Origin of the sequence: Rhizobium sp. 2YAF20 (assembly GCF_052114685.1) — a bacterium.
Classification (GTDB): Bacteria; Pseudomonadota; Alphaproteobacteria; order Rhizobiales; family Rhizobiaceae; genus Rhizobium.
The window spans coordinates 1-54,924 of record NZ_JBFRFF010000020.1 but is presented as its reverse complement, the minus strand read 5'-3'; the positions used below and the strand labels follow the sequence as shown (position 1 = coordinate 54,924).

General features: G+C 59.0%; 55 protein-coding genes and 7 pseudogenes. 21 read left to right on the top strand and 41 right to left on the bottom strand.

The window, feature by feature from the left end; genetic code table 11:
• Positions 1-32: 32 nt before the first annotated feature.
• The 9 genes from AB4Z52_RS21215 to AB4Z52_RS21175 all read right to left on the bottom strand — a co-directional run bounded on the left by AB4Z52_RS21215 (position 33) and on the right by AB4Z52_RS21175 (position 8,281).
• Complete coding sequence (locus AB4Z52_RS21215) at positions 33-785, bottom strand: gamma-glutamylcyclotransferase (RefSeq protein ID WP_442219892.1); 753 nt, start codon at positions 783-785, stop codon at positions 33-35.
• A gap of 61 nt (positions 786-846) precedes the next feature.
• The gene (locus AB4Z52_RS21210) at positions 847-1,047 is read right to left on the bottom strand and encodes a hypothetical protein (RefSeq protein ID WP_442219891.1); all 201 of its coding nucleotides are present in this window, start codon (positions 1,045-1,047) and stop codon (positions 847-849) included.
• Positions 1,048-1,267: 220 nt separating this feature from the next.
• Positions 1,268-1,468 (bottom strand): hypothetical protein, encoded by a 201-nt coding sequence (locus tag AB4Z52_RS21205; protein ID WP_442219890.1) that lies wholly within the window; start codon positions 1,466-1,468, stop codon positions 1,268-1,270.
• Between the two features lie 11 nt (positions 1,469-1,479).
• Positions 1,480-2,040, bottom strand: a complete 561-nt coding sequence (msuE, locus tag AB4Z52_RS21200) for an FMN reductase (protein WP_442219889.1) — start codon at positions 2,038-2,040, stop codon at positions 1,480-1,482.
• Positions 2,041-2,322: 282 nt separating this feature from the next.
• Complete coding sequence (locus AB4Z52_RS21195) at positions 2,323-3,837, bottom strand: ABC transporter substrate-binding protein (RefSeq protein WP_442219888.1); 1,515 nt, start codon at positions 3,835-3,837, stop codon at positions 2,323-2,325.
• An 18-nt stretch (positions 3,838-3,855) separates the two neighbouring features.
• Positions 3,856-5,556 carry a dipeptide ABC transporter ATP-binding protein gene (locus AB4Z52_RS21190; RefSeq protein ID WP_442219887.1) on the bottom strand — a complete coding sequence of 567 codons (1,701 nt, stop codon included), beginning with the start codon at positions 5,554-5,556 and terminating at the stop codon, positions 3,856-3,858.
• Complete coding sequence (locus tag AB4Z52_RS21185; RefSeq protein WP_442219886.1) at positions 5,553-6,404, bottom strand: ABC transporter permease; 852 nt, start codon at positions 6,402-6,404, stop codon at positions 5,553-5,555. The genes AB4Z52_RS21190 and AB4Z52_RS21185 overlap by 4 nt, the downstream gene beginning before the upstream one ends.
• Complete coding sequence (locus AB4Z52_RS21180) at positions 6,401-7,339, bottom strand: ABC transporter permease (RefSeq protein WP_442219885.1); 939 nt, start codon at positions 7,337-7,339, stop codon at positions 6,401-6,403. The genes AB4Z52_RS21185 and AB4Z52_RS21180 overlap by 4 nt, the downstream gene beginning before the upstream one ends.
• 51 nt (positions 7,340-7,390) lie before the next feature.
• On the bottom strand, positions 7,391-8,281 hold the full coding sequence (locus tag AB4Z52_RS21175) for a proline iminopeptidase-family hydrolase (RefSeq protein WP_442219884.1): 891 nt from the start codon (positions 8,279-8,281) through the stop codon (positions 7,391-7,393).
• A 129-nt stretch (positions 8,282-8,410) separates the two neighbouring features.
• Between AB4Z52_RS21175 and AB4Z52_RS21170 the strand changes: the two genes are divergently transcribed.
• The 3 genes and pseudogenes from AB4Z52_RS21170 to AB4Z52_RS21160 all read left to right on the top strand — a co-directional run.
• Positions 8,411-9,193 carry a helix-turn-helix transcriptional regulator gene (locus AB4Z52_RS21170; protein WP_442219883.1) on the top strand — a complete coding sequence of 261 codons (783 nt, stop codon included), beginning with the start codon at positions 8,411-8,413 and terminating at the stop codon, positions 9,191-9,193.
• Positions 9,194-9,246: 53 nt separating this feature from the next.
• Entirely contained in the window at positions 9,247-10,161 is a 915-nt protein-coding gene (locus tag AB4Z52_RS21165; protein WP_442219882.1) for a proline iminopeptidase-family hydrolase, read from the top strand.
• Positions 10,162-10,455: 294 nt separating this feature from the next.
• A pseudogene (locus AB4Z52_RS21160) lies at positions 10,456-10,584 on the top strand (IS6 family transposase); the annotation flags it as partial.
• 135 nt (positions 10,585-10,719) lie between these two features.
• On the opposite strand, the pseudogene AB4Z52_RS21155 reads toward AB4Z52_RS21160, so the two are convergent.
• Positions 10,720-11,199, bottom strand: a pseudogene (locus AB4Z52_RS21155) (LysR substrate-binding domain-containing protein); the annotation flags it as partial.
• A gap of 109 nt (positions 11,200-11,308) precedes the next feature.
• On the opposite strand from AB4Z52_RS21155, the pseudogene AB4Z52_RS21150 reads away from it, so the two are divergent.
• Positions 11,309-11,458 (top strand): annotated as a pseudogene (locus AB4Z52_RS21150) (ISNCY family transposase); the annotation flags it as partial.
• A gap of 100 nt (positions 11,459-11,558) precedes the next feature.
• Here AB4Z52_RS21150 and AB4Z52_RS21145 read toward each other — a convergent pair.
• From AB4Z52_RS21145 to AB4Z52_RS21115, 7 genes are read right to left on the bottom strand one after another with little or no spacing between them, the layout of a single operon-like run.
• Complete coding sequence (locus AB4Z52_RS21145) at positions 11,559-12,278, bottom strand: amino acid ABC transporter permease (protein ID WP_442219881.1); 720 nt, start codon at positions 12,276-12,278, stop codon at positions 11,559-11,561.
• On the bottom strand, positions 12,278-12,928 hold the full coding sequence (locus AB4Z52_RS21140) for an amino acid ABC transporter permease (protein WP_442219880.1): 651 nt from the start codon (positions 12,926-12,928) through the stop codon (positions 12,278-12,280). The genes AB4Z52_RS21145 and AB4Z52_RS21140 overlap by 1 nt, the downstream gene beginning before the upstream one ends.
• Complete coding sequence (locus tag AB4Z52_RS21135; RefSeq protein ID WP_442219879.1) at positions 12,921-13,700, bottom strand: amino acid ABC transporter ATP-binding protein; 780 nt, start codon at positions 13,698-13,700, stop codon at positions 12,921-12,923. The genes AB4Z52_RS21140 and AB4Z52_RS21135 overlap by 8 nt, the downstream gene beginning before the upstream one ends.
• Positions 13,701-13,760: 60 nt before the next feature.
• Positions 13,761-14,642: a substrate-binding periplasmic protein gene (locus AB4Z52_RS21130; RefSeq protein WP_442219878.1), complete on the bottom strand. Its 882-nt coding sequence runs from the start codon at positions 14,640-14,642 to the stop codon at positions 13,761-13,763.
• Between the two features lie 28 nt (positions 14,643-14,670).
• Positions 14,671-15,822 carry an NAD(P)/FAD-dependent oxidoreductase gene (locus AB4Z52_RS21125; RefSeq protein ID WP_442219877.1) on the bottom strand — a complete coding sequence of 384 codons (1,152 nt, stop codon included), beginning with the start codon at positions 15,820-15,822 and terminating at the stop codon, positions 14,671-14,673.
• The gene (locus tag AB4Z52_RS21120) at positions 15,819-17,192 is read right to left on the bottom strand and encodes an NAD(P)/FAD-dependent oxidoreductase (RefSeq protein ID WP_442219876.1); all 1,374 of its coding nucleotides are present in this window, start codon (positions 17,190-17,192) and stop codon (positions 15,819-15,821) included. The genes AB4Z52_RS21125 and AB4Z52_RS21120 overlap by 4 nt, the downstream gene beginning before the upstream one ends.
• The gene (locus AB4Z52_RS21115) at positions 17,189-17,434 is read right to left on the bottom strand and encodes a (2Fe-2S)-binding protein (protein ID WP_442219875.1); all 246 of its coding nucleotides are present in this window, start codon (positions 17,432-17,434) and stop codon (positions 17,189-17,191) included. The genes AB4Z52_RS21120 and AB4Z52_RS21115 overlap by 4 nt, the downstream gene beginning before the upstream one ends.
• Before the next feature lie 174 nt (positions 17,435-17,608).
• On the opposite strand from AB4Z52_RS21115, the gene AB4Z52_RS21110 reads away from it, so the two are divergent.
• Both AB4Z52_RS21110 and AB4Z52_RS21105 read left to right on the top strand, forming a co-directional pair.
• A complete protein-coding gene (locus AB4Z52_RS21110) occupies positions 17,609-18,979 on the top strand; it encodes an MmgE/PrpD family protein (protein WP_442219874.1) in 1,371 nt (456 codons plus the stop codon).
• A 60-nt stretch (positions 18,980-19,039) separates the two neighbouring features.
• Entirely contained in the window at positions 19,040-19,870 is an 831-nt protein-coding gene (locus AB4Z52_RS21105; protein ID WP_442219873.1) for an IclR family transcriptional regulator, read from the top strand.
• A 1-nt stretch (position 19,871) separates the two neighbouring features.
• Here AB4Z52_RS21105 and AB4Z52_RS21100 read toward each other — a convergent pair whose 3' ends face one another.
• Genes AB4Z52_RS21100 through alr form a run of 3 tightly spaced genes read right to left on the bottom strand, consistent with a single transcriptional unit; the run spans position 19,872 to position 22,715 of the window.
• Entirely contained in the window at positions 19,872-20,744 is an 873-nt protein-coding gene (locus AB4Z52_RS21100) for a TIGR01459 family HAD-type hydrolase (RefSeq protein ID WP_442219872.1), read from the bottom strand.
• Between the two features lie 4 nt (positions 20,745-20,748).
• Complete coding sequence (locus AB4Z52_RS21095; protein WP_442219871.1) at positions 20,749-21,633, bottom strand: DMT family transporter; 885 nt, start codon at positions 21,631-21,633, stop codon at positions 20,749-20,751.
• Positions 21,630-22,715, bottom strand: coding sequence for an alanine racemase (gene alr, locus AB4Z52_RS21090; protein ID WP_442219870.1), 1,086 nt, complete (start codon positions 22,713-22,715; stop codon positions 21,630-21,632). Before alr ends, AB4Z52_RS21095 begins: the two co-directional genes overlap by 4 nt.
• Before the next feature lie 199 nt (positions 22,716-22,914).
• Between alr and AB4Z52_RS21085 the strand changes: the two genes are divergently transcribed.
• On the top strand, positions 22,915-24,009 hold the full coding sequence (locus AB4Z52_RS21085) for a hypothetical protein (protein ID WP_442219869.1): 1,095 nt from the start codon (positions 22,915-22,917) through the stop codon (positions 24,007-24,009).
• Here the strand turns inward: AB4Z52_RS21085 and AB4Z52_RS21080 are convergent.
• Positions 24,006-25,073, bottom strand: coding sequence for a C45 family autoproteolytic acyltransferase/hydolase (locus tag AB4Z52_RS21080; protein ID WP_442219868.1), 1,068 nt, complete (start codon positions 25,071-25,073; stop codon positions 24,006-24,008). The genes AB4Z52_RS21085 and AB4Z52_RS21080 overlap by 4 nt on opposite strands.
• Before the next feature lie 122 nt (positions 25,074-25,195).
• Here AB4Z52_RS21080 and AB4Z52_RS21075 point away from each other — a divergent pair, with 122 nt between their 5' ends.
• The 6 genes from AB4Z52_RS21075 to rctB all read left to right on the top strand — a co-directional run bounded on the left by AB4Z52_RS21075 (position 25,196) and on the right by rctB (position 29,786).
• Positions 25,196-26,095 (top strand): HEPN domain-containing protein, encoded by a 900-nt coding sequence (locus AB4Z52_RS21075; RefSeq protein WP_442219867.1) that lies wholly within the window; start codon positions 25,196-25,198, stop codon positions 26,093-26,095.
• A 146-nt stretch (positions 26,096-26,241) separates the two neighbouring features.
• Entirely contained in the window at positions 26,242-26,970 is a 729-nt protein-coding gene (locus AB4Z52_RS21070) for a helix-turn-helix transcriptional regulator (protein ID WP_442219866.1), read from the top strand.
• 78 nt (positions 26,971-27,048) lie between these two features.
• On the top strand, positions 27,049-27,681 hold the full coding sequence (locus tag AB4Z52_RS21065; RefSeq protein ID WP_442219865.1) for an acyl-homoserine-lactone synthase: 633 nt from the start codon (positions 27,049-27,051) through the stop codon (positions 27,679-27,681).
• A 38-nt stretch (positions 27,682-27,719) separates the two neighbouring features.
• Positions 27,720-27,908, top strand: coding sequence for a hypothetical protein (locus tag AB4Z52_RS21060; protein WP_442219864.1), 189 nt, complete (start codon positions 27,720-27,722; stop codon positions 27,906-27,908).
• A gap of 290 nt (positions 27,909-28,198) precedes the next feature.
• A complete protein-coding gene (locus tag AB4Z52_RS21055; RefSeq protein WP_442219863.1) occupies positions 28,199-28,645 on the top strand; it encodes a helix-turn-helix domain-containing protein in 447 nt (148 codons plus the stop codon).
• A gap of 784 nt (positions 28,646-29,429) precedes the next feature.
• The gene (gene rctB, locus AB4Z52_RS21050; protein WP_442219862.1) at positions 29,430-29,786 is read left to right on the top strand and encodes an SMa0974 family conjugal transfer regulator; all 357 of its coding nucleotides are present in this window, start codon (positions 29,430-29,432) and stop codon (positions 29,784-29,786) included.
• Positions 29,787-29,816: 30 nt separating this feature from the next.
• Here rctB and AB4Z52_RS21045 read toward each other — a convergent pair whose 3' ends face one another.
• Genes AB4Z52_RS21045 through traA form a run of 3 tightly spaced genes read right to left on the bottom strand, consistent with a single transcriptional unit; the run spans position 29,817 to position 35,520 of the window.
• Entirely contained in the window at positions 29,817-30,584 is a 768-nt protein-coding gene (locus AB4Z52_RS21045) for a zeta toxin family protein (protein WP_442219861.1), read from the bottom strand.
• A gap of 2 nt (positions 30,585-30,586) precedes the next feature.
• A complete protein-coding gene (locus AB4Z52_RS21040; RefSeq protein WP_442219860.1) occupies positions 30,587-30,856 on the bottom strand; it encodes a hypothetical protein in 270 nt (89 codons plus the stop codon).
• A 29-nt stretch (positions 30,857-30,885) separates the two neighbouring features.
• Positions 30,886-35,520 (bottom strand): Ti-type conjugative transfer relaxase TraA, encoded by a 4,635-nt coding sequence (gene traA, locus AB4Z52_RS21035; RefSeq protein ID WP_442219859.1) that lies wholly within the window; start codon positions 35,518-35,520, stop codon positions 30,886-30,888.
• A gap of 222 nt (positions 35,521-35,742) precedes the next feature.
• On the opposite strand from traA, the gene AB4Z52_RS21030 reads away from it, so the two are divergent.
• The 7 genes from AB4Z52_RS21030 (at position 35,743) to AB4Z52_RS21000 (ending at position 41,565) form a co-directional block, all read left to right on the top strand.
• Positions 35,743-36,030: a TraC family protein gene (locus AB4Z52_RS21030; protein ID WP_442219858.1), complete on the top strand. Its 288-nt coding sequence runs from the start codon at positions 35,743-35,745 to the stop codon at positions 36,028-36,030.
• Positions 36,020-36,256 carry a conjugal transfer protein TraD gene (locus tag AB4Z52_RS21025; RefSeq protein ID WP_442219857.1) on the top strand — a complete coding sequence of 79 codons (237 nt, stop codon included), beginning with the start codon at positions 36,020-36,022 and terminating at the stop codon, positions 36,254-36,256. The genes AB4Z52_RS21030 and AB4Z52_RS21025 overlap by 11 nt, the downstream gene beginning before the upstream one ends.
• A complete protein-coding gene (gene traG / locus AB4Z52_RS21020) occupies positions 36,250-38,169 on the top strand; it encodes a Ti-type conjugative transfer system protein TraG (RefSeq protein WP_442219856.1) in 1,920 nt (639 codons plus the stop codon). The genes AB4Z52_RS21025 and traG overlap by 7 nt, the downstream gene beginning before the upstream one ends.
• Before the next feature lie 399 nt (positions 38,170-38,568).
• Entirely contained in the window at positions 38,569-38,829 is a 261-nt protein-coding gene (locus tag AB4Z52_RS21015) for an antitoxin (RefSeq protein ID WP_442219855.1), read from the top strand.
• Positions 38,826-39,236 carry a type II toxin-antitoxin system VapC family toxin gene (locus AB4Z52_RS21010; protein ID WP_442219854.1) on the top strand — a complete coding sequence of 137 codons (411 nt, stop codon included), beginning with the start codon at positions 38,826-38,828 and terminating at the stop codon, positions 39,234-39,236. The genes AB4Z52_RS21015 and AB4Z52_RS21010 overlap by 4 nt, the downstream gene beginning before the upstream one ends.
• Positions 39,237-39,576: 340 nt before the next feature.
• Complete coding sequence (locus AB4Z52_RS21005) at positions 39,577-39,834, top strand: ribbon-helix-helix domain-containing protein (RefSeq protein ID WP_442219939.1); 258 nt, start codon at positions 39,577-39,579, stop codon at positions 39,832-39,834.
• A gap of 540 nt (positions 39,835-40,374) precedes the next feature.
• On the top strand, positions 40,375-41,565 hold the full coding sequence (locus tag AB4Z52_RS21000) for a DUF1173 domain-containing protein (RefSeq protein WP_442219853.1): 1,191 nt from the start codon (positions 40,375-40,377) through the stop codon (positions 41,563-41,565).
• Positions 41,566-41,675: 110 nt separating this feature from the next.
• Here the strand turns inward: AB4Z52_RS21000 and AB4Z52_RS20995 are convergent.
• The 16 genes and pseudogenes from AB4Z52_RS20995 to AB4Z52_RS20920 form a co-directional block, all read right to left on the bottom strand.
• Positions 41,676-41,944 (bottom strand): annotated as a pseudogene (locus AB4Z52_RS20995) (DUF932 domain-containing protein); the annotation flags it as partial.
• Positions 41,945-42,123: 179 nt separating this feature from the next.
• The gene (locus tag AB4Z52_RS20990; protein WP_442219852.1) at positions 42,124-42,747 is read right to left on the bottom strand and encodes a plasmid pRiA4b ORF-3 family protein; all 624 of its coding nucleotides are present in this window, start codon (positions 42,745-42,747) and stop codon (positions 42,124-42,126) included.
• A gap of 484 nt (positions 42,748-43,231) precedes the next feature.
• A pseudogene (locus AB4Z52_RS20985) lies at positions 43,232-43,592 on the bottom strand (ParB/Srx family N-terminal domain-containing protein); the annotation flags it as partial.
• A 153-nt stretch (positions 43,593-43,745) separates the two neighbouring features.
• Positions 43,746-44,774: a P-type DNA transfer ATPase VirB11 gene (gene virB11 / locus AB4Z52_RS20980; RefSeq protein WP_442219851.1), complete on the bottom strand. Its 1,029-nt coding sequence runs from the start codon at positions 44,772-44,774 to the stop codon at positions 43,746-43,748.
• Positions 44,775-44,782: 8 nt separating this feature from the next.
• The gene (gene virB10, locus AB4Z52_RS20975; protein ID WP_442219850.1) at positions 44,783-45,958 is read right to left on the bottom strand and encodes a type IV secretion system protein VirB10; all 1,176 of its coding nucleotides are present in this window, start codon (positions 45,956-45,958) and stop codon (positions 44,783-44,785) included.
• An 8-nt stretch (positions 45,959-45,966) separates the two neighbouring features.
• Positions 45,967-46,824: a P-type conjugative transfer protein VirB9 gene (gene virB9 / locus AB4Z52_RS20970; protein ID WP_442219849.1), complete on the bottom strand. Its 858-nt coding sequence runs from the start codon at positions 46,822-46,824 to the stop codon at positions 45,967-45,969.
• Positions 46,821-47,492: a virB8 family protein gene (locus AB4Z52_RS20965; RefSeq protein WP_442219848.1), complete on the bottom strand. Its 672-nt coding sequence runs from the start codon at positions 47,490-47,492 to the stop codon at positions 46,821-46,823. The genes virB9 and AB4Z52_RS20965 overlap by 4 nt, the downstream gene beginning before the upstream one ends.
• A gap of 1 nt (position 47,493) precedes the next feature.
• Positions 47,494-47,778 carry a hypothetical protein gene (locus AB4Z52_RS20960; RefSeq protein ID WP_442219847.1) on the bottom strand — a complete coding sequence of 95 codons (285 nt, stop codon included), beginning with the start codon at positions 47,776-47,778 and terminating at the stop codon, positions 47,494-47,496.
• A 39-nt stretch (positions 47,779-47,817) separates the two neighbouring features.
• The gene (locus tag AB4Z52_RS20955) at positions 47,818-48,750 is read right to left on the bottom strand and encodes a type IV secretion system protein (protein WP_442219846.1); all 933 of its coding nucleotides are present in this window, start codon (positions 48,748-48,750) and stop codon (positions 47,818-47,820) included.
• 3 nt (positions 48,751-48,753) lie between these two features.
• Positions 48,754-48,988 (bottom strand): annotated as a pseudogene (locus tag AB4Z52_RS20950) (EexN family lipoprotein).
• Positions 48,985-49,686, bottom strand: a complete 702-nt coding sequence (gene virB5, locus AB4Z52_RS20945; RefSeq protein WP_442219845.1) for a P-type DNA transfer protein VirB5 — start codon at positions 49,684-49,686, stop codon at positions 48,985-48,987. The pseudogene AB4Z52_RS20950 and the gene virB5 overlap by 4 nt, the downstream one beginning before the upstream one ends.
• The gene (locus AB4Z52_RS20940; protein ID WP_442219844.1) at positions 49,683-52,049 is read right to left on the bottom strand and encodes a VirB4 family type IV secretion/conjugal transfer ATPase; all 2,367 of its coding nucleotides are present in this window, start codon (positions 52,047-52,049) and stop codon (positions 49,683-49,685) included. The genes virB5 and AB4Z52_RS20940 overlap by 4 nt, the downstream gene beginning before the upstream one ends.
• A complete protein-coding gene (locus AB4Z52_RS20935) occupies positions 52,042-52,380 on the bottom strand; it encodes a type IV secretion system protein VirB3 (RefSeq protein ID WP_442219843.1) in 339 nt (112 codons plus the stop codon). The genes AB4Z52_RS20940 and AB4Z52_RS20935 overlap by 8 nt, the downstream gene beginning before the upstream one ends.
• Positions 52,381-52,385: 5 nt before the next feature.
• Positions 52,386-52,685: a TrbC/VirB2 family protein gene (locus AB4Z52_RS20930; RefSeq protein ID WP_442219842.1), complete on the bottom strand. Its 300-nt coding sequence runs from the start codon at positions 52,683-52,685 to the stop codon at positions 52,386-52,388.
• Complete coding sequence (locus tag AB4Z52_RS20925) at positions 52,682-53,347, bottom strand: lytic transglycosylase domain-containing protein (protein ID WP_442219841.1); 666 nt, start codon at positions 53,345-53,347, stop codon at positions 52,682-52,684. Before AB4Z52_RS20925 ends, AB4Z52_RS20930 begins: the two co-directional genes overlap by 4 nt.
• 3 nt (positions 53,348-53,350) lie before the next feature.
• Positions 53,351-53,890, bottom strand: a complete 540-nt coding sequence (locus tag AB4Z52_RS20920) for a hypothetical protein (protein ID WP_442219840.1) — start codon at positions 53,888-53,890, stop codon at positions 53,351-53,353.
• A 95-nt stretch (positions 53,891-53,985) separates the two neighbouring features.
• On the opposite strand from AB4Z52_RS20920, the gene AB4Z52_RS20915 reads away from it, so the two are divergent.
• The gene (locus tag AB4Z52_RS20915; RefSeq protein WP_442219839.1) at positions 53,986-54,339 is read left to right on the top strand and encodes a MarR family transcriptional regulator; all 354 of its coding nucleotides are present in this window, start codon (positions 53,986-53,988) and stop codon (positions 54,337-54,339) included.
• A 179-nt stretch (positions 54,340-54,518) separates the two neighbouring features.
• Here the strand turns inward: AB4Z52_RS20915 and AB4Z52_RS20910 are convergent.
• Positions 54,519-54,689, bottom strand: a pseudogene (locus AB4Z52_RS20910) (DUF736 family protein); the annotation flags it as partial.
• Positions 54,690-54,924 lie beyond the last annotated feature (235 nt).

The following is a 54,924-nucleotide window of genomic DNA, read 5'->3' as shown; positions in this document are numbered from 1 at the left end:
CGTGTAAAGCCAGATCGGGCGCCGGCCAAACGTCACGAGCACGCGGCATGCGACGCGATATTGGCAGTGCCAAGCCGCTCTCTCTGATATTCTTGGCTATGGATAACTTTGATTTCACGAGCGACCAGCTTTTGAAGTTGCCACAGATTTCGATCGCGAATGCCCCACTCTTCCAGGTGCTTGACCGTAAGGTACAGATATTCGGCGCACGAACCCATGTGGCCACAAGCTCGCGCAAGTACACTGGCTACCGTTTCCAACGGCAGATTGTGGCAAACGCGCTCACCTTTTGGTCCAGCCCAAAAAACCAGCGCCCTTCGAGTTCCATCTGCTGTCTCGACCTGGATCCAGCGAGCAGTCGAAATGTCATCGACACTTCCGATCTCTCGACGGATCATTCGTCGGATCTGGCCGAGGCGGTCATCTTCACTTAGTCTGAAGACGACGCCGTTGCAGCGACCTCCCGGACTGAGAGCCATCATCAGCCCGGGCTGCGCCTGCGATCCTCGCCAACGTGTCATCTTCAGGCAGAATGATCGGTGCCACCCCCTTGCGGTAGCATGCAGAGACTCGACGGCATTGAAGTCCGGCTTCCAGATCAACGATCCGTAGGCAAAAATCCAAAGCGGCTCGCCCTTTGACTCATCAAGAAGCCGTTTTGCGAGGGCTTCCAACTCGCCTTCGCTGAGCGGTGTTCGATGGGGCTCCAGGCCCGGATCCACTTCCAATCGGAAACTGAGCGAAACCAACTCATCCGTCAGGGCCATCTTTGATCTACCGGGCATAGAAAATGCACCTCGTCGATTGTCTTTCGTTTGCTTGTTGCTCTCGGAGGTCGGTCACGCGTCAATGCATCGTAAATCTGGTCATTTCAGTCTGACGCCGCTGCTGCCTCACGACGAGCGTCGCGGCCTCCTTGACGATTGCCGAAAACGTCAGATCGTCGGCTTGGACAATCTTGCCTGCCATATCGCCGACGATCGACGCCAGCTGCATGATCGAGGCACGATGTTGCGCTTCGTCTAGGCCGACCCCGCGATCAGCCATTTCGCAAGCGCGAGCACCAGACGCTTTATGGTTTACCTCCGATAACACTTCGGATCAGAGTTCGGGTCCTCGCTGAGATGCAATAGGTCATCGACGATGTCGGACATGTGGATTTTCACCTCACATCGCAAAAGCGGACGAAGACGAAGCGATCGGCCTCAGTCGTCCCTCCCCCAATTTTTTGCGAATCTCCATCTCTTTCAGCGACCGGTGTTTCCGCTCACTGTGAAGTCAACAAATGACGTCGGGCCGTGGTAAGAAGATCACGAAACGGTGCCATAGGCCCGTAGAGCATGAGCAGGCGGTTTTCCTCTCTTTTCGCCAGACGATAACGTCGTGCGAAGTCGGAGACGCTCCAGGGTTGTTCGTTTGCCAGCGGCCTGTTCGCGTCATTCCGCTCAGCGTCTTCATGCCGATCCACCGCGCCGCTCCTTATTCTGCCGCCGCCAACGCTCGACTGGCCTCCGGAAAGAAAGCTGCCAGTTCGGCAACCACGTCACTGATCCGGTTGTAGAGTGGTTCGGACGACACCTCGTAGTCGGTGAAATCCCGGTCGGATGCATAAACCGCTGTCGGCAACGAATGGGCCATGAAGAAACCGAACAGTGGCCGAAGCTGATGCTCGACCATCAGCGCATGCCGGTCGCCCCCACCCGTTGCAGTGATGACGATGGGCTTGCCTCGAAGCTCTTGCGGGTCGATCAGATCGATCAGGTGCTTAAACAAACCGGGATAAGATCCCTTGTAAGTCGGCGAGCCGATGATCAAGGCATCGGAGTGCACGATGTCGTCAATAACGCGCTTGGCCTGATCGTCAAGATCCTTTCGCCACAAGGCCCCGCCGAGCGACGGACCGACATCGTGGAGATCGTAGGTCCTGTTCACAAATCCATATTGGCCGCTCGCACGTTCGGCAACGTGCCGCACAAGCGCAAGGGTCTTCGACGGGCGGTTGAAGCTGCCGGCTATACCGACGAGTTTGAGACCTGCCATGGGCTTTCCTCTCCAAGGTTGCTCCAAATATTGTCTATAAAAATACTAGATTAAAGGAATCTATGCCTCTCCTTCACGGCCAAACAGAAAAAACCGTCCGTGTTTGCCCCGATGCATCTAAACGGCATCGAGCCCATTGGAACTTCTTCAACAGCCGGCGAGAGCGGGCCACGATCGCAATTGGTCGCAACCCGCGTTCACAAAACTAACTGTCGGATCTATTGGGGGGGGCCTGCGCGGGCCACCGATCCGGACACATTTCTGTGCCCGGCGTTACTCGGCTCAATTCTTCACCGTATCCTCCAGGAAGAAACGGCCAAGCGGGTTCTGATAGAAATTGTCGATGTTCTTGCGCGAGACGTTAATATAGGGACTATAGTAGAGATCGATCCAGTTGACGTCGTCCTTGGCCATTTTCTGCAGGTCGACATACATTTGTTCACGTTTGACCGGATCGAGTTCCAGACGGGCTGCTGCGACCAGCTCCTTCACCTTTTCGTTCTTGTAGTGGGTCGAGTAGTTGTTGTTGGAGTCGTGGCCGAGGACGAAGGTCGTCTTCTGGTCCGGATCGAGAATGTCGTTCGTCCAATAGTTAACTGAGATGTCATAGTCGCCGGCGACCGTCATGTCCCACTCCTGGCTCGGATCGACCTTCTGGAGCTTGGCGGTGATGCCTGCCTTCTGAAGCTGCTGCTGTAGTAGTACTGCGATCTGCTCATCGACTTCGTCGCCGGCTCTCAGCAGATAGTTCAGCGTCAGATCGGAAGCGCCGGCAGCGGCCAACGTCTGTTTAGCCTTCTCCGGATCATAGGGTCGCTGCATGTTTTCAGGGTAGTAGTAGAGGGCGCCTTTCGGAATGTAAGAGTTGGCAACCTGGCCTTGGCCGAAGGTGACCGCGTCGATGATTGCCTTCTTATCTATCGCCATGTCCAGAGCCTGGCGGACTTCCTTCTTGGCAAGCGCACCGTGCTCGTGGTTGATGAGAAGATGGTCTTCGCGGGTTGAAGGGTCGATATCGACGTTGAGGTTCTGATCCTTCTTCAATTCCTCGACGCGGGAGAAAGGAACGAAGATGGCAGCATCGAGTTGGCCTGCCTGCACGTTCAGCATTCGCGTGTTGTCATCCGGTACCGATATCCATTCGACGCCGTCGAGCTTGACCCGGTCGGCCTGCCAGAAGAAAGGGTTCTTCTTTAGAATGACGCGGTCGCCGCGACGCCATTCGTCGACGACGAAGGCGCCCGATGCGATCGGCTTATCGCTGTAGCCGTCCGAGCCGAGCGCTTCCATGCCCTTCTTGGAGATTACCGAACTGTTCGGCAGCGCCAGGGTTGAAAGAAATGGTGCCGACGGGTTCTTTAACTTGACCGTCAACGTACGGGCATCCGTGGCAACGGCCGTATCGACGACCTTGTAGGAATCGCTCCAGAGCGAAGCCTTGTCGTCGCGGATGCGAAGGAGGCTGTAGGCCGCGTCCTCTGCCGTGAGCGGCGAACCGTCGGAAAACTTGGCGTCCCGGATCTTGAAGGTATAGGTCAGGCCGTCGCTGGAGACAGTCCAGCTTTCGGCGAGACCGGGCTCGAGCTTGGTGCCGTTCTTATCGACACGCACAAGCACGTCATAGACGTTCGAGAAAACCCAGTTGTCGATATTCTGCGCCGTCTTGATCGGATCGAATGTCGTCGAATCTTCGCGACGACCGATGGTCAATACGCCTGCCGCTTCGGCAAAACCTGCGCTGAGAGTGAGGCCAGCCACGATGGCTGCAAGTCCGATTGTCTTCCACCTGTTGATCATGAATTCGTTCCCTTGTTGTTATTGCATGCATTTGATTGGTTGCTGCGTCATGAATTCTGGTTCGCCGCCGATGGCGCGAAGGAGCGGCTTATCCGGATTGATGTCGGGAATGGCGGCGATGAGGGCTGCGGTGTAGGCGTGTTTCGGCCGGGTGAAGATTTCATCGGAAAAACCCTCCTCCACGATTTCGCCCTGATACAGGACGACGACGCGATCGCAGAGATTGCGCACAATCGCGAGATCATGGGCGATAAAGATCAGCGTCAGATTCATCTTCCGCCTCAGGTCGCGGAACAGATCGATGATCTGAGCCTGGATCGTCACGTCGAGGGCGGCGACGCATTCATCGGCGATGATGAGCTTCGGATCGACAGCCAGCGCCCGCGCGATGCCGGCGCGCTGGCATTGGCCGCCGCTCATGCTGCGCGGCTTGCGGCTTGCGAACTCTCGTTCGAGCCCGACAAGGTCTAGCAGTTCGCCGATCCGCGCGGGAATATCTGCGGTGCTGATCTTCCCCTGAACCTTCAGCACTTCGGCAAGCATGTCGCCGATCCTCAAGCGTGGATTGAGAGCGTTGTAGGGGTCCTGAAACACCATCGCGGTTTCGCCCCGCAGCTTGGTAAGGGCTGCGCTCTTATGCTGCGCGAGATCGACGCCGTCGAACGTGACGTGGCCGGAGGACAGCGGTGTCAGCCCGAGAATGGCACGGGCAAGCGTGCTCTTACCGCTGCCCGACTCGCCAACGACACCGACGCTCTCGCCCGGCAGGATCCGGAGACTGACGCCCGACACGGCGCTCACGGTCTTGGCGCGACCTTTGAATAAATTGCCGCCGACGGCGAACCGGACATAGAGGTCGTCGACTTCAAGCAACGGTTTGATACCCGGCGCCGGCTTTGTTTCGTCTGCACCAGTCGGCATCCCGTCAGGCATTGAGGGATGGCTGGCGATCAGGCTGATCGTGTATGGGTCCTGCGGATTCGAGAGTATGTTGCGCTTGGGGCCCTCTTCGAGCAGCTGGCCGCCGCGAAGCACTGCAATTCGATCGCAGGTCTGGGCGACGATGCCGAGGTCGTGGGTAATGAGGATGATCGAGAGGCCGCGTTCGTCGCGAATATCCATCAGGAGCCGAAGAATTTGCGCCTGTATGGTGACGTCGAGCGCGGTCGTCGGCTCGTCGGCAATCAGGATTTTCGGATTGCAGGACAATGCCACCCCGATCATCGCTCGCTGGCGCATGCCGCCAGAAAACTCATGGGCGTAGCTGTCATATTGCCGGATCGGATCGGGAAAACCGACTTGTGCGAGGATCTCGGTAGCTGCAGTGCGCGCCTCGCGGGCGTTCAGCCCCTGGTGAAAGCGGATACCTTCGGCGATTTGCTCGCCAATCCTCATGACCGGATCGAGATGGCTCGTCGGATTCTGAAAGATCATGCCGATCTTGCCGCCGCGAACGTTCAGCATCTCGGCGCCACTGATCCGGGTGAGATCGCGCCCTCCCATCAGCACCGATCCGCTTTCAATCTTCAGCAGTGAAGAGGGCAGCAATCTGACCAGCGATCGGCAGAACAGGCTCTTGCCGGAACCGCTTTCGCCCACTAGGCCAAGGATTTCACCTTGGCACAGGTCGAGCGAAACAGCATCGATCAACGTGCGGATACCGTCATCGAGATATGCTCTGACGGTCAGGTCGCGCACGGAAAGAACGGGAGCGCTCATTCGTGCACTCCCAGAAGTTCGCCAAGCGCATCGCCGAGCATGCTGAAGCCGAAGGCCAGGCAGACAATGGACAGGCCCGGGAAAAGCGTGATCCACCACGCAGTCGTAACGAAACTCTGGCCGTCGGCGACCATCACGCCCCATTCGGCAAGCGGGGGCTGGACGCCAAGCCCGAGATAGCTGACCGCCGCTCCACTCAGCAGAACCAGGACGGCATCTGACATCGAAAAAACCAGCGACCCCGCGATCGCATTCGGCAGGAGGTGTCGAAACATGATGCGCGAACGGCTAAAACCGAGGCTCACGGCCGCAACTGCGTAGTCACTGCTTTTAAGGATCAACATCTGGGCGCGGATCAGGCGCGCATAGGAGACCCACCCGACCAATGCCATCGCGATGTAGAAACTGCCAAGACCAGGACCGAGAATGGCAATGATCGACAGCATTAGAACCAGGAAAGGGAACGCCAGGATGATATCGACGAGGCGCATGAACAGCGCGTCGACGATTCCGCCGAAGAAGCCTGCGATCGTCCCGACCGTGGTGCCGATCACAAACGGAAAGACGACGCCGATGACCGCGATCTGCAGATCGATGCGTGTCCCCCAGACGACGCGGGAAAGAATGTCGCGGCCAAAATTGTCGGTGCCGAAGGGGTGCAGCCAGGATGGGGCCTGCAGGCGAACGTCGCCACCCTGCAGGATCGGATCATAGGGTGCAAAGAGGGGTGCGCCGATCGCCAGCAGCAGGAAGAACAACAATATTCCGCCGCCAACTGAAAGCGTCAGCCGTTTCCTGAAGAAGCGGCGCCAGCCCAACGCCAGAGGAGCGATAGCCTCGACGCTCATAGCCTCACCCTCGGATCCGCAGCGACGGTGACGATATCGGCAATGAAATTGACGAGCACGGTGGCGCAGGCAAAGACCATGGCGACACCCTGAACCACCATATAATCGCGGGAGAAGATGGCGCGCACCAGAAGTTGCCCCATGCCGGGAAGAGCAAACACGCTTTCGACCACGACTGTTCCACCAATCAGCCAGCCGATATTGACGGCGAGGAGATTGATGGTCGGCACAATCGAATTGGGCAGCACATGCCGCCGGAAGACGATGCCCTCGGGCATCCCACGGGCACGTGCCGCGGTTGCCACATCGGATTTCAGAGACTCGATCATCGCGGCGCGCAGGCTGCGAGTGAGGACGGTCGATAGCGACAACGCGATCGTCAGGCTCGGCAGAACGAGATGCCCAAGCTTCTCGACGATCGTACTGCCGTAGCCGGAGACGGGAAGCAGACCGAGGTCGACGCTGAAAAGGATGATGAGCATCAATCCGAGCCAGAAGGGCGGAAAACCGATACCGAAGGTCGATAGGATACGGACAACGTGATCAGGCGCGCGGCCGCTGTTGCGGGCAGCGAGTGCAGACATCGGAAGCGCAATCAGGATCGACAGGATGACGCTCGAAAGCACCAGTGCCACCGTCGGTTCGAGACGGGTGAGGATGAGCTTCAGCACGTCGATCTTGTAGAGGATGGATTTGCCCATCTCGCCATCGGCCAGATTGCGCAGGAAATAGAAATATTGAAGCCATAGCGGTTGATCGAGGCCGTACTGGGCACGGATGTTGGCGATCGCCGTCGGCGTGGCGCGGGTGCCGAGAATATTGCGGGCGGGATCACCGGGAATGAGGCGCACGAGGATGAAGGTGATGACGCTGATGCCGAAGAGAACCGGAAGGAACTGCAGGGGGCGGGTCAATACGAACTTATAGCGATGCATCGTGGCTGGTGCCCCTTTGCTTTCGTCGATTTTGGCTCGGATGTTCCTGCATTACAGTGCCTTGTGCCGTGACAGGAAATCGAGGAGCACTGGATAGTAGTCCCCGGGGTTCTCATAGAATGGCATGTGGCTGGCGTTGGCAAAAACCTTCAGCTCCGCATTCGGGAGCGCAAGTTTCATTCTGAGCGCGCAAGCCGGCGTCAACTCGTCATGCTCGCCTGTGGTGATGAGCACCGGCACCGTCACCTGCGGCAGATCGGGAATGCGGTTCCAGTCCTTGAGATTGCCGATGTAGAGAAATTCGTTCGGTCCCTGCATCGTGGCATAGGGACCCATGTTCCAGTCGTCGAGGGAGCGCCTGACAGGAGCCGGCCATTCCGGCAGCCGGCAGACGTGGCGATAGTTGAGAATTGTAACGGCAGCCAGATATTCAGGATGGCCGTAGGTGCCCTGGGCTTCGTGCTTTTGCATCATCGCTACCGTCTCTGGCCCGAGGGCCGCGCGCAGTCGCTCCAGTTCCAGGACCAGATGCGGCATATCGGCGACAGTATCCTCCAGAATGAGCGACCTAAGATATTCGGGATAGGTCAACGCATAGTCAATCGCGAGCCAGCCGCCCCAGGAATGTCCGAGCATATGGACCTTGCCGAGCCCCAGCGCCTGCCGGACGGTTTCAGTCTCCTCGACATAACGCCCGATGGTCCAGAGCGCGCGATCGTCCGGCCGGTCGGAGGCCCCTGTGCCAAGCTGATCAAACGCCACGACGCGATAGCCCTTGTCGACGAGGCAGGAATGAGCCTCGCGCAGATAGTCACAGGGAAGGCCAGGGCCACCATTGAGACAGAAGACGGTTTCGCTGCCGCTACCAAAGCTGTAGGCGACGACGCGATAGCCGTCGACTTCGACCTCGTAGCGTTCGTCCGGCTGCATCTCGCGCCACATGTAATTTACTCCAAGCGAAGATTCTTCTTGCTCAACATTTGGGCATGGCTAAATTTTTACCGGAAACCGCTGTCCATACCAGCTATAAGAAGTGATAGGGTGGCGGATGAATGCCTGACGGAGCCGCTTATGCTTGACGAGATTGGGACGATCAGACGGAAGTTCACGACCCACCAGACGCTGGATGGGCGGATCGACCAGATATTCGAAGCCATGAAAAATCTTGGCTTTGAGGCACTGATCTACGACTACACGCCGGTGCCCTACGATCTCAACGGCGATATCATGATCCCGTCGCTTCTAAAGCTGCGCAATATCTCCGAAGACATGCACGAGTACTGGTGTGATCGCGGCTATTTCCGTTTCGATCCGGTGCAGCAGGTCGCCTTGCGCACGTCGACGCCGTTCTTCTGGAATTATGACAGGAACGCCGGCACGCTTATCAACCGTTTTATGAGCGAGGAGAGCGAGCCCGTCGCCCGCTATCTCAGCGAGCGCGATATGTCGACCGGCGTGACCGTGCCCGTTCACATGCCGCGTGGCGACTATGCGACGGTGACCGGTGTCAGCTTTGGGCAAAGCAAGGATTTCGAAAAACACGCATTTCGCCACATCGCCGATTTCGGACTGCTCGCGCACGTCTTTCACGAGGCGGCCTATTCTCTCTTCGACGCAGCAGCGCTGAACGTCGGCAAGATGCACCTGACGGATCGGGAGCGTGAATGCTTGCGCCATTCGGCAGAAGGATTTTCCGCGAAGGAAATATCACGGATCATCCAGCGCTCGGTGCCGACGGTTGTCATGCACCTGAACGCAGCGGCCAAGAAGCTCGGCGCCAAGAACCGCACGCAGGCCGTTGTGCGCGCCACGCATTACCGCCTGCTCGACGACCGGCGATCCTATAACTTGTGATAGCTGCCGAAGGCTTTCGGCCCACGCTATGCTCTCCATCACTGCTTGCGAAGATGGAGATGCCCGTGGCCGCCGTGACGTCTAAAGAAGCTTACCTGCCTTTTCGCGAATACCAGACATGGTATCGTGTTACCGGATCGCTGGAGACGGACAGGCTTCCTCTCGTCGTCGCCCACGGCGGGCCAGGCTGCACCCATGACTACGTCGATGCCTTCAAGGATATCGCTGCACTCGATGGCCGACCGGTTATTCACTACGATCAGCTCGGCAACGGCAACTCGACTCGCCTGCCGGGAAATGGGCCCGATTTCTGGACGGTTGCACTTTTCCTGGACGAACTCGATGCGCTGCTGAAACATCTCGGCATTCAGGAGCGCTACGCTTTCCTCGGCCAATCCTGGGGCGGTATGCTCGGCGCCGAACATGCGGTCAGACAACCGAACGGCCTGAAGGGGCTGGTGATCGCCAATTCGCCGGCCAATATGCACACCTGGGTTTCGGAAGCCAATCGTCTGCGGCTGGAATTGCCTCAGCACATACAGGACACCCTGCTCAGGCATGAGCTGGCGCAAACCTTAGCCGATCCGGAATATGTCGCCGCTTCCCGCGTCTTCTACGACCGTCACGTCTGCCGTGTCGTGCCGTGGCCGGCGGAGGTGGCGCGAACCTTTGCCATCATGGACGAGGACAATACCGTCTACCGCAACATGAATGGTCCGACGGAATTCCATGTCATAGGGACGATGAGAGATTGGACGATCGAAGATCGCCTGCACCAGATCAATGTCCCCACACTGCTGATTTCGGGGAAATACGACGAAGCAACCCCACTGGTGGTCGAACCTTACATCAGCCGGGTACCAAATTGCGACTGGGTGCTCTTCGAGAATTCCAGCCACATGCCGCATGTCGAGGAAAAGGATCTCTGCCTGAAGACTGTTTCCGACTTCCTTTGCAGGCTTGATTGATTGGCGAGCCGACCTGGTTCGACAGCGCAAGGTACCGCGGCTGTTTCGATGGCAGCATACCGAAGACATTGGCTTTGAGGAGCGCATCGCGTCGAGAATTTGACTAGATGGGCACGTCTTCCGGGTCGAAATTAAGAAACGGCACGATACGCATCGCATCGTTTGAAGTCAGCAAGTATCGATAGGGCATCGTAACGTTAATGAACCATCGAAGACAACGTGCGATGTAGCAGCATGACCAGAATTGCACGTGATCCTCGTTACCGTCGCAACCGTTTTCCCGCCGAAGTGATTGCCATCCACGATCCGATCGCCAATCTTTTCCACATCCCCCGTCACGATATCTCATCAGCCCGCCATCGCGAGCTGCGAAACACAGCCATGCAAATGTGGAGTGATATCGCTCGCCTTCAGGCCATTTGAAAAGCAAGCGCTTGGGGGCGGATTTGTCCTCGGTCGTTAAGTTTACGATGACTCGTGACGATCTCTTCCGCCGTGTGTCTTTTTGCAGCCATTTCAATGTCCTCCTTCGGCTCACGAGCCATACTTCAAAAAGGATCACTTTTCAGGGGCAGGCCATTCCGAGAAAGCTTCCACCAATTGTTCCAGGGCGTAGGATAGTCCATCGCTTAGCTGCCGATCCTTTTGCCAGAAGACGACATAGTGGTAAACCGCGCCTGGCTCGAAGCGGCGGAACTCCTGGCCAAAGCGGCCATATTCTCTGGCAACGATGTCGTTCGTGACCGATATGCCGACACCCGCCGCAACAAAACCGGCATCATGACCATTTGCATCGTACTCGACCGCGATATCTGGCTCGGCGCCCATGTGACGCATGGCGTTCACATTCATCTGATGGGAAGCAAACTGGGGTTCAATATCAATGCGCGATTCCCCAATTAGATCCTCCGGCGTGACCACCTTTTTTGACGCTAGTCGGTGGTGCGGAGGAAACAGACAGACATTCGTTGCGACGCCGACCAGAACCCATTCGAAGATCCGCTCGTCGAGAGGCAACCGCGAAATGCCGTTGTCGGTGATGATGCGCTTCGGCGCGTCGATTCCCCAACCGCAAAGTTGAAGTGCCCTGTTTCTGCAAAATTGGAATGTCACACTCCCCGCGTTTGATGACGCAGGAGACAAGCGGATGGGATTGATTGCGATGAGCGAGCGCTATCTGCAGCGGATCGAGGTTTTGTCGAAGGTTACTGATGGGGGAACGACTCTGGTATCTGCGCCGTATGTTTTGGGCTTAAGCACGCGACAAGTGCGCCGACTGTTGGGGCGAATCAGGACGAGCCTCGATGTTAATCAATTTCTTCGTACCCACTCCGTTTTCTACTCTTGTCCGTACCGTTCTTTCAGGTCCAGTTCTCAGGCGGGTTTGCGCAAGCCCTTCACTGCGCCGGAGCCGCTTCAGGCACCAGCGCCGTTGATGTGAACGTGGCCTGTTTCGAGGAGCCTTGTTTAAGGCGGCGCTCGATTGCCCGGGAAATAAGAGAAGTCGGCCATGCCAAGGAAAAGTAAAAACTTGCGGTCAGCACGAACACCTGCAGGGGCAGGAAGCTTTCTGCCATGATTTCCCGGGACACCAACGTCAATTCCGGCACTGCAATCAGCGCACAGATCGAACTATCCTTGAGAAGTGAAATCAGATTAATCAATAAAGGCGCCAAGGTGTACCTGAGTGCCTGCGGCAGCAGAATGATACGGAATGTTTGGAACGGCGTCAGTCCACTCGAAAGAGCGGCCTCGCGTTGACCATCCGGAACTGCATTCAGACCGCTACGAAAGACTTCGGCGAGATAGGCGGCGTATACGAAGGCCAGGCCAGTTGTTCCGGCAAGCTGCGCTGGAAGGGTGATGCCGGTCCCAGGCAAGGCGAAATAGAGAACATACAGGATCACCAGGATTGGCACGCCGCGCGCGATCGCGAGATAAAGGCGAGCAAACAAGCGCGGCACCCAAGAGCGACGGGATCGAAGATATTCGAGAAACAGCGCCAGCACGAACGCTAGGCCAAATCCTCCCGCAGTCAGTGAAAGGGTCAACCGCATGCCCACCAGCATGCGAGGTGCCCAGTCGTTGATGTGAGCGGCTATGGTTTGAACGAACATCAGGCAATCTCCAGCCGGCGCTCGATGAGAGACACAGTCTGCGTCACGGCCATCGTCAAAATCAGGTAAAGAATGGCAGCTGCACCATAGATCGCAGCAGTTTGAAACGTCTCATTCACCAGTTGCCTTGAATTGAACATCACCTCGGGCGCGGCGATTGCCGCGACGAGCGAAGTATCCTTGACGAGGGCGACTGCATAGTTGCCAAGCGACGGCAAGGCAAGCCGCAGGCCCTGCGGAAGGATGATCAAGCGAAAGGCCTTGAATGGTGTGAGCCCTACCGCAGCTGCCGCTTCGCCTTGTCCTGATGGGACTGACTGAAAACCGGAGCAAAAAATATCAACGGCGACCGCGCCACCGATCATGCCAAGTCCGACAATGGCAGCGCACATGGAGGAGAGCCGCAGCCCAAGCGCCGCAAGCCCGAAATATAGGAGAAAGAGCAAGGTCAGGCTTGGCACGTTCCGCAGCACCTCCACATACGCACGAACGAGCAGGGCGACAAGTGGGTTACGGCTGAGATAAGTGGTTGTCGCAAGGCCAAGCCCGATCAGCAGGGCCATTGTGAGCGCACCGGCCGTCACCTCGACGCTGACACAGGCGCCCGACAACAAAGCCGTGACGACTGCCTCTAGCAGTGAGCTATCCATTGCGGCGCTCCCTCTCGGACAGGCTTGCAAGAAACTGTCTCAGCCGAGGAGCCTGCGGATTGTCGAGGACGATCCTTGCCGGGCCCTCTTCGATGATCCGGCCGCCATCCATGAACACGATGCGGTCGGCCACTTCTCGCGCGAAGGCGATCTCATGGGTGACCAGAACCATCGCCCTGCCCTCGCCTGCGAGTTCCTTGATGACTGTCAGAACCTCGCCAACAAGTTCGGGATCGAGCGCCGAGGTCGGCTCGTCGAAGAGAAGCAGCTTTGGCCGCTGCGCAAGAGCGCGAGCAATCGCCACACGCTGCTGCTGGCCGCCAGACAGGCGGTGCGGCATTTCGTTGGCTTTGTGTCCGAGGTGAACTTTGGTCAAGAGTGTTAGAGCAAGCTCCGCCGCCTCAGACTTCGTTAACCCACGAACCTTGCGTGGTTGAAGCGCAATATTGTCTTTCGCACTGAGGTGCGGCCACAGATGAAAATGCTGAAACACCATCCCGATCTCCGCACGCTGAGGGGCAAGTTCGCGATCGGTCATCAGGCGTCCATCCCGGCATCGGCCGATCACCTGTCCCTCCAGCCGAACTTCGCCAGCTGTCGGCGGAGCCAGATAATTGATTGCCCGAAGACAGGTGGATTTCCCTGAGCCGCTGGGACCGATCAGTGCGATGCGTTCGCCGCGCTGCAAGGTGAATGACACATTTTTTAGAACGTCAAGATTGCCGTAGGATTTGCCGAGGTTGGTGACATCAAGGAGAATATCGGCGGTCATAACTGCCTCCGTGCATCGCAAGGAATGGGTGCGACCGGATACGCCGGCCGCGACGGGTAACTAGCGACCGCACACGGGCGCTTTCCAGTCGGAAGCACGATCCACGCCGGCTCTGAAGTTCTCCGCCGACGGGACGTAGTTGGCCTCGTTCAGGTTGCCGTAGCGTTGACCGATGACCTTGACCTCGCACGACGTCCAGAGCTTGCGGATTTCAGCACTGAGCGCGTTGGCAAGAGCAGCATTGTCTTTTGACAAACCGAAGACGTACTGCCGTCCCACGCCGGTCAGAAGTGGATAATCCGGGTTGTTGTCACTGAACGGCAAGTTCACAAGGCCCCAGTCCTCGTTCTTGGACAAGGCATAGTCGATCACGGGCGGATCACCGACGAGAGCGTCGACGCGGCCGGCAAGCAGGTCCCGCAAAGCCGCATCGGAACTGTCGTAGAGCGACAACTCTAGACCTTTGATCCTTCTAAGCTCGGGCAGGAACGAAAAGCCCGTCATCGAGCCGACTTTCCGGTTCTCGAGGTCTTTTAATGTATGCCATCCGGAGCTCTTCTTCGACGTGATTCCATTTTGAAAATAGCCGCTTGGATCCGTCAGAGACAATGTCTCGGCACGCTGTTGCGTCCAGGCGACGTTGCCGCCAATGATGTCCACGCGCCCGGTTTGCACGGCCGCGATGGCTCCTGACCATTCCATCCTCACCGGCTTGATGGTCAGCCCAAGTCGTTCTGTGGCGATCTGCAGAATGTCACCGTCGTAGCCGGTAAGCTTGCCGTCCCGTGCGACCAGGCCGGGCATGTCGCCAGTGATGGCAACGGAAAGCAAGCCGGGTTCGCTTAACTTGTAGGCCGGATCGGTCGCTCCTGCCAACGCGGGGTGGAGCCCGGCAGCAATTCCGATGATACCTGCGAGAAATTTGTAGATGAGCTGTTGCATGTCTGTTCCCTTTGTTGTGGTGACCGTTTCAGGAATGGTTGGCTGGCCGATCAGCGCCCGCGGTAGTCGCGCGCTGCGCAAACCGGGAAATGGAGAGCCCCTTGAGTGGTGTCGGCGAAGAGCCATCGAGGCAGAGCTCGGCGAGCACGGCTCCCACGGCGGGTCCCAGCTGGAAGCCGTGACCGGAAAAGCCAAAAGCGTGAAAGAGCCCGGCAATTCTATCGCTCGGTCCGACGACCGGCAGTCCGTCGGACATCCGTCCTTCGATGCCAGTCCAGCTCCGTAATAGGAGAACGTTTGCCAGCTCAGGCACCATTTTGATCGCTGCTCTCGCGGCGTTCATCGTCACATCCGCTTTCGGCCGCGCTCGAAGGCGATCCCGGTCAGCGTCACCAAGTCCGCTCCCGAAAATGACGCTGCCATGCGGTGTCTGACGAATGTAAATGTCTCCGCCGCAAATGCCGAGATTCGGCCCGATCAATGGAGCGATCGGCTCCGTGACGGCCATGTTGGGGGCCATGACGTATTCGTTAACCTGGTCTCCTAGATGGTTGGCAATCGTCGCACCCCAAGCGCCAGCGGTATTGACCAGCCGGCGCGCTTTTACGGGGAGCGGATCGTTCGCCAGAGTGATCAAAAATTCCTGGTCATTGACTTGTATTCCCTCGACTGGGCTCTGTTCGCGGATATCGGCTCCGAGCGATCGCGCAGCGCGGGCGAAGGCAGGTGCGACAAGACGCGGATTGGCCTGCCCATCTTCGGCGCAGAGGGAAGCCCCGGCATAGCCTGGGGCGATGTAGGAATAGCGTCGGCGCAAATCTGACCGGTCTAGAATGTCTACATGGATGCCATGGGTCTTCAGCAATGCCTGATGCGCGACGAGCTCTGTCATGTCGGCATCATTGCGTGCCAGCTTGAGATGTCCCGTTGCAAGGAATTCGCAGTCCGAGCCGATGAGGCTTTGGAGGTCTCCCCAAATCGATCGGCTGCGACGCGCCAATGGAAGTTCAAAAGCCGCGCGGCCCTGCTGACGAACGCCGCCGTAGTTGACCCCGCTTGCCTGGCCGCCGCACCGGCCGCGTTCCAAAAGCAGTACCGAGGCGCCCTTTCGTCGAGCATGCAGAGCCGTCGAGCAACCGGCCAGACCACCACCGACAATGGCCAAATCGAATGTTCTCATCGGCGCACCGCCAGGTCGCTCAAAGCGACCGGTTTGATCGGAGCCTGACCACGCAGGCGGCCAACTCGTTCGATGTCGATCGCGGCGGACGCGGCAATCAGCTCTGCAGCCGTCTGGCCGCAAAGTCGGCTTTGACAGCGTCCCATTCCGATGCGGCAGAATGCCTTGATACGGTTGATGTCGGCCTCTCCGGTGGTGCTGACCGCGTGACGGATTGCACCTGCCGTCAGACCCTCACAGCGGCACACAACCGTCTCGTCCGGCAGGCCCGCAGCGATCTGATGTGGATAGGCGAAGGCGCGATCGAGCGCGCCGCGAAATCGACCATTGCGTTGGATCGCGCGACGGTCGCTATCGGCATCTCGCTTGTGTGAATATCCGGCATCGTTCAGAAGGGCCGTCGCTGCAACTCTCCCGCTCAAAGCGGCAATCTCACTTCCACGGATCGCCAGTCCATCTCCGGCCATGTAGACGTCGGGCGACGAGGACCTTCCAAAGGCATCCGCCACGGGCAGCCATTGCCGGTGCTGGTGATCAAAATAGAAATCCAGTCCAACCAAATCCGCGACCTGGGTCTCCGCCTTCAGCCCATAACCGATGGCTACGGCGTCACATGAGAGGTGTTTGTTGCGACCTCTATGAAGGTAAGAGAGCCCGCTCGCCTGCTCGCCCTTCGTCGCTGTGACCTCAATCGGCATAACGCCAGTACAGATTTGAATGCCTCGCGCCCGAAGCCAGGCAATGTAGTAAAGGCCCTTTGCAAAAACGGCTCCCCCGGACATCAGGTTTGGCAGCAAAGTAAAATCGTCGAACGGCTTGCCTGTTTCGAGAACGGCGCAGACCTTCGCGCCCGCCTTGGCATACTGATAGGCGACCAAGTAAAGCAGCGGGCCAGTTCCAACGAACACGACGCGACGACCGATCATCGCGGCTTCGGCTTTCAGGGCTATCTGGGCGCCGCCTAGGCTGAAAACCCCTGGCGTTGTCCAGCCCTTCATTGGAATGATACGATCCGTCGCGCCGGTTGCAATGATTAGGCGAGACCAGGTCTGCACAGTGACTTGCTGCTGGCGCAGGAGATGCAGTGTCCCACGTTCTGCAGCCCATACCAGGGTGTTCGGACGATAGTCGATGGCCGGTTCGACTGCTGCGACATCGTTGCGAAACCGCTGCGCCCGGGGCGCATCAAAACCGTAAAGCGTCTTCAGGTCGCGCGACAGCTGGGACTGCGGCATGCGGAAGATTTGGCCGCCGGGATGTCGCCCTTCTTCAATCACGACCGGCCTCAGGCCGGCTTCAGCGAGCACCTTTGCCGCGCCGAGCCCTGCCGGTCCTGCCCCGATGATAACGACGGGATCTTGCGCGATCATCGAACCGTCTCCGGCGCCACAGTAGACAATTTCATGTCCTGTTCAACCAGGCTAGTGCATGCCTGGAGACGCTCTCCGTTGCGGCGCCAAAGCCAGCAATCCTGACATGCCCCCATCATACAAAAACCGGCGCGGCGCTCGCTGTAAAACTCAAAATTGTGAACGTAAGCCAAACTGGCTAGCAAAGCCGTCATCACAGTTTCGCCCTCCCTGGCAACGACCTGCTGGTCGTCAACGGTCATGCGTATGGGTGTGCGCTGGTTCAAATGCAGCCTTACACACCCCCGGCTTCCTGTATTTATCATGTTTATTCCCCAGTCTCGGCGATTTCAGTTGACACGCTATTAGTCCATATTATGGATGTCAACATCGAAAGTAATTCAAAAGAACGACTTCTAGCGAGGGGTGCTCGAAACTTGAATGCTACCCAGGAGAGTGCTGAAGAGATCGTGGCTGAGCCCTTTGCGCTGGCACAACTTGCGGCCGACTGCATTTCGGTCGTTGCCTTGCCGGACGAAACCTATGCGGCCACTCGACAAACGCTTCTTGATACGATTGGGGTCGCCGCAGCCGGGGCTACGACGGACGGTGGCCAAGCATCAAAGCGGGCGGCGCTTGAGATATGGGGCCACGGACATTCGACAATCTGGTTTTCAACAGCGCGCGTCACCAGCGCCGGTGCCGCCTTCGTGAATGCAAGCTATGCCGCGGCTCTCGACCTCGACGATGGGCACAGGCTGGCGTCAGGTCATCCCGCTGCCGCCGTCGTCCCCGCCGTATTGGCAATTGCCGAGCAACTAGGCTCGAGCGCAAGTCGCGTTCTCACTGCGACAGCGATCGGCTACGAGGTCGCCGTTCGCGTCTCTGCGGCAAGGGACATTACGCGGCTGCGCACCACTGACACGGGTCTTTGGTGTGGTGTTGGTGTTGCGGCGGCGGCGGCGTGGCTGTTGGGCGTATCAACCTCGGTCATGACCCATGCGCTATCGATCGCGGGGCAGACTGCCACTGCACAGGCGGCGACCGGTTGGACCCGCCTCGGACACACGGTCAAGGAAGGAATTCCCTGGGCGACGGCGAACGGGCTACAGGCCGTCAGTCTCGCGGCTGCCGGTCACCGTGGACCGATAGACATACTTGATGATGTGACCACATATGACCGGCAGCGGCTTCTCGGCGCGTTTGGAGAAACATGGGCAATCGAGAGTGCCTACTTTAAGCTTTACAGCTGCTGCCGTTGGGGGCATGCGGCGATCGACGGGGCCGTGGCGTTGGCGGCGCGAATGCACCTCAGGCCCGACGATATCGACGTCGTGTTGGTGGAAACCTTCGATCGTGCGCTCACCCTTCCGAACCAGGCGGCGCCGCAATCAGTTGAAGCGGCGCAGTACAGCATCCCGTTCTGCGTTGCACTGGCCCTGGTACATGGCCCAGGCTCACTTCTTCCGATGAAGGAGACCTATCTTGGCGACGCCAATGTCGTCGCTCTTGCAGAACGGATCCGTCTCGTCAGCAGCGACGCCTATCGTGACGCCTTCCCAGCGACGACGCCGGCGCGGGTGACGATTTCAGCGGAGGGCAAAGTGGAAACGATCGAGATTCTGCTCCCGAAAGGGGAGCCGCAAAACCCGCTTTCCTCGTCCGAGCGTCAGAACAAGTTCCAAAGGCTGGCCGCAGAAGCGTCGCTTTGCGAGCCGCAAATCGATGCCCTCATTCAGGCTGCCTCAAGTTTGGGGATCCACCGATCACCCGAGGAGCTGTTTGCGGCACTCCGCCCTGCCTCATAGCTGTTTACAACCGCGCCATGATATAGGAATCCCGTCACAAGCGTGAATCGGGATAAATCCATGGCGAAAGAAGAGATCGCAGTAACCGGAACACAGCTGCTCGACAGGTCGGTCGCGATCCTCAAGCTGCTTGGTGAGATCGGGCAGACCGGCGCATCGATGGCTGCGATCGGCGAGGCCATGAGCCTGAAGCAGCCGACCGTGCACCGCATCGTCACCGCCCTTGAGCGTCACGGACTGGTTGACCGGGAACGAGAAACAAAGCGGTATCGGCTTGGACTCGCGCTGTTTGCCATGGGAGCTGCGGCGGCCGACGGGACGGGGCTGCGTCAAGTCTCCCGCCCTGCCCTTATGCGGCTTGCGGCCATCACCGGTGACTCGGTCTTTCTCATGGCGCGCGCGGGCTTCAACACCGTCTGTGTTGACCGGCAGCAAGGCAGCTATATCATCGACAGCTTGACCGGCCATATAGGTGGTCAAATTCCAATGGGCGTAGGACCGGCAAGCCAGGCCATCCTTGCGTTCCTGCCGGAAGCGGAAGCCAACGTCATCCTGTCGACCAACGCTCCGCTCTACCGCAGTTTCGGATCGCTGACGGTTCAAAAGATCAGGAATAACCTCGCGACTTTGAAAGAAAGGCGATACGCACTCGACGAGGGCGAACTCGTTGCCGGTATCTCGGCAATTGCCGTCCCAATCCTGCCGCCGGGTCGTGATGCGATTGCGGCCATCGCGATCAATCTCACCAGTGCGCGGATGACGCGCGAGCGCATACCGGAGCTGGCGGATTTACTCGCCAAGGAAGTGCGCGAGATCGAGGCAAAGCTCAATCCGCTGGAAGAGCAACGCCTCGGAACCGCGGCCGCCGCCATGGTGGCGCCGCGCCGATAGGCTATCTCCAATCAAACGTCGACAGAATAAATTTGGGCTTTGCGCTGTGGCGGCGGCAAAGGCGCCAAAGCCCCTTCCAGTCGGGTTCTGCCTTTTCGGTGGCGAAACCACGATGAATTCCGGTCATGACCAGAGCAGACGCGATCCCAGCACGATTTGCCCCCAGGATATCGGTCTCGAGGCTGTCGCCGATTGCGAGAACGTCCCCGGCAGGCAGGCCGAGGACGTCCAAGGCGCGGGCATAGGCCGCAAAGCTGGGCTTGCCATATCGGGCGACAAATCCCCCAAGGTTCTCATACCGTAACGCGATGGTACCCGCACAAACGATCCGGCGGCAGCCAATATCGACCTCGAGGTCGGGATTGGCACAAATCATCGGGAGCCCGTGCCCACGTGCTTCTGCAAGGCTGCAAGCGAGCGCGGCATCATTACCGTCGTCAGGCACGCCTGTCGCGAGGAGAAAAGTCGCTTGGGCTGCCGAGATGACAGGTTGAGGGCCGAGCCCGTCGAGTAGGCCGGAAAGGTCGGTTGGCCCAATATGGAGGTAACGCCGCCCGAACTGCATACCGGTGACCGGGCCCTCGCCGGAAACGGCATCACAGACCATTTGGCCGGACGTTATCAGGCCATCATAGAGGTCTTGGCCAATTTTCATCATGCTCAGGCGAGCGGCAACCTCGGCCGATCGCCTTGGAGAATTTGAAAGCAGACAGATTCGCATGCCGCGCGATCGAAGCCCTCTGAGGGCATCGATCGCATCGGGAAAAGCGGCAACGCCATCATGGAGGACGCCGAAAACATCGACAATGACACCGCGAAAGCCTGTTGCAATATCGGCCACACTTACGATGCCGGGCAGCCTGTTCCTAGCCATGGGATCATTCCTTACAATCTGGTTGTGGTGGGATTGGCACGGAGGCGACCGAGCGGATCATAAAGAGATGAACGAGAACTGCCGCGAGGATCAGGCCGCCGCCTAACACCGTCTGTATGCGGGGCCGCGAACCGAAGGCAATCCAGACCCAAAGGGGAGACAAAGGCACTTCAGTAAGCGACAAGATTGCAGTCTCGGCCGGCGCCAGCAGCCGAGCGCCACCGGCAAAAAAGATGAGGCCGAGTGTCATCTGGAAGAACGCAAAGGTGGCGAGAATGGCGAGCGCCCCCGATGGAACGGCGTGCTTCGGCATGAATCCAGCAGCAACCATCGTTGCGATTGAGTTCGATGCTGCAACAGCGGCGAGCACCGATTGGCTCTTCGACCGCCGGAAAGCAATGGTCATCAAGGCCATGGATGCAGTCATGGCCAAGGCAAGACAATCTCCATAAAAGCGGGTCTCGGTTGGTGCCGAGCCGGCGAAAATGACGAGAGTGCCGATTGTGATGGCTGCGCAAAGGCAGAGAGTCAACGCTCCTACCGGCTCGTTGTCGATCATGCGCGCCAGCGCGGCTGTCAGCAGGGGAAGCGCCCCGTGAATAACCGCGACATCAGCGACTGACGTGAGTTTAAGGGCCGGAATGAAGAGGAGCGTTGCGGCGGCCGAGAGAACGGCCGCTGCAAGAGCCGGTCGATCGAGCTCGAGGGTTGCGCGGCCATCCACCTGGAATATCGCCCAAAGCAGGGTGAAGCCGAGTGCAAACAAGCTGCGCCAAAAGAGAATGGTCCAGACATCAATGTTGTCGAGTAATCCCACGAATAGGCCGGCTGTGCTGAAGGCAGTAGCCGAAAGGACAAGCGAGATCTGTGCGCGGCGTCTTTCGGTCATACGTCGCCTCTGGCCCTGTTTCTAAGATAAAAGCGGCGCGATGACGCCCCGAGACGCAAAAGGACCTCTTGCGGGACGGTTGAGGCTGCACGTGCCATCGCTTCGAGCGGTAACCGGGAATTGACGAGATCGACCCAGAGCCCCGGCCTGTGGAGCGTTGCCGGCACGTCGGTCAGATCAATCGCGGCATATTCCATCGCGATGCGGCCGGCGAGTGGCGCCAAATAGGAGCCTATTTCGGCACTGGCTCTGTTCGACAAAGACCAGGCTAGGCCGTGAGCGTAGCCGATTGCCACGATCCCAAGCCAAGTTGGCCGGCTGGCCCGAAACGTTCCCATATATCCAACAGTTTCGCCGGCATGGACGAGGCGAACGTCTGCGATACGAGCCCTCAGTGAGACGACGCTGGCGAAAGGGTTTGGGTCGAGCCCAGCATTATTGAGCCCATAAAGGGCAGACCCTATTCGAACCCGCTCGAAATGATAATCGGTGCCAAGCGATATCCCGGCGGAGGCAGCGAGACTGCGAGGCGCACTCGGAATGAGCCCGCACATCTGCACGAACCGGTTCTTCTGCAACTGATTGCGAATGCTGACCGGGTCGTCGGCGCAGGCCAGATGGCTCATGACGAGCGCCGGCGCCGGCAGTTTGCGGTGGACGACCTCCCTCAACTCAGGGAAGCTCAGTCCGAAACGGGAGAAGCCAGTGTCCAGGTTGATGGCATATGAGCCATGGCTAAGCGATGCAGCATCCACATCTGCCATGTTGTTACAAACAGGAATGAAGCCGGCGAGATCATAGACGCCCTTTTCATCCATAGCTCCAGCTTCGAGAATAAAGACCTCTGCCGCTCGCAGTCGCTCCCGCACAAGAAGCGCCTCACAGACATTTGCAACAAAAAAGCTGCGGCAGCCTGCAGCCAAAAGTGGATCGAGAATCTCATCAATGCCTAGGCCATACGCGTCGCTCTTGACGACTGCGCTGATGGCAACTGCCGTCCCAACCAGCAATTTGACCACCGCAAAGTTCTGCTCGATAGCATCAAGATCGACCACAATTTCAGGACTATCCCTGAACCGCATTGCCACCACCTATACTTGATTTATGAGACTGCAGATATTTCAGATTGCAAGCTACGTCGGTTCGCTGCATAATGCAATCTTCTGATGCAACGAAATTCTCTTTATATCTATGCGAGCACTTGGAGGTTTGACGATGACTGATAAGGGAACGGCAGCGAAAATTTTGATCCTCGGGCAGGGAGTCCTTGGAGGAGATGTCTTGGATTTCTTGCTACAGAGCGGAGCGGCCCTTAGCCTCACGGTCGGCGCGCGTAACGTGGACAAGGCCCTACAGCGCGTCAATCTCGCCCGCTATACGGCCCTGAACCTCGGACAATCGCGGCCTGTCGACATCGTGCCAATCGACCTTATGAATATTGACGCGACGGCAGACGCGATCGCCAGACTAAAGCCCGACATCATTTTCAACGCTACGACGCTACATAGCTGGTGGGTGATCACTAAGCTGCCGGTTGAAGCCTTCAAGAGGCTTGACGCCGCACGGGGCGGAATCTGGACTCCGATGCATCAGGTGCTGATCCGCAGGCTAATGAAGGCGGTGCGTCTGGCGAATAGTCAGGCTACCGTCGTCAATGCCTCCTATCCCGACGTCGTTAACGCGTCACTCGCCGCGGAGGGCTTGGCCCCGGCGATTGGCATTGGCAACATTGCCAATGCAGTGCCGGGTATACGGCTGGCAGCTGCGGATCTGCTCGGGTTGGGTCCAGGCGCGATTGAGATCCGCTTCTTTGCGCAACATTATGTAAGTTATCGTATGCCGAGCACAGGCGGTACTGACGGCGCGCCCTACCACCTTACAGTCTATGCGAACGGGTTGGAGGTGCCGCGCGCCGAGATCGACCACGACACATTATTTTCGCTGGTCGCAGGACGCTACCGACGGGTCAAGGGTCTCGCCGGGCAATCGGTGACGGCTTCCTCAGCAACCGCGATGCTGTTGGCCCTTGCGAAGCGTTCTGGGCAGGTCGTGCACGCGCCAGGGCCTTTGGGTTTAGTGGGCGGCTATCCGGTCTGTATTTCACCGATGGGCCTGTTGGTCGATCTGCCGGCTAAATTGACTCTGGACGAAGCGATTGACATCAACCGGCAATGTCAGCGCTTCGACGGCATCGAAAGCGTCGATGACGACGGAACCGTGCGCTTTACCGAACATGCAGCTGGCGTCATGCGTGAGGTCCTCGGATACGAACTCGATGCTTATCAACCGGAGGAATGTGAAGCCCGAGCCGAGGAGCTTGCCGCGCATTTTGCCCAATATTCCCGCGCCAATGGCGGGCATTCACAGGCAGCCTAGACTTCCGCACCTTGAAGCAGCTTCAGGCGCTGATATGAACAGAGGTCCGGACGTCCCGCTGCAATGAGGACCTCGCGTCGACCACAGTCGAAGATCACTGAGAATGCGGTTTCGGTTGCTTCACGCGCCGAAATCGATTTGCAGATAGCGTCCGGTGCGCCGCTTCGGTCGCGCAATAGAACCTTGATGTCGTCAATGCTGGTAAGCGACAGGTGGCTTGCAGCGCGAAGTCTCTCGTGGCTGGATGGATAGAGGCGAGCAACCGCTTCGCCATTCTCCCACATTGCGACCGCTGGGAAGAGGGGATGATTTGTGTGGATCATAGATTGAGCAGCCGCGTCGACAACGCCGACACCTGGGGAGACCTCCGCCACTTTCAAAATTCCAGCGGCATCGCCAACAAGAAAGCAGCGGCCTGACATGTGCGGGTTTTGGCGCAAAAGATCGACCGCTTTCGCTGCATTCGGCGCGCCCAGCATCATCCGGCGGATGACAAGGCTGGGCAGTCCGTCCAACCTCGAGTCGAGTATGAGGTCATTGTTGACAAACGCCAAGCCATTGCCATTGATGCCAACCCAGCCGAGTGTGCCCGCCGAAGCAACGGTCACGAACCGCTCATTGGCATCCTCATGCAGGAGAACGACGATGTCTCCGGCCTCCTCTGCCGGCGCATCCCAGTTCTGTCCGAGGATCGCGCCTTGCGGCGTGCACAGCCCTGCAGACGTGCAACCCGTGCGGCCTTCGGCGAAATATTCGAAACAGGAAAGAAGGTAGATGTCGAGTACAGCAAGTTCCGCGCCATCGGCGATGCCCTCCAGTTCGAGCGCCACGTCCGGCGCAACCCGCACGATCTGCTCGAAGGATTTAGCCGCTAGGGACTTCGCGCCGCGCCATTCAAAGGACTCAACCGATTGTCTTAATTTGCGGAGCCTCGCGTGGATGAGCCGAGAAAGAACTGCTCCGTGCTTTCTACCCCGCTCAGTCGGCGAGCCGTTTAGAATGATAATTGGCAGAGATCCTGATGTCACGTCGATGCTTTCCCGGACTTGACTGGAGTGATGCATCCATATTGTGGATAACTTCTCTTTTCCAGTGACTACATCTTTCGATTGTGCGAAACTTCAATGCATCGCAGCGTCGCGTTTGCAGCCGGTTCGGTTCAGGAACAGCCCTTAGGACATGCCTGATGCATATAGATGGTCTCAATCACCTGCCCCAGCGCAAGCAAGAAGAGCTGGCGGAGGTCGCCCGCATCTTGTTCAACGAGTTCGAGGCAGCACGGAAAAGTAAACAGAAGGACGAGCACAAGAGTGCGCGGATCCTGAAGATCATCCTGTTCGGATCGTACGCGCGCGGCGGCTGGGTCGAGGATCGCAAGAGCGGCTATCGCTCCGACTATGACCTGCTTATCGTCGTCAATGCACACAGCGCTGCGGAGGCCGCCGAATACTGGGAAACCGCCGCAGAGCGTTTTATCCGAGAGCTGACGATCACCAAGCAGCTGGAAACGCCTGTGAACTTTATCGTTCACTCTCTCCACGACGTGAATGATCAGCTGGCAAGGGGCCGGCCTTTCTTCGTTGACATCGCTCGGGACGGGATCGCCCTTTATGATGCGCCCGGCCATCCCCTCGCCACCCCGAGGCAGCTTTCGCCGCACGAAGCCAAGCAAGAGGCGCAGCGCTATTTTGAGCAATGGTTTCCAAGCGCGTCGAACCGCTTCGAGCTCGCGCTGGAGGCGATTAACCGGGGCTATGTCAACGAAGGCGCTTTTGATCTTCACCAAGTAATTGAGCGCCTTTATCATTGCGTCCTTCAGGTTCTGACGCTGTATAGCCCGAAATCTCACCGCCTGTCGGCGCTTCGCTCCCATGCCGAACGCGTCAATCCGAGGCTGATCGAAGCCTGGCCACGGGATACGAAATTTGCGCGTCGCTGTTTCTCTCGCATCGATCGCGCCTACGTAGAAGCCCGTTATTCTGCGAAATATTCGATCACGGACGAGGAACTGAACTGGGTGGTCGAGCGGGTGACCGCTCTGAGGAACATCGTAGAAGCGATTTGCCGTGAGCATCTCGACAGTTAAGGACCGGACACATCCTTCTATTTGGCTAGTCGGCTTCAGGAGGCTTACGCAACGTCAGAAATGCAAACTGATGGACATCGGCGACATCACCCCATTCGGAAACGCTAGCAACTGTCACCGAACTGGGTTTGGAAAGGTCATTCTCAATGGAACAGTTCCTGATGGATATTCTGTGTGAGTTTCTCACATCCTGTGAGAAGGCGGAAGACAAACCTGAACTCTTGGTCAGCATCGAGCGCGTCAACGAGCATCTTGGCCTGGACTATTTCGCTATGGCATTCTTGCCCCTCACCCATGAACGGCTCGACAATTACTTCGTCTGGGAACGCTGGCCGCGTGCTTGGCTCAACCGCTATCTTAACCTGAATTATTTTCATGCCGACCCTGTCGCAAACCATGTGCGACAGTCCGGATCGCCAGTACATTGGTCAAGATCCTTGCCGCGGCAATCGCCTGGCTCGAAAGGCAAGCGGATCATGGACGAAGCGAGAGATTTTGGCCTGGCCGAGGGCCTGACTATCCCTCTCCACTCCAAAACTGGGCTGGACGGTCTTTTCTCTGTTGCCGGCCTGCGCGAACCATTGTCGCTGCAGGAGTCCAGGATTTTCCAAATCGTGGCCGCAAGCGCTCACGCACGACTTTTAGGGTTGTCGGCGCCCCGAACAATCCCGGAGCAGAGCGTCCACATTACCAAGAGCGAAAGCGAATGTTTGACTTGGTGCGCTGCCGGCAAGACAGACCGCGAAATCGGCCAGATCACCGGGCGCTCTCACCGGACGGTTCAAGCTCATATCGTCAATTTGCAACGGAAGCTATCGGTGGCTAACCGAGCGCAGTTAATTGCGGAAGCATTTCGCCACGGCTTGCAGCGCTGAAAAATACGACAATTTACGAATAGATTTTGCTTATCCGAGGTAGCATCATTTCTGAATGCAATCTCCGGAGAAATGAAAATGCTGCGCATGATTCACGAACACGAGGATCCTGCACTGATGGAGCGCATTTGGCGTTTTAGGCACACCAGATTTGTCGAGCAGCTAGGTTGGAGTGAATTGCGTCGGCCGGATGGGCGGGAACGCGATAGGTTCGACAACGAGACAGCCATTCATATCGTCTTGCTGCATGACGACACGGTAGTCGGATATTCACGCCTTCTGCCAACCACAGGCCCACACCTCGCCACTGATATCTATCGAGATGCTTCGCTGGAACCGCCAAGAGGGCCGGAAGTTTTTGAGTGGACTCGCTGCGCGACAGCGCTGAATGCACCATCGGTCAACGGCATCCCAGCGTCAGATGTTTTGATGACGGGGGTGCTCGAATGTTTGCTGCAACTAAACGTCAAAGAGATTCTCTTTCTGACCTACCCTCAACTCGTCAGAATGATGAAGAAAAGAGGGTATCCGGTTCGTGTTCTTGCAAGCTTCTCAGTAGAGAACAATAAGGCTGTTCAACTCGCGGCGGCAAAGCTTTCTTTCGATCTCTTGCAACGGCATCGTCAAAGATACGGCATCCATCAGCCTTTGCTCCCTTCGGACAACCTTCTTGACGCAGGCGTCCAAGAACGCTTTCCGACGCCGGCGTAAACGGAGGACCAAGTGTGGCCCGACGTAGCAAATCGTTGATGGATGCAGGCGAAGCTCACCGCTTTATGTTTGGAGTAGTTCATAGGGAAACCGCGCACTTGCTGGAGGTTGTGGATGAGCTTTGCCGGCGCTATCCGCCAAATAACGACCTCCAGTTTGTGCGCTACCTTCTGCGCATGGTCGTGCTCGAAACACAGAAAGATGGTTCGAAGGACGGCCGAGTTTGAAATGGCTTGACCGCAATCTTGTTAGTAGTCGATGTTAAGACCTTGTCTTAAAGTTCTTTGCAAATGTGAATCGGGTTGCTAGAGTACTATCCAGGCAACTTGGTTGTCTTGGGGCGTCGAACCCCCATTTGGTTATGCTTTCTCAAGCAACATCTTCGCGACCAGCATTGGTCGGGGAGCTCATGGTCTATGAAAGAGGCGTTCGCGCTAAAGTCCATGGGGGCTGTACCAACAGCTGTTCGAACTCCCCGGCTTCTGACTATCAGACCATTTGGTCGGGGGAGCGCTTCATGCAGCACAAAATCTCAACCACCGTCGCTTTTGTCGAAGGGCATTCGGCGCCAAACTTGGATTCCAATCGAAGCGTGGACAAGGAGGTTGGCAAGCGCATCAAAAGGCGCCGTCAGCAGCTGAGGATGTCACAGACTGCGCTTGGCGCCGCCGTGGGAGTTTCCTTTCAGCAAATACAAAAATATGAGCGCGGCGCCAACCGCGTGAGCTCATCGGTTCTTTATGGAATCGCACAGACTTTAGACGTGGTGATTACCTATTTTTTCGAAAACTTGTCGACGTCCGCCGGCGCCGACAATGCGGAATTGAATCAAAAGGCGGTCGTGCGGGAAGAGTTCGTAGCGACCGAAGAGGGCCAGCGCTTGGTCGATGCCTTCATGGCAGTGCCCAAGAAGATGCGGCCGAAGTTTATTTCCTTATTGGCGACTTTTGGCAACGATATTTGAGCGATGGCGCAAGTGACTTCGCGCCGCCGATGGTCTTGGTTGACGGCGCCAGGCGATCAGAGTGAAGGACCCCGGGTGGGATTCCGGAAATCCGTAGGAGCCAAACCTCAAGCTGTGCGAACGCCTTCTCCGCAAACTTCTGATGGAGCGTATCGCCCTGGATCGGACCCGGCCTGACAATCGCCACCAGGCGGAGAACTTCAGGCGGCGCCGCCTTCTCAGCCGCAATCCAGGTGCCTTCGTACACACGCCGCGGTATTTGATCGCCGCAGCTGTCACCTTGGTCGCCGTCCGGTACTGGCGCTGATATCGGCCCTTGACGCTCTGCTTCCGATGACGACCATGGAGAGGCGTGGTCGCAAACTATATGGCCTATGAGAAAGCGATCGAGCGCGATTTCCCGGACTTGCGCCCAGAGCGGGCCTTTTGCCTGTTGCTTCTGGCACGCTGCGGCTGGCGTTGGAAAACGGCATTGACACCTTGATCTCGAACTATGAACCGCACATGCGGCGGATATTGAAACGTGCCGGCGCCGAACTCGATGAGCTCGATCGACCTGACGGCTGGAAAATTTCCGGTGTGCTGCGGGGTATTAAAGGTCTCGCCGCGCGTCCCCGCCCAGATGCGTCTGAAAACCAAGATTACCGAACCGCAATATCGGCGTCCTGCACTTTCGAGACAAGGTGCTCCTATCCCCGAACCGATGACCGCATGAACTCGAACTCTCTGCGACCCACTGGATCCGTGTACCGCAAAGCAGCGGCGTGGCTGGAAAGGAATTCAAATGCACCAATATGTTAGCGAGGCTTTCGTTGCCATCGCGCACCCGCCCTCAATTGCCGAGAAAATCTGCATGCATATCCGGGATTTCTTCGGACCTATCATCAACGACGGAGCTGACAGACTTCTGGACTTTGATGAGGGACGCGCGATCATACGGTCCACCGAGGATGGTTTGCTCTTTCGGGCTTCCGCCCTTGACCTTGTAACGTTCTATGGGATTCGAACGTTACTTGAGGGCGCCCTACTGAAATTCACCCCCGTCTCCGCGAGAGCCATCGAGTGGCTCCCTGCTGACGGGATTCCATTCCGAGGATTCGGCAAATGCTCTCCCAACGACGACAGGATGCAATGCTCATAGGCTGGTGAGGTCGTAAGCGCGAGCCTGATACTACCGCCGGATCTCGAGCTGGGTACCGCGCGCAAGATCGCTACTTTGGCGGCGCGATCTATCTTGGGCTGCCCTCGTGCGCTCGTGGACATGACGGAAGGTGACGCCCTGCTCCGGACTGATCGCCAATGAGGCCAACCTGGCTGGGTTGCCGTCCCGCAGGTCGGCCTTGTCGGCCGGCGACAGGCGCCTTCCAATTGCACTCGATAGGCCCTCAAGCGGCTCCGCCTTCAAACGACGGACCTGCTCATGGTCTTCAGCCGCCAGCACTTCCGACAGCCCTTGTGACGGATATGGTATTTCCAGTCTTTGCCTTGCCTGTTCCTCTCGATGCTGCATCGCGATCTGATGCCGCTCGAACGAAGGGGTCCAGCGCATCGGTATGGTTCTGAATGGTCGTCCCCGCCCGTGACAATGACTCTTCTCACTGCCGGTGTCGCGGCGTTGCGTGAGCAGAAAGTTTGCGTCTTCGGCGGCGCGCGTCCTCACCGCAGCAATGCGATCGTCCGGGGCATTTCGCTCTTCCATCCAGCTCAACACAAGATCATCGCCGACGATGCGGATCGTCGATCCCGATTGCTCAAGCTCCGCATGGCTGGCGATGAGCACCGCCGTCTTGCCGGCACCCGGCTGACCGCCGAGCAGAATAAGTCGCGGGCGGTCAACGCGCCGCATCGCCTCTGGCAGATAATCGAGCAGAATGTCATTGCGGAAAATGCTCTCGTTCCTCTCCGGCGAGAGCCGGCCGGATGCCAGCTCCTCCGTCATGGTCAGAACTCCGCCCAGAAGCGGGCCTCGTCCTGCACGCGCGGTCCCCAGACCGCGATGTGGTTTTCGGTCCCATCAAGGTCGGCGACACGGATGCTCTGCTGCAGCTCAATGAGATCGCGCCGGCGCCGGCGCAGCGCCTCAGCCGCACCAGCATTCGTGCCCTCGTGTTCATAGATGCGCGCGATGACGATAACGCGCGCCTGGTTGAGGATCTCGATGGCGATCTCGACGCGGACGATCGCGTCGTAGGATGTTTCCTGTTCTGCCATGTGCTTTTCCTTTCGTTTCTCAAAAATGACTATCGGGTGAGACCGCGAGCGCGATCAATGGCACGCCGCTGGCGTTCCGAAATGATCTCCTGGCTGCTCTGCGCCCGCACCGCTTGCTGCAGCACCTGCAGGCGCTCCCGCATCGCCTCGAAGGCGCGGCGCTGTCCCGGCGATACGCGATTGGCGACATCTTTCTCACCGCGCAGGATCGCGTTTCTGCCGAAACGCTCGTCGAGCGCTCGGCTGACAGCAGCGAACTCCTGCCTAATGGGCGGATCGAGCGAGCCCGCAGCGACGGCGACCGTGGCGTCATTCACCTTTTCTTGTCTCTTTTTCACGTCGGCCGCTAGCTGTCGGAGTGCGTCCTCGGCCGCTTGCGACAAACCAGGAATGGCAACCGCCATACGCCGGCGCTCTTCTGTGACGGCGCCTGTTTCGGTATCGAGCGCGCTAACATAGGACGCACTGATCGAACGCACGCGGCTTGCGGCTTCCGGTACGGCCTGGAGCGCCTCTTTCCGTTCGCGGCCGACCGCGAGCATTTTGTCCATGATGCGATCGGATCCGCGTAACGCACCATAGGCGGCGGGATCGTTGCTGACCGCCGCGCCGATCCGCTCGCCGGCAAAGCCCTTCACGACAAGGTCTTCGATCTTGGCGACCGCGCCGGCCGGATCGCGCCAGATGCGCGTCGCGGTCTCGGCGAGCGACGTGCGATGATGTCGATAGTTCGGAATAGCCAATACCCTCTCCCGAGCCTCCTCGTCCACCGGCGTCCTGAACTCGGTCACTGCGGCGAGCATCGGCAACATGGGCACGGTCTCCTTTCCGACCTCGACGCTGGCGCCGGCAACGATCTTCGAGCGGTCCTGCCTCTCGGCCAGATGCTGTTCCTCTGCAAACCGCCGGATGACGGTGAAGAGGCGGGTGAGCTTGTCGCGGCGCTCGGGAGCAACATGCCCCGGCATGCGCTCGCTCATGTTGCGCTCAGCAACCGCATCCGCCTTCGCGGTGAAGGCGCTCCAGCCGAAGCGTGCGGTCAAGGCATCGTTGACGGCTTTGACCTCCTGGACCAGTAGACGGTCCTCGACAGCAAAGGTGAAGGCAGTCTTGTACGCATCGTCTCCGCCCCTGTCCCGGACCGCCTCGATTTCAACGAGACGCGCCATTGCCGGTTTCGAGAGCGCGGGGATCGACAGGGACATGTGGGCGCGGCGTTGCTCTTCACGGATGCCGAAGCGCTCGGCCTGCAGACGAAACTCGGTCGCATGGGAGCGAGCGAGCGGCAACATTTCCGGCAGAGCGGCTGCGGCCGCATTGCGCTCGTCGCGTGCCGCACGGCCATCGACCATCCTGTCGGATCCGCGTAGTCGGCCGAGCCGCTCTGGCTCGGCAGCAAGATCGCCAGCAAGCTTTCGGGGCCTGACGGCGGCATCCGACGCCAGCGCGTTCAGGCGGACAAGCGCGTGATCCGGATCGCGATAGATTTTCTCCAGCAGCGGCCGCAGGATCGCTTCTCGCTCCTTCCACCGTTCTGAAGCGAGTTGCGCGCGGCGCCCATCCTCCTCGACACTGCGGGCGAACATGATGGTGGGCGGGATCAGATATTTCCCGCCGGCCGCGACTTCTGCTGCGAGAGTTTCGCTCTGAGCCTCGTTGTAAGAAGCGCGCCGTTCCCGCTCGATCACAAATCCGAGCGCCACGCTCGCCCTCTCCCAAAGCTTCGCCACCTGCTCGCGCTTCTCGGCAACCCACGCCAGCCGCCGCGAAACGCCCTCCTCCATTCCGGCCGCGGCTTGAGCGAGATTGTCGATCCCCCGCCGCCGCGCGAAATCTTGTGCATGCGCCCGGTAACCGGCCTCGCTCTCGAAATCGAGTGTGGTGGTCTTGGCGCCGGAGCGCGACAGGCGCTCGACTAGTTGCTTGAACAGCTCCGGCCGATGACTTTCTCGCTCGATCCGTTCCTGTCGGGCATCCGCGGTTTCGATCTGCTTGGCGGTCCAGACGTTGCGCTCGACCTCCTTTTCCTCGAACCGTTTCTGCCCGGTATTCTCATCGACAACAGGAACCTGGACCTTGACCCGCTCGACGCCGTCCTTGCGCAGAGTGACCGTGTCGCCCACGGAGACGCCGACATCCTCAAGCGCCTTCGGCAGGCTCACGCCCCAGAGGCGATGGAGGCTGCCATCGTCGGTCCTCACATCGGCATAAGGGCTTTCCTTGGCATCCTCGTCCTGCGGCCGGAACTTCGCCTCGCCTGTTTCCACCAGCTCGCCGATAACGCCAGCCGCATGATCGACACGCGGCTTCCGCCCCCATTCCGGCTTCACCTCGAAGTCTTCCTTCGCCGCATAGAGATCGGCGCGGTCGCGATGACGGGTCATCGACACATAAGTCAGATGCTGATCCATCATGCCGGTGGCAAGTACGAAGGTCCTGTCGACGGTGGCGCCCTGCGACTTGTGGATGGTCGCGGCGTAACCGTGGTCGACATTGCGATAGCTATCCTCGCTGATGACGACATCGCGGCCGTTATCGAGACGCACGGAGAGTAATGTGTCGCCGCGTTTGTCGCCGGTGGCAACAATCGTGCCGAGCATGCCGTTCTTCACGTATTGAGGACCGAGACGCCTTGCCCGCGGTTCAACAATGCGAGCGTTTTCGAGGAAGATGATGCGGTCGCCGGCGGCAAATTCCCGCTCTCCGCGTTCCGTCCGAAAGGCGCGACGGTCGCCGAGCGCGCCCTCGCCGATCATCACTGCGCGCAGCGCCTCGTTCAGCCGCTTCACGGCATCATTGGTGTGGGCGAGCACGAGGAGTTCGTCTCCGCGAAGACGGCCGTCCTTGCCTTCAGCGACGGACGTCTCGATCGCCGTTTTGCGTGCCCCTGTCCAATCGGCCACGATCCGGCCGACGATTTCCTCGCGCGTTTCCGCCTCAGCGAGGCGGCCGTGCTGGGCATAGGCGTCGAGTCCTTTCTCGACCTCGCCGCGGGCGAAGAGCCGTGAGACATCGCGTGCCCATTCTTCGCGCTGGCGGCGCACGCCGGCGAGCTCCGCAAAGCCGATGCGCTGGCTGATCGCGCGGAATGCCGCACCAGCCTGGATGGGCTGTAGCTGCATCGCGTCGCCGACCAGGACGACCTTCGCCCTCGCATTGTCGACGACCTTGAGGACGCGGCCCATCTGCTGCGACGACACCATACCGGCCTCGTCGATGACAAGTACATCGCCGCGGCCCAACTGTTCGCGCCCGCCGGCCCACGCCAGTTCCCAAGACGCCAGCGTACGCGACCTGATGCCGGAACTGTCCTCCAACCCCTCCGCCGCCTTGCCTGCAAGTGCTGCGCCGATCACCCTGCGACATTTCCCCTCCCAGGCCACACGAGCGGCTGCGAGAAGCGTCGACTTGCCCGCGCCGGCAAGACCGACAACGGCCGCAATAGCATTGTCACGAGTGATATGCCTGACGGCATCGACCTGCTCGGGATCGAGACGGAAGGGTGTTTGCGGATCCTGTGTCTCGACTTGTTCGATCGCCGCAGCAACATCATCATCGGACGCAGCGAAGCCGTGCCGTTGCGATAGAACGTGTGCCACCTGCGCCATGTCGTATTCGATCCGCAGGATTTCTCGTGTAGTGAAGATCGCCGGCTCCGATACCTTCCCGCTCTCGGCTTCGATCTGCTGCGGCCTCAGCAGCACGAGCTCATCCGAAGCCATCAGCCGGGCACGGATATTGGCGAAGTCGACGGGATCGTCGACATACCGATGCAGCGCCTTGGCGATATCGCGCTCATCGAAGGTGGAGCGTTCATTGCCGAGCTGCTTCAGCAGAAGCTCGGGATCGGCCAACAGCCGGTCTGCCATCTCCTGCCGGCGCGCGAGATCGGCCGGCGCGAAATACATCTCGACGCCTTTGCGGGCGAGCGCGGCCTTCTCCGGTCCGAGGTGTTTCTGCGCGATGCCGTCGAGGCCCTGCTCGGCATAGGAGCGGCCATCGAGACGGATCTCATGGCCGGCAAGCGCCAGATGGCGATTGGCTGTTTCCGCCCAGGCGATTTTCCACCCCTTCATCATTTCCGTGTCGCCGGCCCACAGCTTGTAGACGATCTTGCCATTCGGGCGATCTGGCGTGACGACACGCAATGGTTCGCCGCCCTCGCCGAGGATGGGCACCTTTTTCGGTCCGAAGCCCTCCTCCGTCAGAGGCCTGAGCGTCGTCATCAGATGGATGTGAGGATTGCCGTCCTTGTCATGGAATACCCAGTCGGCAACCATGCCCTTCGATGTCAGATTGTTCTGGACGAATTCCCGCACCAGCGAGATGCTTTCCGCGCGCGTCAGCTCTTCCGGCAGGGCAATGATCAACTCGCGGGCAAGCTGCGCGTCGGACCGCTTCTCGAAGGCGTCGACCGCGTTCCAGTGTATCTCGCTGGCGCCGGCGCCGGTTTTTCCGGCGATCGCGCTCTTCAGCCAGGCGGGGATATCCTCGGGCAGCGCCAGCTCCTCATGTACGAGCTCCGACGCTCCGCCCCGATAGCTGAAGGATGTGCCGGCCTGCTCGTCCATCATCCGGGCGCGATGGCGGTAGGCGGCGGCCGAGACAATGCTGCGTCCCGCCCCCCTGCTGATCACCTGTGCTCTGACGAACATGATCGCCACTGTCGTCTCCACATCATCCAAGCACGTCGCGACAGCGACGTATATTGCGCCCTCAAACCCATCGGGCCGCACGGCCGATGCCGCTTTTCCAGACCACGGCCACGGCTAAGATTTCCGGTTGCGACCTTTTGGGGTGATTGCAATCTAACCTATTTTACTATCTTATTCTAGTCAGTATAATGAAGCTGTCTTCAATCAACTAGCGCAGGAATGGAACCAGGAATGGCCGTAAAATCATCGCTGTCTGATTTGGATGCCCAGATCGAGAAGCTCCGCGAACGCAGGAAAATCTTGGTAGTTAAATCTGCAGAGCGCTATGCCAGAGCCGCCACCAAGTCGGGGCTGGCAGAAATGGAGATCACGGACGAGGAGGTGGACGGGATCTTCGAAGAGCTTGCCGCGCGATTTCGCAAAGAGGAGAAGATGGGGCCAGGTGGCGCAGCTGCTCAAACCCGTCGACCATCAAATAGTGGCGCTGGAACGCCGGAGGCGGTTTCAAATGACGGCTGAGCGGAAACAAGAGGCCCGCGAGAAATTCCTGCTCGGCGGCATTGTCGTTAAAGCAGGCCTGTCGAAGGCCGATCGGGCGTTCCTGCTCGGCGGCCTGCTCGAGCTGGCGAGAGTGGCAGCAGGCTCGCCGGATCATCGGCGGTTGCACGATATCGGCGAAAAGGCGTTCAAGGCGCCTTCGCTAAATGGTTCAGTCGCGCGGCCAGAGGAGATGGCGGAATGGTAGTGAAGGGAAAATTGCACCCAAGCCTGTTGCTCACCCTCATGCCGATCGCTGTGACCGTGATCACCGTCTACATCACCGGGTGGCGGTGGACGGGGTTGGCCACCGGCATGTCGGGCAAGACGGAATATTGGTTCCTGCGCGCGGCTCCCGCGCCAGCACTTCTGTTTGGACCGCTCTTCGGGCTATTGACCGTTTGGGCCTTACCGCTCCATCGCCGCAGGCCGGTCGCTGTCACAAGCCTGTTGTGCTTCCTTGGTGTCGCCGGCTTCCATGGCCTGCGAGAATATGGGCGACTTGCTCCGTCCGTTGAGCGGGGCGTCGTCACGTGGGACCATGCCCTCTCCTATCTGGACATCGTGGCGGTGATTGGTGTGCTCTGCGGCTTCATGGCCGTCGCGGTATCGGCTCGCATATCCACCGTCGTTCCCGAGCGGGTCAAGCGTGCGCAGCGCGCAACCTTCGGCGACGCGGACTGGCTTTCGATGTCGGCGGCGGGGAAGCTCTTTCCGGCGGATGGTGAGATCGTCGTCGGAGAGCGCTACCGCGTCGATAAGCAGATCGTCCATGAGCTACCCTTCGACCCGAACGAATCTTCGACTTGGGGGCAAGGCGGCAAGGCCCCGCTGCTCACCTACGGCCAAGATTTCGATTCCACCCATATGCTCTTCTTCGCCGGATCAGGTGGATACAAGACGACCAGCAACGTCGTGCCGACGGCGCTGCGCTATACGGGACCGCTGATCTGCCTCGACCCTTCGACCGAAGTCGCGCCGATGGTGGTCGAACATCGCACCAGCGTTCTGAAGCGAGAGGTCATGGTGCTCGACCCGACGAACCCGATCATGGGCTTCAACGTGTTGGACGGGATCGAGGCATCGAAGCAGAAGGAAGAGGACATCGTCGGTGTCGCCCATATGCTGTTGTCCGAGAGCATGCGTTTCGAAAGCTCGACCGGTTCCTACTTCCAGAGCCAGGCGCACAATCTTCTGACGGGGCTGCTGGCCCATGTCATGCTGTCGCCGGAATATGCCGGACGGCAAAACTTGCGCAGCCTGCGGCAGATCGTTTCCGAGCCGGAGCCGTCGGTGCTTGCCATGCTTCGCGACATTCAGGAGAACTCGCAATCGGCCTTCATCCGCGAAACCTTGGGTGTCTTCACCAACATGACCGAGCAAACCTTCAGCGGTGTCTATTCGACGGCGTCGAAGGACACGCAATGGCTGTCACTCGACAGCTATGCCGCGCTCGTCTGCGGCAATGCCTTCAAATCGAGCGAAATCGTCACGGGAAAGAAGGACGTGTTCCTGAATATCCCGGCATCGATCCTGCGCTCCTATCCCGGCATCGGCCGGGTCATCATCGGCGCGCTGATCAATGCCATGATTCAGGCCGACGGCGCATTCGGCCGTCGGGCGCTCTTCATGCTCGATGAGGTCGACCTGTTGGGCTACATGCGCCTTCTGGAGGAAGCCCGTGATCGCGGCCGCAAGTACGGCGTCAGCATGATGCTGATGTATCAATCGGTCGGACAGCTGGAACGGCACTTCGGAAAGGATGGGGCAACATCCTGGATCGACGGCTGCGCCTTCACCTCCTATGCCGCGATCAAGGCGCTCGACACGGCCCGCAATGTTTCTGCCCAATGCGGGGAGATGACCGTTGAGGTTCAGGGTCGATCCCGCAATGTGGGCTGGGACAATAAGAGTGGTGGAAACCGAAAATCCGAGAGCGTTAACTTCCAGCGGCGGCCGCTGATCATGCCGCACGAAATCACCCAGTCGATGCGCAAAGACGAACAGATCATCATCGTGCAGGGCCATAGCCCGATCCGCTGCGGAAGGGCGATCTACTTTCGCCGAAAAGATATGGATGAGGAAGCCAAGGCGAACCGCTTCGTCAAATCAGGCCGCTGAGAGGATGTGTGATGCCAAATTTCTCTATCGATCCGGCTGGCGGTATCGCTCGAATGGATCCACCGCCCCCGGCGGCGTGATCCAGTCGACGAACAGCGTGTAGCCGACCGCGGAGGCGACGAACTGCCCAAGCTCTTTCAGATCTCGTACGCCGCAAGCTTAACCGTGGGTATTGACATCACACCGCCGCCCGTTCCGCGCAAGGGATCGTTACACCGCCAGGCGCGAAGACTGCGCAGGCAGGCCTCATGGAGCCGGGCCTCGGCGGAATAGAGTCCGGTCCCGCATGTCGGGATGCGGACCAAGAATCCAATTGTTTCGATCTGTGGTTCCGAACTTGTCTGCACCGATCTTATGGCGTATATACTTATACGTATATACATGAAGGAGGCGCTACCAATGCCCCAATATGCGCGCGTGTTTCAATCGGGTAACTCGCAGGCCATTCGACTGCCAAAGGAGTTCCGCTTCGATGTCGATCAGGTGGAAGTGACACGGGAAGGCGATGCGGTCATTCTGCGCCCGCGCGTCGATCACCGGGAGCGCTGGGCTTCTTTGCGAACCGCACTTCAACGGGGCGTCAGCGAGGACTTCATGGTCGACGGACGTCAACAACCGAAGGACCAGGACCGGCCCGAACTTGAGAACCTTTTCAAGTGATCACCCATCTTCTCGATACGAATGCGGTGATCGCGTTGCTTGGCCGCAAATCCGGGGCGCTCGCCGAACGGATTATGGAAAGCGATGAAGGATCGATCGGCCTCTCGGCGATTGTCGCATACGAGTTGTATTTCGGGGCCTACAAGAGTGCCAAGGTTTCCTTTAATCTTGAGACCTTGCGGCTCGTCATGGCTGATTTTCCACTCGTCGGCTTCGAGCGCGAGGACGCCCAGCTTTCCGGAGAGATTCGCGCCGACCTTGCGGGCAAGGGAACGCCGATCGGTCCCTACGATGTGTTGATCGCGGGGCAGGCCAAGGCACGGGATCTGATCTTGGTCACCAACAACGTTGCAGAGTTTTTCCGGGTCGACGGGCTTCGCGTGGAAGACTGGACGGTCCCGCGTTGACAAGCGTCCGGCGCGCTCGTGCTGCCACGAGGCTTTAACAGGCCTTCTTGTCTCGGACCCTCGTCGCGCAGATGAAAACAGCCCGGCGATCTGCAAGGCCGGGCTGGAGGGCGGCGTAACCTGACGGTGCTGCCCCATTCAGGCGGCTGACTACCGTTCAGGAGCTGGTCGACCACGTCGTCTGGGAGAGATCGTGAGCCTGCCGCAGCCCACCGTATCGGATCGGATCGGATCGGATCCGATCGGCGTGATGCTCGCAGAGAACACCAATGTCAAATATTGACATTGCCACCCGCATACGGACCAATTTACAGAAGAATCTGACAAGGAGGGCGCGGTCATCACCAGCAGCCTGCATGTAAGTTTGCCCGATGAAATGCGCGCGTTCGTCGATATGCGCGCCAATGGGAAGAACCCGTACACAACTCCGAGCGAATATGTGCGCGCCCTTATTCGCGAGGACATGGCACGCGAAGAAGACCGCCGGTATGCGGTCCGTTCTCTTTTGCGAGCGGAAGAGGAGTTTCGTAGCGGAGAGATGCTGCCCCTGTCGGCTCTGGATGCAGTCGATGCGGAACTGGATGAAGAACTGCGCTAGTGGCGCCTCGCGTCTTCATCCTGCCGATTCCGCGACGTCGCCGATGAGGTGCGGCGTTTCCTGAACGAACCCCAGTCCAGACCGGCCCAACCCAAATTGACATTCTCCCGCAGGGCAACGGTTGGCGACATCGCCAACGACCCAGCGATTGCCGAACAGCTGCCGGCGGAGAGGTGATCGGAACAAAGAACCTCACTTTCCAGGCAATCATTTCGGAGAACAGACCGATTGCTCGAAGCCTGTCGCGCATGCCGTCAGTTGAGCGGCTCACGGAACTTTCGGGGATGGTCGAACATGTTAGGAACTCCTTGGCGGCCCGCCGAAAGCCTCTCCTCCGGCCCGAACCCGCCGTCCCTCCGCCGTCCGAACTCTCCCTCTCCGCTACACCGCTCCCAGCGCCTCCCCGTCATGGCCAGCCGCCGACGGAATTGACCTCCCACCGAGCAGGCTTCACCAGCATCGTAGATTTTACTGATGATTTTAAGATAGTAAAAAGCGTGGTAGTCGCGTAGCTTGGACGAAGGACCGGGGAGAACAGAGGTGCGAATATTCACGATTGGTGATCGGGTAATCGAGGAATCCTCGCCTGAATTGCGGGCATTTCTCCCGCAGGCCTACGATCAACGGCTTCGCCCGATGTGCATTTGCAAGGAGCCGCCGGCGCCGATGTACATTGCGCAGGTCGAAGGCCAGTATCTCATCAAACGGATGCCGCTATCGGGACGCGATCACGATCCTGCCTGCCCCTCCTATGCGCCTCCCTACGAGCTTTCTGGCCTTGGCCCGTTGATCGGCAATGCGATCCAGATCGATGCCAACGGCAAGGCCGACCTGAAGCTGGATTTTTCGCTAACGAAACGCGGACCTCGCGCCGCCCCCCGCGCTCCGGCTGAATCGTCCGAACCAAGCATCCTCAGCGAGCCAAGGAAATTGTCGCTGCGGGCGATGCTGCATTATCTCTGGGAGGCGGGCGAATTGACGGAATGGCGTGCGACCTGGGCCGGCAGGCGCGGCTGGGGCCGGGTGCGAACGAGCCTTCTCAATGCGGCCGCGCAGATGACGGCAAGAGGAGCTAGCTTGGGCGAAATGCTTTTCGTGCCGGAAGTGTTTCACTCCGAGGACAAGGATGGGATCGCCGCCCGGCGCGCTGCAACGCTCAAGGGTGTGCAGGCGACCGGCTCAGGTCCACGCAAACTGTTGATGATCGTGGCCGAAGTGAAGGAGTTTTCCGCCGCGCGTAAGGGGCAGAAGATCGTGCTGCGGCACATGCCCTTTCCGCTGATGATCGAGGAGGGCGCATGCCGGCGGCTTGCTACGCGCTATGAGACGGTGCTCGAACTGTGGCGCTCGAGCGAGGCGTTCCATCTGATCATCATCGCCACCTTCGGCATCTCGGCCGCCGGCATTGCAGCGGTCGAAGAGGTCGCCCTGATGGTGGTCAACGAGAACTGGCTGCCGTTCGAGGACATTCACGAGCTGCGGCTTCTGGAAAAGCTGAGCCACCTCAAGCGAAAGAGCGTTAAAGGCTTGCGATTCAACCTGCCACGCGATGCGCCGATCGTCTCAGTGACATTGCCGGAACAGAATCCGGCTCCCGTCGCTATGTTCATCATGCCTGCAACCGCCGGAGAGGATTATGAGCAGGCGCTTTCGGACATGATTGAGGCGAGACCGGAGATCACACCCTGGGTCTGGCGGGTCGCGGAAGGCGAAATCCCGCGACTTCCTTGATCCAGAAACCGGCGGATCCTCAGGACGTTGACAGAACGCCGCAGGATCGTGCGAGGACCGAAGTCAGGCGGCGCTTTCAAGCGGCTTTCGAGCCTTGCCTTCGAGTCCGAGCGGTCCTCTTCCTTGCGGGCTACGATGCGTTCACGGGCGGCGCAAATGCCGGCGATGAAAGGCATTGGGGGGAGGATTTGGCAAAGTTCGTCAGCGCCGGGGCGGCTTCATGGGCGAAACGTTGCGCTGCGAATTTCGAGTGGCGAATGGTGATTTCCTCGAAATTTTCGGTTCCCCAAAGATTCCTGTTGGCACACACTGCCAGCAGGTAAAAGTTGGCAATTCCGAGCGTTTTTGAACCGACCTCGGAGTTCCAGGCATAGAAGCCGTCGTCGAGCCCCTGTTCGCACAGCGTCATGATGGCACGAAACTCGTCCAGCGAGCGCAGATCTTAGGTTATGCGTCAAGTGTCCTCTTAGCTGGAAGACGCTGATTATGGGAACTTTTTAGCTGTGGCCGGTATTTCGAGTGTATCTTTAGCTCCGCAGCCCCTCTCAGGTCCGTCAATCAGGCACTTTCGCGACGGAAGCGATAGTTGCCCTTTGATACGCGCATGGCCTTGGCGATCGCCTTATTGATGTCATCGAGATTGCATGTTTCCGGATGGAACTTGCGGCCTGCCCATTGCCGCATGGCTTTGTGCTCCTCATGCTCGGGATCGAGCCAGGCGTCGAGGAAGTCGACATAGCCTGACGTTCCACCAACATCTTCTGGAGGTCCGGATCGCTTGCTGGCAATGCAGCGGGGATATTTTACACCTTCCTCGCGAGGAACGCGCTCCAACCGCAGCAGATGACGCCAACTGTCTCCGAAGTCGTATTCGTAGAGGATAGTCAGGGTATTCTCGTCGCGGTCGTATGGGAAGTGAAGGTCGATCATTCTGACCTGGGTGGCCTCGAAGATATTGCTGTCGAACATACCATCCTCATCGAACTCCGGCGCACCGTAAATCAAACCGCCGATGTTAAACTGGTGTAGATGACTGTCGGTCCAGCCGAAGGCAGCCTGCAGCACTTCGTGAAGTTCAGCGAGGTTGAGCGAGATCGGCAGATCGAGGATACGGCTGATCTCGGGTTCGATGTCGAGGATACGAACCTCGGCGCGCACGATGAAGTTGTCTGGGTCAAACATATTCAGATCATGCCGGGCGCAGTGGCTGTAGGCAATGGATCAGTTACCAATTTTCGGCATGTCGGCGCGAAGAGGCCGTGGACGAGATCAGGATTTTGGTTTTTGCGGAAGAGAAACGGGCTTTAAGCCGCGATCGCGTTCGGCAAACATCAGCCAGGACCGAAAGCCCTTGCATAGCAGCAAAGAAGACAGTTTCTCGAACAGGATGTTATCTTGAGCGGAGCGCCTTCGGCGCACTCTTCTCTTTTGTATGCGAGGGGTTCCCCTCGCGCTCTCCCATTCGCCATGTGGCAAGGGTGCAGGACTTCGCCTGCACCCATCAAATAGCTTGTGGTATCGCCGCCGCATCAAGCGTTGTCCTCGCTTCGCTGCGGGAACGCTTGACCCGGACGTCTGTCTGCCTTCCTCGATATGCCCCGCAAGTATCAACCAAAGCAATGCCAGCAGTACGAACCCAACAGGACAGTTGCAGCACAGAACCTAACAGATCGACTCGCTTGACGTTCTCGGCAAGCAAATCCTCCACGTCGAGGGTGTCGCCCTTGCTCAAGATGCATGGAATGTCCGCCGTCTTCGACAGTTTTTTCTGGGTGACCAGCAGCTCCAACGCACGGTAGCGGCGCCCGCCCGCCGGAATGCGATAGATGCCGGTCTCGATGATCGGCATCGACTTCAGCGCGGACATTGAGACTGGTCAGAAGCCCGCGGCGGGCGATATCCTCGGCAAGCTCCTCAATCGAGACGCCTGCCTTGGTCTTGCGCACGTTCTGCTGGCTGAGCACGAGCTTGTTGAAGGGGATGTCGCGCCCGGCGTTTAGTGTGATTTTCTGGGTGGCCTGTGCCATGTCGTTCCTCCGTAGCGGATTGGCCGGAGCCTCTCTCCGACAACCTCAACCCGCCACGAACACCCCTTTCCCCCTCTCCCTCCGCTCCAAATCGCCGCCCTCACCGTCTCCGGCCGGCATCCACCTCGTCGTAGCCTGCACACAAAGATCTGTTCAGCCAGCATGACTGGATTGAACGTCACTGATCGCAATTGCGTCACGAAAATAAATCTCGGTCACCCGAAACCGCCCCGCGATCCGTTTGCACTGCACGATAACGTCGACCGCTATCGTCAGCATCTCACGAATGTCGTGCCGTTCGAGGTCTCCGCCGCCTTCTGACTCTTTCACCAGCAAGGTCAGCTGCTCGAAGGCGAGGCGTGCGGAATCGGCGTGGACCGTCGTAATCGAGCCCGGATGCCCAGAGTTCACATTGCGGATGTAGTAGAATGCCGTCCCGTCTCGCAACTCTTGCAGCAGGATCCGATCCGGCCGCATGCGCAAGCAAGACTCAAGCAGGTCCTTGGCACCGATCTTGGCCGTGCCCTGGCCACCTTTCGAGTAGAAGAGCCGGACATGGTTCGGCTGCGGGATCACCAGCTCCGGCGTATCCTCGATCGAGATAATCCGCTCGCTCTCCGGAATATGCCGGATCAACGCTTTGGATAGTGTCGTCTTGCCCGATCCGGTCGCACCGGAGATAACGATGTTCTTTCGCGCAAGCACCGCCTCCCTCAGAAATTGCTTGTAGGCGCCAATCCGATAGAATTCCAACAGCTTCTGGTCCGATTGTATGCCGCCCACTTCCGCCCGCGCGACGTCGGCAAACAGTCCGCTATGATCGAGATCGTCAAGGCTGAGAGAAACGGATGAGGGCTTGCGGATTGTGATGCTGACGGTCCCCTTCGTCGTTGCCGGCGGGATCACGATCTGGACGCGTTCGTCATCGGGCAAGGTCGCCGACAGGATCGGGCGGGTTTCGTCGATCGATTGATTTGAGAAACTTGCGACCGCCCGCGCAAGGCGCACTAGCCTGTCGTAGGATAGCTCCGGCATGTCGTGGGTCTGCCATCCGTCCGCCCCCTCGGTGACGACCTTCCCGGGTCGATTGACGATGACCTCATAGAGCGCCTTGTCCCGAAGAAACCGTGAGAGCGGCAGCAGCAATTCACGCACGACACCAGAGTCGGCAGCCTCGGTCATCGCAGCGCCTACTTCGTGACAAGCTTCGAGGCCGCGCTGAAGTCGCCGAGCGCGGCGCGATCGTAGATGCGGTTGCGAGGTTCGGTGACGCGAAGCCGGTAGACGGTGGAAAAATCGAGATCGCGGGCGACGAAGATGGAAACGAGCTCGCCCTGATGCTTCGTCAAGGTCGGCGGAATGTTGATCGACTGTTCGACGGCAATCGCTGCAGCCTGCTGGCCTGCGCTGGTCGTGTTCTGCGCCTCGACATCGCTATCCTGGAGCCGGCTGCTGGCGTAGGAGCTGGCGTCGCGGACGATCGACAGCAGGATGGCGCTGCCGAACCGCTCCCACCAGTGAGTGTCGATGTAGCCGTCGACACCAGCCCGACCGAGAGAATCGGTTGCCGGCGACGCCAGGGTGATGATCACCCCCGTCGGCGTCTTTGCCCGGTTCCAGAGGACGAACAGGCGTTTCTGCCCGCGGCGAAGTCCGCCGCGATATTCGCCGACGATCTGCGTGCCCTTCTCCATCAGCACAACACGGCCGTTGTCCGACAGGACGTCCCGGTTGATGACGCAGCTCGTGAACCCCGGCTGATCCGAAGAGAGCGCCGTCTCCAGCACGCAGGGAATCGAGGTCCCCATTGCGACAATGAAGTCGCGGTTGCCGAGCGTGCCAGCGCGGGATCCCTGCAACTGCGTCGGCGTCAGCATGCGATTGAAGCGCTGGTCCTCGTTCTCGCCCTGCCCGGTGAAGCTGCCAGGCGTGTTTCCGAGCGGAACATAGTTCGAGTTGGGGTCGGTATTGGCGTCATCCTGCTGTCGCCTGGCGGTCGGCGTTTTCTCAGCGCCATACGCCATGACCGGAGCGCGGCGCGCAGCATCGAGCAGCTTGTCACCGTCGGTGGGCGCCTGCTCGGTGACGACGGGTGTCGGCAGCTGGACCTCAGTTGGCGCCGTCACCGGCTGAACCGGCTCCTTCGCCGCCTCGAAATCCGATGTCTGACGAATGACGACACGTTCCGGCTGAGCGCCGTGCGAAGATTTGTTATTTCCTCGCATCGACCAGAGGGCAAAGGCGACAAACGCCACGATCGCCACAGCGACTGCGCCGCGTTTGAGGATCGGATTGTTGTCGATCCGGCGACTAGTCGACGTCTCGGCGCGCTCGCCAGGAATCTGGGTGATTTCTTCCTCGGCCATGACACCTCCTATTGCGCCGCATCGGGCTGCGCCTTGACGACGCGCTCGACCGACGGTGACGTCGTATTCGTCTCGGGATTAATGCCGACGCGATCGTAAGCCTCGTTGAAGACGCAAAGGACATCGCCACCTCTTCGCAGAATGAATTTGCGGCTGATCGCATGGACCAGCACGAGATTGCCGTCGACGGACTTCGGGACCAGGCTTTCGGCACCGTCGGAGTTTTCCATGTAAATCGCCGCCATTTCCTGATTGCCGGCAAAGGCGAAGGTGGTGACCTTGCCGTTGTCGTAGACGGCTTGCGGTTCAAGGTCCTGAGATCCTTGCGCCGAATATCGCCAGTTGCGCGGTCCGTAGGCCTCGTGAAGGGCAAGGACGCGGTCCGCCTGGCCGGCCTGCGCCGCCTGCGCCCGGGCGGCCGCGTCCAGCCTGCGTTGCTCTGCCTCATCGGCCGGATAGCGATATTTCACGTAGAAATAGGTGTTCTGTCCGGCTTCGACGGTGCCGTCGCGGACGGTCAGCTCCATCTGGTAGCTGCGGGTGGATCCGTCCCGCCGTGTGGTGACGACCGAGATATTCGTCACCGGCTGGTTCTCGCGAGGCTTCAGGAACAGTATGTTCCCGGCGGGCGCCACTTCCCATGCGACGCTATTGCCGAGGGCAACATGGGCGATTTCTTCATCGGGAGCGAACTCGATCTGCACCGACGATCTGAGCGTGCCGACGATCTTTGTGATGTTGTAAGGCTGATAGTCGACGAAGCGGACGCGGCTGTCCTGTGGCGCACTTCGCGGCGTGTCGAGGGCAAGCGCCGGCGCAGACAATCCTGTCGCTAGGGCAAAGGGAATGAGGAAATGCAGTCTCAATTGATGGCCTCCGGATCGGCGCGATAGTCGCTGACGACGAAGCCCAGAGGGTTTACCAGCCGGTCGGTGGAAGACATCGGAGCGTTGACATAGGAGAAGGTGAGCGTCGCGACCCAATGCGTGGTGCGCACATCGTCCCCGCGGCTGACGGTCCGCATGTATCGGACGGATACGACATTGGCGTTGATCAGCGAGATGGAGACGACGTTGATCCGGGCAGTCGCATTGCGGCCGTAGATGTTCTGAGGTGAATCCGGATTGCTGCCGCGATAGACGGCGGCGAAACGGGTCTGCTCCGGCTGTGTCGAGAGCAGCGCGACAGTCCGAAAGTTCTCCTCGGCCTCACTCCAGACATATCCCTCGCGGGCGCGGACATATTTGGCCGCGAAATACTTCGTCACCGCCTCGTCATAGGTGCCGGCGGTCGAGGTCAGCGCAGAGACCACATCAACGATGCCGGTCGAATTGTCGACCCGCACGACAAATGGTTCCACCGTCTTCAACGGCGTGAGGCCGGCGATGGCGAAGACGGAGACGACGGCGATGATGCTGGCAGAGATGGCGACGAACCAGGCGATGCGGGCAGAGCGCTCGACCTGCATCAGCCGATCTTGATCGAACCGGCGAGCTTTCTCGAAATAGCTTTTCAGACTATCCGTGCTCACCATGTCATTTCCCTTCGCATGGGTGATAGGAGCCGGCGAGATCGAAGTGCGCAAAGGCAGCAGGCGTGGCGGAAGCCGGTTCTTCCGCAAAGGGGGCGGCACGGCTCGTCGGATCCGCGGGAATAGCTCCCGTGGTCGACTGGTTTGCTTTTCCGTTGTTTTCCCATTGCCACATGGAGCGGTTCAGTGGCCGGCGGGAATAGCCGTCACATTTGGGCAGCGGATGAGAGATTGAACCACAGCCTGCGAGGCACACGGTCAGCAAAAGCGACAAGAGGATACGGGGCATCTAAAAATAACCTGTCCAATTTCATTGATTTCGAGGCTGTCATTCTGCCCGGTTCGGTGTCAGCCGGCGGCCGACGGCGCGGGTTCCGCGGCCGACCGCCCTGGCGGTGTGAGAGGCAGCCCAGGCGAGCGTGCTCTCGTGCGCGTCACGCGCGGCGCCATAGCCATAGGTCAGCGATGCGCCGCCGGCGGCGAGGGCGGAGGCGATGCCGGGCAATTGATAGAAGACGTAGAGGGCAGCGATGCAGATGGCGCAGAGTGCGATCGGCCGCATCAGGACATCGCTGTATCCCTCGATCGCCGTGAATGTCGTGTCGATGCAGGTGATCAGCAGCGAACCGATCGCGACGACGAGCACCTGCAGGATGACGAAGTTCACGAGCTGACCGATCCAGGATTCGGTAAAGCGGCGCGTTGACTGGAACATGGCGAGCGCGATGAAGATTGGTCCGATCGCCAGGATGATGGCAAGCGCCATCCGCGCATAGAGCGAAACGATGTAACCGATCGCGGCGACGAGAAAGCTCGCGCCGATCACCAGCATGCCACCGACGCCGGTGACGATATCGACTGGCCAGGAAGCACGAGACCAGATCTCGTAGGCGCATTTCTGACCCTTATCCAGCAGGCTGTCGAAGGTGGAGGCGCTCGGCGCGGTCCCGGAGTTCAGCGCCTGGGATATCGCGCGCGGCAGCGTGTCGAAGAAGATGTTGGTGACGTAGGTCTGGTAGTCGCTGGCGTTCCTCACAAGCATGACGATGATGGCAAGCTTCATCGCCCGGAAGGCGAATTCGAGGATCGGCTCCTGCACGGAGCCGCGCAGCACAAGGTAGCCATAGAGCACGACATAGAGCGTGAGTGCTGCCGTCAGAGGGCCACTGATCCAGTTGGCGATGTTCGAGGTGCCGGAGGAAATGAAGTTTTCCAGAGGCGCCTTGAACTGCCCGTCGACGAAGCTGAACACCTCATACATCGATCAGCCTCCGAGCGACTTGCGCATGCGCTGTAAGACGCAGCTTGCCGTCCGCGGCCTCGGCATCGCGGCATTTGGGCGTGCCGTGAAGCTCGTCTGGGTTGTTGCGGCATTCGCCGGTGATCTTCGTCAGCAGCGCCTCGTCGGCGATCAACTCGTCGACAGTGTAGACCTTCTCCGTCTGCGGGGAGCAGGCCGATAGGAACAGTACTATCGCACCGGAAGCGAACCACTTCATTTGAGCGTTGCTCCCATGGTGTCCATGCGCTGGCGCCAGTCTTCGGCCTTGCGCTGGTCATCGACTTGCACCTGGGCCTGCTGCACCATCTGCAGGCCCTGCATCCGAAGGACGTCGGTTTGCAGGAAAGCGGTTTCGGCCTGCAGGCGAGCTTGCAGATCGGCGATGTCCTTGGCATCGGCTGCACTGGAGATCTGCTGGCGGAGCTGGTCGATGCCGTCGATGCGCTTGGTGGCGGCATCATAGATCTGCTGGCCGAGGCTCATCTGCCCGGCATTCTGGTTCTGGATGCGTGAAAGCTCCTGCGCGTAGAAATCGTTCGCGCTGGTACGATAGGTAGAATTGTCCTGAAGGAATTTCGAAGCGGAGTCACCGAAGACGCCGGTGCCCGGGCCCTTGAATAGACTCTCAATGGCGTTGAAGTCCTGCGGAAGCGCTTTGCGGATCGACGGATCGTTCAGCAAACCGGCGACGTCGGCCATGTTGGTGATCTTGTTCAGTGAACCATAAAGCTGTTGTGCCTGTTGCAGCTGTTGGTTCATGGCATCGAGCTGAGACTTGAGCTGGGTGATGCTTTCGATCTGCTTGGCGATCGACGACTCGTCGATAACGGGAATGCCTTGGGCTTGGGCGATACCGAACGACGCCAGTAGCGCGGCGGTGGCCAAGAAAAGCCCTGTGCCGCCTGTGCGGATCATGCTGTCCTCCTTCGTTCCTGGAACGAGGCAAGCCAGTCCCCCCCTGGCTCGCCGAGCTCGGAGCGAATGGCGTCTGCCAGTTCTACGTTGGCCGTTCGGCCCGACAATATGGCGAGCTCGTCGTCGAAGCCGTTGAGGTTCAGCTCGGCGACAACACTGTTGTGGCCCTGCTTGACGATGAACCGCCGGCTTTCGACCGAGAGCTCGCGTGAGATCAGTTCGAATTCGCGTTCGGTCAGCTTGAAGCCGTCGACATAGTCGGCGCGGTCTCCGCGCGGATTCGGCAGGAAAATCTGTGTCGGGCACTGCTCGATGATCGTGTGAGCGATGGGTGAGACGATCGCGTCACGCGGGCTTTGGGTGGCAAACAGCATGAGGCCATTCTGCTTGCGGATCGTCTTCAGCTTGTTTTGGGCGAGATCTCGAAAACCTTCGTCCTGCAGCGCCTTCCAGAATTCGTCTATGACGATGATGATGCGGCGTCCGTCGATCAGTTGCTCGATCCGATAAAAGAGGTAGGCCATCAGCGGCGTGCGGATCTCCTCGTTGTCGAGGAAGTCGGTCATATCGTAGCCGATGAACTTGGCGCCGATCCCGATGTCGTCTGCCACGTTGTCGAAGACCCAGCCGAGCGGCCCTCCCCTCTCCCACCGTCTGAGCCGCGAGGCGATGCCTTCGGGATCGGTGTTGTTAAGGAAGGTGCGCAGGGCGCCAATTGAGCGGCGTTCGACAGGTAGGTCTGCCAGACCGTCGACGGCCGAGGCGATGTCGCGCAGCTCGGTGACGGTCAGTTCCCGCGTCGCCGCTCCCACCAACTTGCCGATCCAACGCGTGAGGAAGATCTTGTTCTGCGCTGTTAGGTCGAGCGCCTTCAGCGGCGCGCAGCCGGTCGGCACGCCGTTTCTGAGCGGCAGATGGGTGCCGCCGGCGGCACGAACAAACAGGTCGGCGCCCCTGTCCTTGTCGAAGAACACCATATGGGGATCATGCCTCTCGAGCTGCGAGAGCATGAAGTTCAAGAGGACCGTCTTGCCTGCACCCGATGGTCCGCACACGAAGGTATTGCCCAGATCGCTGTGATGGAAATTGAAATAGAACGGCGAGCCGGACGCTGTCTTCAGCATGGCAACCGCCGGTCCCCATTCGTTGCCGTCCTTCTGGCCGGTTGGATAGGAATGATAGGGCGAGAGTGCCGCAAAGTTGCGGGAGGTGATCGCTCCCGAGCGCGCCCGATAGCGCAGGTTGCCCGGCAGTTGCGCCCACCAGGCGGCCTCCAGCCCGAGATCCTCGCGGGCGACGACAGCGCCGCCGCTGGTGAGATGCGCGCGGGCCTTCGCCATATGGTCGGTCAGCTCCTTGACCGATGGCGCAAAAACCGCCAGGCCAAGATGATGCTCCCCTACGACGAAACGGTTGGACTCCAGATCGTCCATCGCCTCGCCGAGTTCCTCGATCTGGGAGGCGGCCTTGTCTCCGCTACTCACCATCTGGTTCTGTTTGCGGCCCATGATCGTACGTGCATCGGCTTTCGAGGTGAAGGCAAAGGACTGCGTCAGGATGAGCTCGAACGGAGTGGTCAGGATGCCGTCGAGCATGCCGCTACGCGTGGTTGCCGGATATTCCTTGAAACCGAACATGCCGGCATAACGCGTTTCCGCCTCGTGCCGGATTTCGACCGTCTCGCGCCCGAAGATCACCCGGTCCGAGTAGACCGCCGATGAGATTCTCCCCTCCGTCAAGGGCAAAGGCTCTCGTCGCCCGCCGGCAAGCTGGTGGAGAAACTCGCTCGGCTCGGAGAACAGGATGCCGTCCTGGTCATAAAGGGACAAGGCGCGAGGGGCGAAGCGCTTCAGCCCAGCGGTGACATCGACCACCTTGTCACGCAGGTGCTTGAGCACCGTCTCGTCCAGCTCGATACCGGATCGGCGTGCCTTACGCAGGCGGGAGAGAAGGTTGGCTGCCTTCTCGGCGGGGTCACGGCTCGGGTACCAGACGAGGGTGATATAAAGGTCGTTGCGAAACAGGTCTTCACGCACCATGCGTTCGCGATATTTGACATTGAGGCCATCGGAAAAGCGATTGGTAAAGTGTCCTTCGGGATAGTCGTTGTCACGCCGACGGATGACATGCGTCCAGAGCGCCAGTCGCTCGTCGGCGACATTGCGATAGAACGTGTTCAGGCTGCGGTGCAGGCCGTTGAGATCCAGAATATCGGCGGTTTCGAAGGAAACGCCTTCGAGCATGAGCACGGTCATCAACGCGCGGGAATCGAGCGCGATGGTCGTCTCGTCGACGTGGCGCACATAGGGGATGAAGGCTTCGGGTCCGAGTTCGCGGGACCGTAGCGTGGCGATGCTAGGCAATGCTCAGATCCCTTTCGTCGTAATGCTGGACAAGCTTCAAGGGTGAGAGCGTTGCGCCACCCCAGTAGAAGGCGTTGCGCGAGCGGCCGCGAGTCTCGATCCAGGCGAGTAGGATGCGGAACATGTTGTGGTCATGTTTGACGAGCGCCCGAAACACGAGATGGAAGACCACACCGACGAGCGCGTAGGCGATCGACCCGGCGATGATATAGAGGATGGTCGTAAGCATGATGTTGATGCCCATCGCTTCCATAGTCACGCCGGCAATCATTGCCGGGCGCGTGCAGGCCAGGAACAACGTGTCTTCTTCGAGGGTGGGGGCGCTCGCCATGGATGTCAGCCTCCGACGATCGTGTTGACCAGCTCGGTGGCACCGAAAATGCCGCCGATGCCGATGATCCAGAAACCGGCGCGACGGAGATCCATGTAGCCGAACATCCAGGCGATGCAGATGATGATTACCGCGATCACCGCCAGCAATTTGGCGATGTTGCCGGTGAGCATGGTCACGATGTTTTGCAGCACGGTCTCGATACCGGCAGACTGAGCAAGGGCCGGTTCAACCATGCAGACAACGATGGCCACCGCCATGAACGCGGGGGCGGCGAAAGGGCGGATACGGTTTTTGGAGATCATTCACTTTGCTCCGATCGATCATTATTCTGAAACACGAGCACCGCGGATCGACGTCTGGATGTGAACACATCCCACGATGCTGATTCTTCGGTTTGGGAGAGCTGTCTCGGGATGGATTGATTTACCTTATCCCGAGGTTCATCGGCGCGGGCGGCTTGGTCATCCGGCCCCGCGACGGTGAGCGAGGCGAGTTTCGGCGAGAGCCGTTTTGCTTCCCGGCGCACTTGCTCGTCATATTCGACCATCGCGCCGACGGTCGGATCATCGCGTCCATAGTAGGACTGAAACATCACATTCTCGGCCCGTGCCGGATCGGCGCCAACGCGCAAAGCGAGACGATAGTAGCCATCGAGAAGAGTCGCAGTCGCTTTGAGATTGCGGCACGGGTCAAAGGCATCCGAAACGGAGAGATTAAGTTTGCGGAGTTCCTTCAGGCCGATACCGCCAAGTCCGATTTGGATATCCTGATGATCGGCGATCAAAGACGTGGCCAGTTCGATCGCCTCGGACTTGCTGCTGGGCTGCGCGGGAAGTGGTGAGCCGCTATTGATACGGATGGCGAAGGGAAGGAACTTGCTCTCGAGGCTCACGACGCCGGCCAGCATTTCCACCTGAACCATCGGTGCGCAGCTTTGCGCTATGTCGACGAATGCTGCGGCCATGGATCAATACCACACGCGCTGCTGGCCGACGCCGTCTATGGTCACGTCGATATAATGTGGTTGCGATCGCACATCCGGGCGCGCTATCGGATAGCCCATGCATTGAAGACGGCCTCCCTCCCGTTGCCAACGCGGCGACAGGACCGAGCTCGGTTCGTTGCCGTAGTTGTCGCGATCATAGGAGCAAAGCGAATTGCTCACGCGCTGGAGGGAGGTGGAGACACAGGTTGCCTGATCTCCGCGGGGACCGTAGTCCCCCGACAGCCGATAGCCGACATCGCAATAATAGGGCTCGTAACCGGGCCGCGAACTGTGAAACCCGACACCGCTGCACGTTGGAAACGAATGTCCTTTGGCAAGCTCACTCCAGAGTTTCTGGATTGGAGGCCGGCATTCCTCATATTGGGTTGGCCCGCCGGGATTGGAGAGGCATAGTATAACCTGACATCCCCAATCATCAGCAGGGGCATTGGTGCCTGAAATGAGATAGGCTGATAACATGCACGAGATCGTAGCGAAAAAATTTAGCAGAAGGCTTTTCATGGACAGTACCCTCCGAGACAGTGACGGCCTATTGCGGAAGCAATGTCCAGCTTCAGCGTGTTATTTTACTGACGTATATAGCATAGTTAAATGACATGACAAGAGCACTTAAAACCCAGTGGCACAACCTTGCCTTCTCCGGTCTTATTCTCCACGAAATCCTTGATCATCCGCTTGAGGACGAGACTCCGCAGGCAAGGCTGAAGGAGATCGGCATGATGACGATCCTCTACACGATGACTCAGGCTTATCAGAACCTAACCCTTTCAAATATCATTGAAATTACGGAGCTTACCCGAAGTGGGGCGAAGGAGACGGTCGATCTTCTTGTCAGGCGGGGGATGCTGAAGGAAACAATGGTGAAGAATTCCATGGGCCGGGGAACAGCCCGTCAGTTCGAGATATCCGAGGAAATTCTAAAGAAGTTGAGCGCTTTCAGCGGGCAGTAAAATCCACACTTATTGTGACGTATTTTCGATAGTTAATATCGATGAGGACGAATCAGTGCTCGGTGAGAGTCCCGGTATGACGGAGGGCCACCTGCCATCGCGTGGGCGGTTCCCCTCTGGAGGTTTTGACCTTCACACCTTAAAAGCCCCGCCAATCAAGCGGGGCTTCCTGGTTCTGCTCATCGGCGCGTGTTGCGCGACCAGATGAGCTGCAAGCCTTCCTGGCCCTGGACTTCGGTCAGCGTCGCGTAGATCGGAGCGGGGAAGCTCGGATCGTCGAGCTTGACCGAGATGTAGTCGCGCTCGGTATCGCGGGCCTGCTTCTGCCACCCAGCCCCGAACTCGACGTTATGTGGAGCTCCACATAATGTCGATTATGCGAAGAGCAGGATTATGCGGAGTGTCGGTCGCTGGATCCTGCTTTTGCCGGTGTTTGCGGTGGATTTTACTCCGCATAATCCCGGAGCCTTCTGTGCGGCTGAGATGGATAGTGCGTCTTAAAATGCAGACATCTTTGGCCTATGCTGATCCCGACGATCATTTAGGCGAAAGCTGCAAAGTTGGCGGAAAAGAATGATGCTTGGG

Excerpts from the sequence above, each read along its gene's own strand:
- AB4Z52_RS21045 (WP_442219861.1), bottom strand. The coding sequence starts at position 30,584 with ATGACGGAGGAGCTGGCATCCGGCCGGCTCTCGCCGGAGAGGAACGAG.
- AB4Z52_RS21125 (WP_442219877.1), bottom strand. The coding sequence starts at position 15,822 with ATGAGAACATTCGATTTGGCCATTGTCGGTGGTGGTCTGGCCGGTTGC.
- AB4Z52_RS21210 (WP_442219891.1), bottom strand. The coding sequence starts at position 1,047 with ATGGCTGATCGCGGGGTCGGCCTAGACGAAGCGCAACATCGTGCCTCG.
- rctB (WP_442219862.1), top strand. The coding sequence starts at position 29,430 with ATGCACCAATATGTTAGCGAGGCTTTCGTTGCCATCGCGCACCCGCCC.
- AB4Z52_RS21175 (WP_442219884.1), bottom strand. The coding sequence starts at position 8,281 with ATGTGGCGCGAGATGCAGCCGGACGAACGCTACGAGGTCGAAGTCGAC.
- AB4Z52_RS21055 (WP_442219863.1), top strand. The coding sequence starts at position 28,199 with ATGCAGCACAAAATCTCAACCACCGTCGCTTTTGTCGAAGGGCATTCG.
- AB4Z52_RS21025 (WP_442219857.1), top strand. The coding sequence starts at position 36,020 with ATGACGGCTGAGCGGAAACAAGAGGCCCGCGAGAAATTCCTGCTCGGC.
- AB4Z52_RS21135 (WP_442219879.1), bottom strand. The coding sequence starts at position 13,700 with ATGACCGCCGATATTCTCCTTGATGTCACCAACCTCGGCAAATCCTAC.
- AB4Z52_RS20960 (WP_442219847.1), bottom strand. The coding sequence starts at position 47,778 with ATGCCCCGTATCCTCTTGTCGCTTTTGCTGACCGTGTGCCTCGCAGGC.
- AB4Z52_RS21145 (WP_442219881.1), bottom strand. The coding sequence starts at position 12,278 with ATGTTCGTTCAAACCATAGCCGCTCACATCAACGACTGGGCACCTCGC.
- AB4Z52_RS21030 (WP_442219858.1), top strand. The coding sequence starts at position 35,743 with ATGGCCGTAAAATCATCGCTGTCTGATTTGGATGCCCAGATCGAGAAG.
- AB4Z52_RS20920 (WP_442219840.1), bottom strand. The coding sequence starts at position 53,890 with ATGAAAAGCCTTCTGCTAAATTTTTTCGCTACGATCTCGTGCATGTTA.
- AB4Z52_RS20965 (WP_442219848.1), bottom strand. The coding sequence starts at position 47,492 with ATGGTGAGCACGGATAGTCTGAAAAGCTATTTCGAGAAAGCTCGCCGG.
- AB4Z52_RS20925 (WP_442219841.1), bottom strand. The coding sequence starts at position 53,347 with ATGGCCGCAGCATTCGTCGACATAGCGCAAAGCTGCGCACCGATGGTT.
- AB4Z52_RS20990 (WP_442219852.1), bottom strand. The coding sequence starts at position 42,747 with ATGTTTGACCCAGACAACTTCATCGTGCGCGCCGAGGTTCGTATCCTC.
- AB4Z52_RS21190 (WP_442219887.1), bottom strand. The coding sequence starts at position 5,556 with ATGAGCGCTCCCGTTCTTTCCGTGCGCGACCTGACCGTCAGAGCATAT.
- AB4Z52_RS21065 (WP_442219865.1), top strand. The coding sequence starts at position 27,049 with ATGCTGCGCATGATTCACGAACACGAGGATCCTGCACTGATGGAGCGC.
- AB4Z52_RS20930 (WP_442219842.1), bottom strand. The coding sequence starts at position 52,685 with ATGATCTCCAAAAACCGTATCCGCCCTTTCGCCGCCCCCGCGTTCATG.
- AB4Z52_RS21185 (WP_442219886.1), bottom strand. The coding sequence starts at position 6,404 with ATGAGCGTCGAGGCTATCGCTCCTCTGGCGTTGGGCTGGCGCCGCTTC.
- AB4Z52_RS21080 (WP_442219868.1), bottom strand. The coding sequence starts at position 25,073 with ATGCATCACTCCAGTCAAGTCCGGGAAAGCATCGACGTGACATCAGGA.
- alr (WP_442219870.1), bottom strand. The coding sequence starts at position 22,715 with ATGCGGTTCAGGGATAGTCCTGAAATTGTGGTCGATCTTGATGCTATC.
- virB5 (WP_442219845.1), bottom strand. The coding sequence starts at position 49,686 with ATGATCCGCACAGGCGGCACAGGGCTTTTCTTGGCCACCGCCGCGCTA.
- traG (WP_442219856.1), top strand. The coding sequence starts at position 36,250 with ATGGTAGTGAAGGGAAAATTGCACCCAAGCCTGTTGCTCACCCTCATG.
- AB4Z52_RS21120 (WP_442219876.1), bottom strand. The coding sequence starts at position 17,192 with ATGATCGCGCAAGATCCCGTCGTTATCATCGGGGCAGGACCGGCAGGG.
- AB4Z52_RS21165 (WP_442219882.1), top strand. The coding sequence starts at position 9,247 with ATGGAGATGCCCGTGGCCGCCGTGACGTCTAAAGAAGCTTACCTGCCT.
- virB10 (WP_442219850.1), bottom strand. The coding sequence starts at position 45,958 with ATGGCCGAGGAAGAAATCACCCAGATTCCTGGCGAGCGCGCCGAGACG.
- AB4Z52_RS21095 (WP_442219871.1), bottom strand. The coding sequence starts at position 21,633 with ATGACCGAAAGACGCCGCGCACAGATCTCGCTTGTCCTTTCGGCTACT.
- AB4Z52_RS21140 (WP_442219880.1), bottom strand. The coding sequence starts at position 12,928 with ATGGATAGCTCACTGCTAGAGGCAGTCGTCACGGCTTTGTTGTCGGGC.
- AB4Z52_RS21195 (WP_442219888.1), bottom strand. The coding sequence starts at position 3,837 with ATGATCAACAGGTGGAAGACAATCGGACTTGCAGCCATCGTGGCTGGC.
- msuE (WP_442219889.1), bottom strand. The coding sequence starts at position 2,040 with ATGGCAGGTCTCAAACTCGTCGGTATAGCCGGCAGCTTCAACCGCCCG.
- AB4Z52_RS21115 (WP_442219875.1), bottom strand. The coding sequence starts at position 17,434 with ATGACCGTTGACGACCAGCAGGTCGTTGCCAGGGAGGGCGAAACTGTG.
- AB4Z52_RS21100 (WP_442219872.1), bottom strand. The coding sequence starts at position 20,744 with ATGGCTAGGAACAGGCTGCCCGGCATCGTAAGTGTGGCCGATATTGCA.
- AB4Z52_RS21180 (WP_442219885.1), bottom strand. The coding sequence starts at position 7,339 with ATGCATCGCTATAAGTTCGTATTGACCCGCCCCCTGCAGTTCCTTCCG.
- AB4Z52_RS20915 (WP_442219839.1), top strand. The coding sequence starts at position 53,986 with ATGACAAGAGCACTTAAAACCCAGTGGCACAACCTTGCCTTCTCCGGT.
- AB4Z52_RS20935 (WP_442219843.1), bottom strand. The coding sequence starts at position 52,380 with ATGGCGAGCGCCCCCACCCTCGAAGAAGACACGTTGTTCCTGGCCTGC.
- AB4Z52_RS21130 (WP_442219878.1), bottom strand. The coding sequence starts at position 14,642 with ATGCAACAGCTCATCTACAAATTTCTCGCAGGTATCATCGGAATTGCT.
- virB11 (WP_442219851.1), bottom strand. The coding sequence starts at position 44,774 with ATGACCGAGGCTGCCGACTCTGGTGTCGTGCGTGAATTGCTGCTGCCG.
- AB4Z52_RS21070 (WP_442219866.1), top strand. The coding sequence starts at position 26,242 with ATGGAACAGTTCCTGATGGATATTCTGTGTGAGTTTCTCACATCCTGT.
- AB4Z52_RS21040 (WP_442219860.1), bottom strand. The coding sequence starts at position 30,856 with ATGGCAGAACAGGAAACATCCTACGACGCGATCGTCCGCGTCGAGATC.
- AB4Z52_RS21215 (WP_442219892.1), bottom strand. The coding sequence starts at position 785 with ATGCCCGGTAGATCAAAGATGGCCCTGACGGATGAGTTGGTTTCGCTC.
- AB4Z52_RS21075 (WP_442219867.1), top strand. The coding sequence starts at position 25,196 with ATGCATATAGATGGTCTCAATCACCTGCCCCAGCGCAAGCAAGAAGAG.
- AB4Z52_RS21105 (WP_442219873.1), top strand. The coding sequence starts at position 19,040 with ATGGCGAAAGAAGAGATCGCAGTAACCGGAACACAGCTGCTCGACAGG.
- AB4Z52_RS20955 (WP_442219846.1), bottom strand. The coding sequence starts at position 48,750 with ATGTATGAGGTGTTCAGCTTCGTCGACGGGCAGTTCAAGGCGCCTCTG.
- AB4Z52_RS21170 (WP_442219883.1), top strand. The coding sequence starts at position 8,411 with ATGCTTGACGAGATTGGGACGATCAGACGGAAGTTCACGACCCACCAG.
- AB4Z52_RS21060 (WP_442219864.1), top strand. The coding sequence starts at position 27,720 with ATGGATGCAGGCGAAGCTCACCGCTTTATGTTTGGAGTAGTTCATAGG.
- AB4Z52_RS21015 (WP_442219855.1), top strand. The coding sequence starts at position 38,569 with ATGCCCCAATATGCGCGCGTGTTTCAATCGGGTAACTCGCAGGCCATT.